We start from the raw sequence: 56,224 nt of genomic DNA, 5'->3' as shown, positions 1-56,224 counted from the left end.
ACCGGTCCGGACCCAGGACTCGAGTCAGCACGATCAGCAAGAGTCCGGAGGTGACGATGTGAACGACTCGGCCACCGAACTCCCACGAGACGTTCTCGATGGACTCACGCGCCATGGGGCTCACCTCGGTTCCGTCGACGCGGTCGGTGAGTCCCAGGGCGGCGGTCCACGGCGGCGGTCGGGTGGTTCGACGTCGGGCCGAGCCGGCGCAGCCGGTCCGGTCGTCCCGGCGACGGCCACACGGCCACGCCAATCAAGACGGCGGTCATCGGTGGCGTGAGAGTCGTCCACGGAGGTTTCGCGCGAGCGTTCGGGCGGCGAATCGCGGCGAGCGGCGAACGTCCTGGGGGTAGTACGGCCCCAGCGAGTCGGGGACCGTCGGTTCGAACGCGGGGTCACACAGGTTCTCGAGTCCCTCGCTCACCAGCTCGATCTGGCGGTCGTGAATTCGTTCGTACACGTCCCAGAGGGTCGCACAGCCCGTGACGTCCACGCGAGATTCGGCGACGATCTCTCCGCCGTCGATCGTCGTCGACAGCCGCTGGAGCGTCACGCCGATCTCGTCTCGGCCGTCGGCGTACGCGGTCGGTGTGCCGAGGCCACGGTAGCGGCGGACGTCGGCCGGGTGGAAGCTCAGGACCCCGAACGTCGGTGCGTCGAGAACGCCACCGCGAATCAGCCCGAAGCCGAACCTGAGCGCCACGTCACAGCGATCGGCGAGTTCGTCGACCACGCCTGCCGGTAGTTCGGTCCACGCACCGTCGGTGATCGGTTCGACGACGCGGACGTCGGCGTCCTCGATCGGCCGCGCATCGGCGACGGCTCGCCGTTTCCGAAGGGGGTGCTCCTCGCCGACGAGCGTCGCGAGTTCGCGTTCGGCGAGGACGAGCGCCCAGGCGCGTTCCCGCAGGATCGTCCGTCCGAGAAGCCCCAGAGAGGCGATCCCTGGGCCGTCGTTGACCGCGTTCGCGACCGCGTCCGGGTCCTCGCCGTCCGGCGGATCGTTGACGACGACCAGCGGAACGGTGATCCCCGTTTCGGCCGCCGCCCGGTCGATGGCCCGAAGCTGCCACTCGTCGAGGTAAGGATCTGCGAGGACGCCAACCGTCTCCGGTCCGCGTTCGGTCACGAGCCGCGCTCACCCCGGTACTGTCCCGGCGCGCTCGTTCGACGGGGGTCGAACGCCGACCGCCCGCCGTCGCGGTTCCGTTCGGTCGGCAACCCGGACGCTCGAGTGGGCCGCGCGGGCGTCCGCCGACTGCCGAAGGTGGAGGCTGAACGCACGTACCGGCGTGCCATCGTCCACGATCATAATCGGTGTTCACGACGGTCGAGACAGTCCCGTCGTCGGATGGATTTCCGAACGGCTCAGGACCGGGGCGCGTGACGGTGCGCGAAGGTAGTCCCACCATTAAGTGGCTGGCTGGTGTGCTCACGTCGAATGCAGGGTAGCGTGCTCGTTATCGGGATCGACGGCGGAGACTTCCGGACGATCGATCCACTGATCGACGCCGGCGCGATGCCGAACGTGGCGTCGCTCCTCGAGGACGGCTACCACGCCACGCTCGAGAGCTCGATGCCGCCGTGGACGCCGACGGCGTGGACCTCGTTGACGTCCGGAACGAATCCGGGGAAACACGGCGTGTTCGACTTCGAGACGCCGGACGGAGACCGGCTCGTCGACGCGGACGACGTCCGAACGAATCGACTCTGGGAGACGCTCACCGAGGCCGGCGGGCGGTCGATCGTCGTGAACGTCCCGGTCACCGACCCTGCCCCCGAGATCGACGGCGTCGTCGTCCCCGGGTTTCTCGGTCGGGAAGTCGATCGGCTGCAGGCACAGCCGGCGGACGTCGTGGACGAACTCCGCGAGAAACTGGGCGAGTACCGGGTGTACGCCGACGAGTCGCTCGAGGGCGACGCCCTCTGTGAGGAGTACGTGCACCTGATGGGGCTGCGACGGGACGCGACCGCGTATCTCTGTGAGACGTACGAGTGGGACTTCGCCATGGTTGAGTTTCAGGCGACGGATCTCGTCTTCCACGAACTGCCGGAGCGACGCCACGTCGAGCGCGTCTATCGGTCGGTGGACGAGCTGATCGGATCGCTCCTCGAGACCGTCGACGCCGACTACACGATGCTGGTCTCGGATCACGGAATGGGCGAGCTGGGCCGGTGGGACGTCCGGATCAACACCTGGTTGAAACGACGCGGCTACCTCGAGACGTCGGTCGACGGGCGAGCACACGGGTGGGAGAAGCCGGTCGCCGACGGCGACGACGGCCGCGCCGACGACCTCGCGACGCGGGCGGTTCGTGGCCTCTCCCGGGCCGGACTCACCCCGCAGCGAGTCGAGTCGGGGCTGGCAAGCGTGGGGCTCGCGGCGCTGGCCAGACGGGCGATTCCGGACGCGGTGCTCGGCCACCTCGTCACGGCTGGCGAGAAGATCGACCAGGACGCCTCGAGCGCCTACTTCCCCTCGAGCGCCTGCCTCGGCATCTACTGCGACGACGATGTTCGTCCGGAACTCCTCGAGGAACTCGCCGCACTGACGGTTCCCGACGGTTCGAGACCGGTGTTCGAGGCCGTCGAGCCGGCCGAGCGGGTGTATCACGGCCCGTGCGTCTCGGACGGTCCCGACGTCCTGCTCACGCCGACTGACTTCGATCACTTCGTGAGCGCCGTCGTGACGGAGTCGGTCTTCGACGAGTCGAGACACCGGTACAATCACAAGCCGACCGGAATCCTCGTCGCGACGGGGCCTCGCGTGCAACCGACGTCCGAGCGGGGGACGGCACACGTTCACGACGTCGCACCGACCGTCCTCGCGGCGCTCGAGGTCCCCCTCGACGTCGCCTTCGACGGCGAACCGATCGAGGCGATCGGCGGCGAACCCGTCGGCGAGGTGCGGTACAGCCGCTGGACCCGCGAGCGGGATCGAGCAGAGTCAGCGGCGGTGCGGCGCCGGCTGGAGGGACTCGGCTACCTGGAGTGAGACCGGCCGTGTGAGTCGAAGGAGCCGGTCGGCGTCGACTCGAGGCCGCTCACCGTAGCTTTCGGTACAGCTTCGAGGCGAGGGACGTGACGAGGGTGCCGGACTCGATCTCGTAGTAGGTCCGCACCTCGGGGTTGAACTTCGATTTGTACGCACAGATCCGGGGCGTGTTCGCCCCCTGCAGATCGTACGCCGAGAGGCCGCGGGATTTCGCGTCGCACATGACCCGCCAGTGGAGGTGATCGTTGAACGGGACGCCGGCGTCGGGCGTTGCCCCGCCCTCGGAGAAGTACGCCGTCGTCTCGTCGAAGAGTGCGATGAGGCCGGCTTTGCGCTCGCCGTCGAGCGAGCCGACGTACGGCGTGACGATCGGTTCCGGGCTTTGCTCGTACAGCTCGAGGAGGAACTCGACGGGCACGGTGTACGCTTTCCCCTGGGCTTCGTATCGATTCTGCACCTGGCGGTGGATGAATCGGATGTCGTCGGCGTCACCGACGCCGATCTCGACGTCGGTGCGTCTGGCCTCGATGTTTCGACGGGGGGTGCGCGAGAACGATCGTTTGAGCGAGTCGGGGTCGCGCGAGAGATCGACGACGTAGGTGTACTGCGGACAGACGGCGTACCCTCGTCGCTCGAACGGTCGAACGTCGACGTACTCCGTCGTCGGACAGAGCCGTTCGTAGCTGGGCCCGATTTCCGTGGCGATCCAGTCCAGACAGGCGGCGACGAACCGTTCGTTCCGTCGGCCGAACGTCTCCCGCGACGTCGTCGGCGCGTCGAACACGAGCGGCCCCTGAAACAGGATGCCTCGCCTCGGGGGCGGCGTGAACACGGCGGTGAGACCTCCTTTGGACAGTTCGAACAGCGGACAGACGCCGACGGGACCCGACTCGTCGGCGCCGACCAGTCGGTGAACGGTCCCGGCGGAGTGGCGCTCGAGTGCGCTCAGGACGACCGACCGGTGAAACACCGTCGATCGGGCCGTTCGATCGAGCAAATCGTCCCACCGGCCATCGTCGTCACACCGTTCGATCTCGACGGCCGCCGTGCGTGCGTTCGAACCGGTTGCGTTGACGTCAGACATGAGCCAGTGATTCGGGGGCGTTCGTCGCGACGGCCTGTCCTCCTGCGGGAAGGGAGCGACGGATCGAGCGCCGCGAACCTGGCTCGAGCCGCCGCCCCCACGTCGGCTTCCCGCCTGATGTCGATCGAACCGTGCGGAGAGCCCGGCCGGAGCCGACGCGCCGGTCGGCGTCACATCGCCGATCGAATCCGATCGCCCTCCCGGACGGTCGTCGGTCGGTAACGGGGTCGAGTGCGGACATTAGTTCGAGACAGGTCGTTTCACACGCCGTTCGTACCACTCGGCGCAGGGTCCGACCCAGGCCCCCATCGACTGTGCCTCCCGAATCAGGCGCTCGTAAATGGTTCGATAGCCCGGGAACTCCCGTTCGTTGAAGTGTCGGGGATGCCAGCAGACGGTCATGACCGCGTCGTGTTCGGCCGCCTCCGAGAGGAGTCGCCGACACTCGTCCCACGCGGCCGCCACCGACGGGGTCGCCGACAGCAGGGTCCCGTCCATGAGCGTCAGGGGGAAGACCACGAACTCGTCGTCGAACGGCCGATAGACGTCGTAGCGGCCGTCGAATCCGTACGACGCACTCGAGCCGAGGCTCGCGTCGTAGCGCAACCCGATCTCGCGGTGATACGCCCACGTCTTCGGTCTCGAGAGGTTGAGGTAGTGCTGTCGGCCGCCGACGACCGTCGAGCCGAGGATGCCCTCGAGCACCGCCTTCTCGTGTCGCAGCCGCTCGAGGTCGTCGGAGGAGTCGTACGAGCCGTGGAGCCCGACCTCCCAGCCGCCGTCGTCGAGCGTGCAGATCACGTCGACGATCTCGTCGTCGGTGACGTCGTAGCGTCCGGTGAACAGTTTCCAGTTCGTCGGATTCAGCCACTCCGGCGGGGCTTTATCCCGGAAGAGTCGTTTCTCGTTCAGGAAATAAAACGACGACCGGACGCCCAGCCGGTCCTCGAGGGCCATGATATCCTCGAACTGCCAGTACGGTCGCTCCGCCGAGACCAGCGATCGAAGGTGTGAGCGGTCGCGCTCTTTCACGGCGTAGTACGGCCCCTGAAACGTCTTGTAGGGCCGATCGACGTCGTGGGTGAGACAGAGGGCGAATTCGGAGTCTCGCATCCCGGCGCACTACCACGCCGGTCGGTAAAGAACGTTCTCCCGGTTCGGGCTCCGGGACAGGACACTCACCCAGCTCCGCACAGAGCGACCCGTCGAGAGTCGAAAAGGTAAGGCTCCCGCGCTCTCGAGTGGAGGCTGTGACGCTCTCGGCGCTGCCTGCGACGGTTCCCGACCTCCTTCGGTTGCTCGCCGTCCCCGTCTTCGCCTGGGCGGCCGTCCGCGACGTCAGAACGCGGCGGGTCTCGAGCGTCGTCTGGATTCCGCTCGCGCTCCTCGGGGCGGTGACCCTCGTCTGGGACGGCTGGGTCGCCTGGAACGCGGGCGAGTTCGCGTGGGGGGCGTTCCTGCTCCCGGCGGCAGTGAGCCTGGGGCTCGTCGTGCCGATCGCGTACCTGTTCTGGTGGTTCGGGGGCTTCGGCGGCGCCGACGCGAAGGCACTCATGGTGCTTGCGCTGCTGTTCCCGGCGTTCCCGTCGTACGCCGTTGCCGGCCGGGAGTTCCCGGTGGCGACGACGCCCGTCGACGCGTTCTCGTTCACGATCCTCACCAACGCCGTGCTCGTTGGCCTCGCCATCCCGATCGTCCTGGCGGTCCGGAACGCCGCCGCCGGCCGGATCGCTCCGGTGATGTTCGTCGGCTGGCCCATCGCCTGGGAGCGTGCGACGACCACCCACGGCCGGCTGTTACAGACGCCCGACGGCCGCACCTACGGGGGACTCGACCTCGACGCCCTGCGGATGTACCTCCGGTGGCGGGGACTCACGCTGGCGGACCTGCGCGACGAACCCGACCACTACCGGAATCCGGCCACCCTCCCTGACGACCCCAACCCGCCGACCGACGGCCGTGTCGACGCAGGCACCATCTTGCCCGACGGTGGCACCACCCGTCACACCGACGAACGGGAGGCCGAACTCGAGTCCGAGAGCGCGGACGGGTTCGACGACTCCTGGGGCGCCGACGCGTTCCTCGAGGACATCGAGGGATCCGCCTACGGGACCTCGCCAGACGAGCTCCGGGCAGGACTCGAGGTGCTCGTCGCCGAAGAGACGGTCTGGATCTCGCCGGGAACGCCCTTCCTGGTCCCCGTCTTCGCCGGGCTGTTGCTCGCGCTCGGCTACGGCGACCTCCTGGCTGGCGTGTTCTTCTGACTACCTGAGACGGTCGAACGCCGGAATCACCGCCGTCCACAGGAGAACGACCGCCGCGCCGACGACCACCACAGCCAGCCAGGGGCCACCGCGACCGGTCGGTGGCCCGCTCGAGAACGCGACGAACGTCCCGACGAACAGGAGGACGCAGACGACGAGCGTTCCCAGCTCGAGTACGACCGCGACGGGCTCGTCGGCCAGGGCAGCCCGGAGGTCGGCTGTGAGGCTCATCGGTGAGACGATCGGCTCACGCGTTGCGCTCGACGTCGGCGGCGATCTCGTCGAGCTCGTCGTCTGAGAGGTCGGCGAAGTCGCCGAATGCGGTGTGGAGTGAGCCGCCGTCGTCGTCGGCGAAGCGGGGAACGATGTGGCAGTGGACGTGGTCGACCTCCTGGCCGGCGGCCTCGCCGTTGTTGAAGCCAACGGTCGCGCCGTCGGCGTCGACGGCCGTCTGGACGGCGTCGGTGAGGCGGCTGACCGTCGCAAAGAGGTCCCGGGCGACGTCCTCGGGCAGGTCCTCGATGCGCTCATATTCAGCTTTCGGGATCACGAGCGTGTGTCCCGGCGCGAGCGGGTTGGCGTCGAGGAACGCGAACGTCGTCTCGTCTTCGTACACGACGCGGGCGGGAATCTCGCCGTCGATGATCTTGCTGAAGATCGTACTCATACCCGTGTCTCTGACGGCTCGGCTCAAGAAAGTTACCCGTTTCTGGCGATCGACCCGTTGGCCGAGCGAATCGACCCGGCTCTCGTCGGCCGGTCAGACGGCCACAGAGCTTTGACCGTGGCGCGAGTCGAGTCGGCCATGAACGCCTCTGGACTCCCCATCGAGCACGCCGCCTTCGCGGTCGTGACCAGCCCGGCCGACGCCGACGTTCTCGTCGTGAAGCGACCCGACGACGACGAGCACCTGCCCGGGATGTGGGGCTTGCCAGCGACACCGATCGAACCGACCGAGGGAGTTCGCGAGGCCGTCGAGCGGATCGGACCGGAGAAACTCGGCGTCGAGCTCGAGGTGGCGGCGTTCGTCGGCCGCGGAACGATCGAACGCGTGGGCTCGTTGCTCCACGGCGAACTGTACGAGGCGACCGTCGTCGACGGGACGCCCGGGGTGCCCCAGTCGGGATCAGGGACGCCGGGGACGCAGTACACCGACTGGCGGTGGGTCCCTGAAGCCGACGCCGCCGAGACGGTTCGAGAGATCGCCCGCCACGGCTCACTCTGTACGAACCTCTACCTCGAGTCGGTCGGTGCAGAATCGTACGTCGACTGCATCGACGCCCGGTGAGTGGCTGTCGCCGCGAGTAATGAGACCCTTCCTCGAGTACGAGGACCGTTCGCAGCTAAAGCTATTTCTCGAGCGATCCCGTGAGTGTGTCCGTCTCTCACCGTGTCGATGTCCCTCGAAGTGACTGTCCTCGATAGCATCGAGTCGGCGGATCGGAATCAGTGGAATCACGTCGTCGAAACCGCCCCGCTCGGGAGCCTGTTCCACCGGTACGAGTGGCTCGAGGCGCTCGAGGCGGGAACTGCGTCGACGCCGCGACACCTGGTCGTCCACAAGAAGGGAAACCCGGTTGGCTTGCTGCCGAACGTGATCACCGACGTCGGCCCCGTCAGTCGGCTCGATTCGCTGTATCCCGGCTTCGGCGGCCCGATCGCGATCACGGACGAGGAGGCCGTCCTCGAGGCACTGCTCGGCGTGGTTCCCCGCCTCTGTGACGGGACGGTGCTGTTCAGCAGGCTGCGGACGTACGATCAGGCGGCGATTCGGTACCACGAACTCTTTCGCGCCCACGGCTACGACCTCGACGTCAAGTGGTGTCGGATCGCGCTGGAGCTCAGCCAGGGGTGGGAGGCGGTGTCCGCGGCGATGGACCGCACGCGCCGTCGCGGGATCAGACGCGGACACGATCAGGCGTTCGAAATCGTCGACGTGCCGATCTCCAGACACGCCCTCGCGAGGTTCTACGACGCGTACGCAGCGGTGATGGAGCGGTCGGGACTTCCCGTCCTCCCGTACTCGTTTTTCCTCGCGCTCGAGCACCTCGACGACCGACTCGAGCTGTTCTCGCTTCGCGTCGACGGCGAGGCGCGCGGCTCGATCCTCTGTTACCGCGACGACGAGCAGTCGACGCTGCACTACGCGTACTCGGGGGTGAAACGGGAGCACTTCGAGTATCACGCCGCCGAACTCCTCCACGAACACGCGATCAAGTGGGCGATCGAGCACGGCTACGACACGTACGACCTGCTCAGGACGGCGCCCGACTTTCGCGACGGCCTGTTTCGATTCAAATCTCAGTTCGGCGGCCGCGTGGTTCCCTTGCTCAGCTGGGAGCGCGGCGTCCCGTCGCCGGCGCTCCCGGTGCTCAACCTCGCTCGGTCGCTTCAGCGTCGGTACCTCGACTGACGGCGCTCCCTCGATCGCCGTCTGAACGCCATCATACGGACGTAGATGTCATAGAAGGGTTCACAAGAAGTTGATTTCGACTGCCTGAAGACGAATAGCGCGGTCAGTAGACCTGCTTACTTTTCGGCTAACCCGTTTCGATTAAGGAATAGAACAACAGCGCTAACGAGGAGAAATACGCCTAGTAGAAGGTGAAACCAACCATCGGGAAAGGCCTCTGAGACGCCAAGAAACACATCCAGAAAGATCAGTCCACTACTCGTGGTGAGAATCACCACTTCTATGTTACGTTGGCTCAAGTTTACGTGCTAGACTTCTGTCCCGGTAGATGATAAGTCTGTACATTATACTGATGGTTTGTTGGTAGCCGTATAGAGGGTGTGAGAACTATTCTATGACACCCTCAACGGACACCAACAACTATGCTCCTCGGTGGCGTGACTTCGCGTTCACCAGCCGTCACAGTCACGGCACTTCACTATGGACGCAGACAGCCACCGTCGGACGGGCGACGTCCCGGAATCGACGCCGTATCACGACCCGCACGTCGCTCGCCACTACGAGCACCTCGCCAGCAGTCACGGTCTCCGCGAGCGCGAACGAACCGTGATCGAGCGGTACTTCGACGCCACCGACGGGCGCGTACTCGACGTCGGCTGTGGCGCCGGCCGAACGACTCGAGCGCTCGAGCAGCGCGGCTTCGACGTCGTCGGGATCGACATCAGCGAGGAGATGGTCGAGCGCGCGAGCGACCGCTTCAGCGACCTCGACGTCCGGGTTGGCGACGCGACCGACCTCGAGTTCGACGACGGCTCGTTCGAGCACGTGCTGTTTTCCTGGGTCGGCATCGACGCGATTCGACCCGCCTGGTTACGACGACGCGCACTGTTCGAGATCCGTCGCGTCCTGAAACCCGGCGGCGTGTTCGCGTTCAGTTCGCACAACTCCTTCTACACGCTCCCGGCGATCGTGCTAGACCACGATCACCTCCGGAACTGGTATCTGAAAAACGGCAATCACCGAACCATCGGTTCGCGGTACAAGTACGACGGGATGGATTTTGCGGTGAAAAAGTACATTTCGAACCCGATCCACCAGTACAGACAGCTTCGCCGGCACGGCTTCGAGGTCGTCGGCTGCGTCGGCAAACGCGAGTCGATCGGGAAGTATTTCGAACGACAGCCGTACTACGTGGCGAGAAAACCTCACGATCGGGCAACCGAACGTTGAGCGGCTGAAACAGACGGGGGCGCCGCCCGCGGTCGCCGTTCGTCCTCATTTACTAAGCGACCGACCGACCAGGTCCAGTATCGTGAACATCCGTTCGGTGACGACGCGTCCACCGCGTGGTGAGTCGACCGTCTCCCGGATGTTCGGTGGTGAGTACCGATGAATTCTATCAAAGGGGCGATCATCGACCGACTGCCAGACAGGGCGAAACCGGTGCTTGAGCGTATGGAGTCCGTAACGGACGACATGGACACCCTCCCCGGGGCGGTGTACAGTCGGGTTCCCGACGGAGCGAAGCCGGCCGTGAAACACGGCTATCACATCCTCAGCCCAACGGCTTCCTGGACGTACCTCAAACGACGCGAACGAACGCGCACGGCGTTCGCAGAGGAGTTCTTCGGGCAGGAGCGATACGACCGGCTCTGGGAGGAGTTCTTCGAGGAGAGCGACATCGTCGACATCGTGATGGCCGGCCTCGAGGAAGTCGGCGACGAGAAGGTCGTCTTCGACACCCACCGCGGGGTCGCCGCGCACGTCTACGCACTCATTCGGACGTGGGAGCCCGACCACGTCGTCTCCACCGGCGTCTACAGCGGCGTCGGAACCGCCTCGATGCTCCTCGCGCTCGCGGCGAACGACCACGGCACCTTACACACGGTCGACGCCTCGCTCACCCGCGACGCCGCTGCCCTCAGGCGACGGACGAACGGTGGACTCGATCGAGCGACGATGCTCGAGTACGTCGAACGCGGCCGTCCGTCGTGCTCGGAACACCGGAGTCACGTCCTCCCCGAGGGGAAAGAGCCGGGCTGGATCGTCCCGGAAGAACTCCACGACCGGTGGGACTCACGGCTCGGCCGGCCACGTGACGTGTTGCCGACGCTGTACGCCGAACTGCCCGAGATCGACATCTTCTACCACGACTCGGAGTACTCGACCAGCGGCATGCTCTTCGAGTTCGAACTCGCCTGGGAGTGGCTGGCTCCCGGCGGGATGATGATCTCACCACACGTCGACCGCAACGACGCCTTCGAGACGTTCGTCGAAGAACGCGAGGCGACCCACGGCTTGCTCGAGTTCGATTACCTGGCGACGAGCGAGTACGACGTGCCGTGTAGCTGTGGATACGTCCGCAAGCCGGCCGGTGGGGTCGAATGATCGCTCGAGTCAATCGGTTGTGCCACCTCGGCGTCAGCTCGACGACGGTGCCCGATCGATGACTCGAGGGAGCCAGTAGGCGACTCACTCCAGAAGCTCACCACACGCCGCCCGATCTATGGCAAACTCGTTCTCCTCGGCCGTGTTCACCGCCTTCTTCTCGAAAGTGACGATCCTCGTCTTGAGCACGGCGTTCACGCCGCTTCTGGTCCGGCTGCTCGGTCCGACGCGCTACGGTCACTACGCGATCGTGCTGTCGGTGTTCGCGATCGTCGCGATCTTCATGATGGCCGGGACGACCGAGGCGGTCAGAAAGTACGTCTCCGAGCGCCAGGACCGCGACTGGCAGGCCGCAGTCGTCAGCTACATCTTTCGCCCGGCGATCGGAATCGGCCTGCTCGGTGCGCTGGGATTTTTCCTCGCCGCGTGGTCGGGCCTCGCCGCCCGCGTCTTCGGGGCGCCGTTTACTTCCCTGTTTTACCTCCTCGGCCTGTACGCGATCGGTCGCCAGCTTCGGGTCCACATCCTCTTTACGCTCATGGGACTCCACCTCGAGTCGGTTTCTGAGCCGCTGAAAGTCGTCCAGAAGGTGCTCTTCGTGGTGCTCGCACTCGTCCTCGTCTACGTCGGCTTCGGTGTCGAGGGCGTCCTCATCGCCGACGTCGTCACGAGCGCGTTCACGATCGTCGTCGGCTCGGCGTTCCTCGTCAGGGAGTTGCCCCGTCGCTCGCTCGTCAGGGCGCCGGACGTCTCGCTCCCCAAGGAACAGATCCGCACGTACTCGTTCAACACCGTCTGGTTCTACCTCTTTCTCATGTCGCTCTATCACGTCGACGTGCTCATCCTCCAGCACTGGACGACCGATCGCACGGTTGGCTTCTACAAGGGAGCACTCGTCATCGCCGAAGTGCTGTGGGTCGCCCCGCTGGCCATCCAGCTCGTCCTCCTCCAGCGGGTCTCGCAGCTGTGGGAGACGGGGGACCTCGAGACGATCGACCGTCGGGCCAGCCTGGTGACTCACCACGTGTTCTTGCTCACGGCGCTGCTGGCGATCGGGGTCGCCGTCCTGGCGTTCGACCTCGTGCCGCTGTATCTCGGCGAGTCGTTCGCCCCGGCGGCGATTCCGCTGCTGGTGTTGCTCCCCGGCGTGCTCGGCTTCGCGATCGCCCGCCCGACGATCGCGATCAACCAGGCGCGGCGGTCGTTACGGCCGTTGCTGCTGGCGACGGGTGCGAGTTCGGCCATCAACCTCGTCCTGAACGTCGCACTGATCCCGCAGTACGGGATGGTGGGCGCGGCGGTGGCGACGTCGGTCGGCTACGGCAGCCTCGTCGTCTTTCAGTCCGTGGTCGCGAGGAACCTCGGCTATCGACCGCTCGCCGGCGTTCGCTGGCGCTCGACGATCCTCACCGTGGCCGCGACGCTCCTCGTGATCGTCCCGCTGACGGTCGTGCTGACGTCGTCGCTCGTCGCGCTCGTCGTCGTTCCGCCAGTCGGTGCGATCGTCTACGTGAGTGCCGCATTCGTGACGGGTGCGGTAACCGCCGACGAAGTCGAACGCGTCGTCGACGCCGTCGGTCTCCTGCCCGAGCGCCTGGAACGACAGCTGCTCGTCGCGGTCCGTCGACTCGCACGGGTGCAGAACTGAGACACGCTGGTCTACGCGCATTCGGTCGCTCCAGACGAACGGACCCCGTCACGTCGACTCTGGCAGTGGCGGATGAGGCGCCGTTGGATCCCACCGGCCGAACCGCCTGAGCACGACGACCGGATGACCGAACCGGTAGATGAGCAACTCGCCGTCCGGTTCGAACCCCACGGAGCACATCGAGTATCGCGACGGATTTTCTGCGACCGTATCGGTGAAGATCTCGACGTCGCGTTCTCGCTCGAGCACCGTTCGCACCCGTTCGGCCAGGAGATACTTGTGCCACCCCCGACGACGGTAGGCCTCCTTCGTCCGGTCGTAGAACATCCAGTAGAGGTCCAGGTCGAGGAGCCACTCGGGGAGGTGCGACGGCGTGGTCGTCGACGTCGGCGTGTGGATCCACCCGTAGGAGAGCCACTCACCATCGTCGACGGCGATCAGCCCCTCGTGTCCCTGCTCGAGGAGCCTGGTGAACTGTGCTTTCCGTTGTGGCGAGGTCAGATGCGACTCGATCACCGCGGGCGTGATCGGCCGGACGTCGACGCGCTCGTCGGGGCTGTCGACGTCGGGTCGCTCCTCGGGGTAGCGGTAGACGTAAGACCGAATGCAAACCGTCCGAACCAGCGACCGGGCAGCCGCAAACCGTCGCTCGCCCAGCACCGACCGCGCCAACGACTCGCGCTCGGTCACGGTTCGCTGGCCGGGCCGAGCCTCGAGACGAGGGTGGATCGGTCCCGAAGCGTCGTGTACAGTTGTTTGGCGGCTTCCATCCCGGGCGTCGTTCGTTCCAGCTGGTAGTACGATCGGATCTCCGGGCTGAACTTCGTCTTCCACTCGTTGAGCCGCGGGGTGTTCGCCCCGACGATCTCGAACGTCGACTGCCCGCGATCGAGGGCGTCACACATCATCTGCCACTCGAGTAAGTCGTTCGCCGGCAAGCCCACGTCGGGTTTCGCCCCGCCCAGCCAGCTTCTCGCCGTTTCGTTCCACTCGAGTAAGATCGTTCCCGTGACCGGCTCGCCGTCGACCCGGAGTACGTACGGTCTGACGCCCTCGTCGGCCAGCCGCCCGTACAGCGCCGAGACGAACGCCGAAGAGACGGGTACGTTCCGTCCCTGTTCGGCGTACCGTTCGCGAAGCCGTGCGAGGATCCAGTGCACCTCCTGCTCGCCGCCGACCTCGACGTCGTAGCCGTCCTCGTTGTTCCGGACGTGACGACGGGCGCTCTGGCTGAACCGGGAGAGGAGCGCCTCCCGTCCGCGCTCGAGGTCGATCACGTAGGTGTACGACGGCGTCGCCTCGAACCCGTTCCAGACGAACGGCCGGACGTCGTCGTAGCGCCAGCCGGCCTGGATCGACGTGTACCGTGGCTCGAGTCGGTCGTCGATCCACTCGAGACAGCCCTCGACGAATCGCCGGTGTCGCTTTTCCCGTTTGCGCTGTTTGAGCTGATCCATGTGGAGCAACGCCGGCCCGAGCGTCGGGACCCCGAGCTCGTAGGGGGGCGAAAACGCCAGCGTGACGGGCCCTTTCCGCTGTGCGAAAATCGGAAGGACGCCGACGGGCTCTTCGCCTTTGTAGCCGACGAGCGGGTGAAGCGTCGATCCGGCGTGGTCGGCCTGCACCTCGAGCGAGTCGTACCGGTGGAACAGCGTTCCGTGTGGGGAGCGTTCGACGTACGTGTTCCACGTCTCCCGATCGTCGGCTTCCAGCGTCGTGATTCGGAAACTCATGATGAACGCACTGTTGCTCGGCTGACGGTGGGCGGTCGCCCACCCGTCGAAAGACAGGGCTGACGTATGCCTGACCGCCATTTTGTAAATCCTCACGTACAACGCATCGACCGGGGCCGAATTCGCGCTGGCAGTGGTTAGCCTCGGATTAGACGTGGACACCCGCTCGAGGACCAGTGAGTTCCCCCTCGAGGACGAACGCCGCCGACGGGCGTATCACTCGAGCGGACGACGGCCCCCGAGCGGGTAGGCGACGTGCGGGTGTCTGCTCGAGGCGTGCCGTGGTCGGCGCGGGAGAGAAACGGTGTCGGCGATCCACGCCGAGAGTAACTCGACGTTTCGCTCGTCAGTCCCAGAACGATTGCGTTCGTGCGTACTCCCGTTCTTGCGTCAAGATGTCCCGGTAGAACTCGTCCTCGTCCTCGCGCAGTTTGTTGATGATCCGTGCGGCGTTGTGCGGGCCGACGCCGCGGGCGGCCATCGCGATCACGGCCCGCTTGCCGTGGCTCTGGACGAGGCTCGCGCTCCGGTAGGCGCGCTCGGTCAGGCGCTCTTGCTCGTCGTTCTTCTCTCGAGCCCGTACCGCCGCGACGGCCGCCTCGTCCCACGGGTTGAGCGCGGCGATCCGGGTCGAGCCACACTCCGGACACGCGGGCTGCTCGCGCACCCGCCTGACCTTCGTCTTCCGATCCCATTCCTTGCAGTGGGTACACAGCAGGATGACCCGGTCGTTCCGGATGCGCTCTTTGACCGTCTCGATCACGCTCGCGTCGGCGTGCTCCGGGGCCAACAGCTCTCGGCCCGACGACCGTCCGCCCAGGCCGACCGGCGTCCGTCCGCGGGTCGTAACCACCTCGAGGTCGCCCGACTGGATCGCCTCGAGGACGGCGCTCGCCCCCTTGACGTCTAAATCCTCGTGGAATACCTCCCGAACGGCCTCGGCGTACATCGGCGTCTCCTCGAGGGCGGCGAGCAGCCGCTCGTTCGAGAGCCGACCGGAGCCCCGCCAGCGCTTGAGCGCGCCGAACTTCGCCGACACCTGCGCGAGCCGGAAGGCGAGCGCGTCAGAGCGCTTGAGCCCGAGTTCGACGATCGCCTCGACGTGAGCGGGGTCGGTCTCCTCGAGCACCGCGAGCACGTCGCTCGTCGCGATCGAGGTCGGCACCTCGAGTTCGATCCGGTAGGGGTCGACCTCGAGGCCGACCGACGAGCCGGACTGCTGGCCGAGCAGCGCCGAGAGCGTCCGTCCGAGCGTCTCGTTGACCGTGTGGCCGAAGTGGGCGGTAACGACGACCGATCGGCCCTCGTGCTCGACCAGGATCCGGTCGGCCGTCGGCATCGGCGCACCAGTCTCGACGTGGGCCTCGAGTTCCGCGAGCGCCGCCTCGAGGGTGTCCGGCTCGCCGGGGTAGCGTTCGGCCAGGTCGTGAGCCACGGCCGCTGCGTCTGCGCCGGCTGCGAACTGTGGTTCGACGACGCCGCGGAGCTCGCCCACCTCCCTGGCGACCGCGCGGGGGACGGGAATCTCCTGGCCGATCCAGGAGGGGACCTCGCCGGCGGGGTCCGCGATGGGACTGACCTTCACGACGCCCTCGTCGTCGTCGATCTCGGCGATGCGCCACATCTCCCCGCGCTGGACGAACGTCGCACCGGGCGCCGCGAAGTTGACGACGAACCGCTCGTCGAGCGTCCCGATCGTCGAACTCGAGGCGAGGTCGTGGACCGTGTACGTCTCCTCGTCGGGGATCATCGAGAGGTTGGCGTAGACGTACTGCCAGGTGCCGCCCGACGACTCGATTCGATCCTCGCCCTCGTCGAACCAGACGATCCGGTTTCGGTGGAGCTCAGAGAGTACCTCGCGGAACTGGGGTTCAGAAAGGTCCCGGAAGGGGTACGCCCGCGAGACGATCTGGTAGGCCGTCTCGACGCGGGTCGAGCCCTGGCTCCTTACGATCCCCGGAATCTGGTTGGCGACCACGTCGAGGCTGCCCTCGTGGATGTCCGCGGGCTCGACCTCGCCGGCGCGGGCCCGACGGGCGATCGAAAGCGCCTCGAGCGCGTCGTCCGGCCGGGTGGTGACGATCGTCCCTTTCGACAGCGCGTCTAAGCGGTGACCCGCCCGGCCGACCCGCTGGAGCAGTCGCGACACCTGCCGCGGGCTCTGATACTGGATCACGTGGTCGACGCGGCCGACGTCGATGCCCAGTTCCATCGAGGAGGTACAGAGCAGCGCGTCGAGTTCGCCCGCCTTGAACCGGTCTTCGACGTCGATCCGGGCTTCCTTCGAGAGCGAGCCGTGGTGAACCCCGATCGGGGCCTCGAGTTCCGTAAAGCGCGAGCCGAGCGCCTCGGCCGTCTGGCGGGTGTTGACGAAGATGAGCGTCGACTCGTGGTCGGCGACCAGGTCCCGAATGAACCGGACGTGGCTCGCGATATCGGGGTCGGTGAGCAACTTTCCGGCGAGCTCTTCGTCTTCGTCGGTCACCTCGGGGCTGTGAACCGTCACCGAGAGGTTGCTCCCGACGTCGATCTCGCGGATCTCACAGGGTCGCCCGCCGGTGAGAAACTGCCCCACCTCCTCGGGGTCGCCGACGGTCGCCGAGAGCCCGATTCGCTGGAACGCCCCCGCGAGTTCCCGGAGTCGCTCGAGGCCGATCGCGAGCTGTGCGCCCCGCTTCGAGGCCGCGAGTTCGTGCACCTCGTCGATCACGACGGCCTGGAGATCCGCCAGTGCCTCCCGCAGGCGTTCGCCCGTGAGCATCGCCTGGATCGTCTCCGGCGTGGTGATCAGCACGTCCGGGGGGTCTTCGGCCTGCTTGCTCCGCCGGTAGCGCGTCGTGTCGCCGTGGCGGACGTCCACCTCGAGGTCGAGTTCCTCACCCCACCACTCGAGGCGATCACGCATGTCGCGGTTGAGCGCCCGCAGGGGGGTGACGTAGAGGGCGGCGATCCCCTCGGGCGGTCCCTCGGCGAGGACGTGGTCGAAGACCGGGAGCATCGCCGTCTCGGTCTTGCCGCTGCCGGTGGGGGCGATCACGAGCGTGTCCTCGCCGGCGGCGAGCGGCGGAATCGCCAGTCGCTGTGGCGGCGTCGGCGTCGAGAAGCCACGGTCGGAGAGCGCCTCGCGAACCGTCGGGCCGAGGTGCGTGAAGGCCGCGACGTCCCCGTCGGTCATCGGCGGCCGTAGGGCCGGACACCGGATAAGCACGTTGTTGCGGTATCGAGTGCGTGTCGGCACCGCACGACTTTTTTCACCGACGCTCCATTTCACGGGTATGTCCCCCCGTCTGACTGCGCTCCACGCGCGGATGGTCGCCGCCGTCCTCGCGCTCGCGTTCGTCACTGTCGCCCTCCTGGTCGGCGTCTGGCTGGTCTTTTTCGCCCTCTTCATCGCCGTCGATCCCGGCGGTGCCGCCGGCTTCGCCACGCTCTTTACGGCGTTCACGCTCGTCGTGATCGGCTACCTCGAGTACAGCCACCTCGAGACGATCGAGCGGTTCGCCGACGCCACCCCCGTCGCGCCGTCGGACGAACCCGAGCTCTACCGGACGGTCACGAAGGTCGCTGCGCTGCTTTCCGTCCCCGTGCCCATGGTCGCCCTCGCCGACCGCGACGCCCCCGAGGCGATGGCCGTCGGCTTCCGGTCGGAAACCGTCCACCTCGTGCTCTCCCGGGGGACGCTCGAGGCGCTCGAGACGGCAGACGAACTCGAGGCGGTGATCGCCCACGAACTCGCGCACGTGAGAAATCGTGACGCGATGGTGATGACGGCCGTCTCGACTCCCGTCGTGCTCGCCGGCGGGCTCCGATCGCGCATCGAGTCGATGGAGGAGCCGGGGGTGTTGATCCTCATCGTCGGCCCGCTCTGGTTCGTCTCGAGCGCGCTCTGGGTGGTCGGCCGGACGATCACGGCGCGCCTCTCCCGGGCCAGAGAGCGGGTCGCCGACCGGGCGGCGGCCGAGGCGACGGGCTCGCCCGCGGCGCTCGCGAGCGCCCTCAGGCGGCTGGACGGGGAGATCGCCGACACGCCGAACCGCGATCTCCGGGCGGTGTCGGGGGTCTCCTCGCTGTCGATCCTCCCGCTCGAGCCCCGCGAACTCGAGAAGGTCATGCTCGGTCCCAGGGGCGACGTCGAGCCCTCCTTCTGGTGGCTCCGCAAGCGTCTTCACCGCCTCGAGCGACGGCTGTTCGGCTCGCACCCGCCGACCGAGGAGCGACTCGCGGCGCTGTCGTCACTCGAGCGCGAGCGTAGCGGACGCTGACCCGGTCTCGAGCGCCACCGGCACGCCGTCCGGGCGCCGCGACGATCCGTGAGGCGGCCGGCTGGCAAGACCGGATTGCCGGCTGCCAGTCGATCGATCACCTGTTCGTGACCGCCGGCTCCGGGGGCGAAATAGCGGATTACCTACTTCTCCTCGTCGACCACCACGGGGGCGGCCCCTCGCGTCGGCCGTCACCGCGGATCGAGGAGCGGGACTCGAGTTATCCCGCGGATACGCGACGACGATCGCCAGTGTACGGTGTGCATAGTTTACGTGCTCCCGTCGGAAGTGAGCCGAGTGATGTCGATTCCGCGCCGGATGCGATTCGTGCACGGACAGGTCGCCTGGATGGTAGCGACGGTGCTCGGTCTGGCGGCCCTCGGAGCGTTCTCGTTCGATCTGTTCGTGATCCTCTCGTTCGTCGGCGTGCTGATCGTCGCCGAGTTGACGTCGCCGATCAACGTGACGCCGGCGTGGCGACGGCGGCTGCGAGTCCTCGTCGTCCTCGGGATAGTCGGCTTCGCGGTCGTCGCCGGACGTCGCTTCCTCGAGATCGCGCCGCCGGAGGTGCTGCCGTGACGTCCGCCGGCGGTGACGCGGGCATCGACCTGCCGCGAGTCGACGACCTCGACCTGCCGCGGACGTTGCTGGTCGCGCTCTCGCTCGCCGTCGCGCTCACCCTGGTCGTCGTCACCAGCACCTCGACGGCCGCGTTCGACCCGTTCAACCCCTCCTGGGAGGGGACGAGCGACCTCCGTGACGATGTGGCGGCCGAGCCGAACGTGACGGGCGAACTCGTGCAGGATCCGGCCCGGTACGAGGCGGTCGAGCGCGAGGGGACCGTCGCGTTCGTCGTCAGCCCCGACGACGAACGGGTGCGAGCCGACGGCGACCGAATCCGTGAGTTCGTCCGGGCCGGGGGTACGCTCGTCGTCCTCGAGAACTTCGGCGACGGCGGAAACGAGCTCCTGGCGGAAGTGGGAGCCGAAGCGCGGACTGACGGCCGGCTGATCCGCGACGATCGCCACTACTACCGCAGCCCGACGATGCCCGTCGCGACCGAAGTCGAGAACGATTCGCTCGCGGCGACCGTCGACGAGGTGACGCTCAACTACGGAACGGCCGTCGAGCCGGGGAACGCGACGGTCCTCGTCGCCACGAGCGAGGTCGCCTACCTGGTCGAATCGCCCGAGGACGAACTCGAGGATGCCGCCTCGGGCTTCGGTCCCCACCCGGTCGCGACCGTCGAGGACGTCGGCGAGGGGCAGGTGATCGTCGTCGGCGACCCGAGCGTCACGATCAACGTGATGCGCGAGGTTCCCGACAACGCCGCGTTCCTCGAGACGTTCTACGCCGACGAGGAGCGCGTCCTGTTCGACCTTCCCGGAGCCGACGAGGCGCCGCCGCTCACGACGGCGCTCCTGACGGTTCGAGAGACGCCGACCCTGCAGACGCTGCTCGGCGCGGTCGGCGTCGCCGGCGTAGCGACGCTGGCGACGTGGCGCGTCCGCTCGGGGCTCGAGCGCCTTCGGCGGGTGGGCTCGCGAGTGCGTCGTGGACCGACTCGAGACGTCAGCCCCGGCCTCTCGGACGAAGAGCGGGCGGCGTTCCTCCGGCGACGGTATCCCGACTGGGACGAAGACCGGATCGAGCGAGTGCTGGCCGTGCTCGAACAGCCCGACGGAGGTGAGCACGTCGATGAACGGTGAGGACCGCGCGACCGGCGGCTCGGCGGGCGATCCGACGGCGATCTACGACGCCCTCAGCGAGGAGATCGGCCGGGTGCTGGTCGGGAACGACGACGCCGTCGAGCACCTGACGATCGCCGTCCTGACCCGCGGCCACCTGCTGCTCGAGGGCGTTCCCGGGGTCGCGAAGACGACGCTCGCGAACCTCTTCGCCCAGGCCAGCGGGCTCGCCTATCGACGAATCCAGCTGACGCCGGACGTCCTCCCGGCGGACATCACCGGAACGACCGTCTACCGCGAGCACACCGGCGAGTTCGACCTCCAGCGGGGGCCGATCTTCACCAACCTCGTCGTCGCCGACGAGATCAACCGGGCGACGCCGAAGACCCAGTCGGCGCTGCTCGAGGCGATGGAAGAGCGCCGCGTCACCATCGAGGGTGAGACGCTCGAGTTGCCGGAGCCGTTCATGGTCGTCGCGACCCAGAACCCGATCGAGATGGAAGGCGTCTTCGAACTCCCCGAGGCCCAGCGCGACCGCTTCCAGCTCAAGCTCACGATCGACCTGCCCGACCGGGCCGACGAGCGCGAGATCCTCGAGCGGTTCGACGCCGATCCCTCGCTCGGCCCGACGGACGTCTCCCAGGTCGTCGACGTCGACGCGTTGCTCGCCGCCCGGAAACGGGTGCGGGACGTCCACGTCGCGGCCCCGGTGAAAGAGTACGTTCTCGACGTCGTGGTCGCGACCCGCGACCACCCCGACGTCGTCCACGGGGCCTCGCCCCGGGCGACCCTGGCGTTTCTCGACGCGGGAAAAGCCCGCGCCGCTATCCGTGGTCGCGGCTACGCCATCCCCGACGACGTGAAGGCGCTGGCCCGGTCGATCCTGGTCCACCGACTCGTGTTGAGCACCGACGCCGAACTGAGCGACGTCAGGCCCGTCGACGTCGTCGAAGACGTCCTCGAGGCAGTCGAGCCGCCCGGCATGGACCCCGAAGCGGTTCCGGCGGTCGGCGACGGGGGCCGCGACGCGACGGCTGGCGACGAGTCCGACGCGACGGCTGGCGACGGGTCCGACGCGACGACTGGCGACGAGTCCGACACAGCGAAGGAGTGACCGAGACGCTCCCCCCTACTCCTCGGGAACCCACCGACAGGTGACCAGCCAGTCGGCCCGGTCGTCGCCCGGCGCGATCTCGAGGGAGACGGGACGCTCGAGTCCGGCCGCGAGGCCGACGGCGAGAAACGAGGCGATCGGATGGTCGAATCGGTCGACGTCGCCGAGGACGCTTCCGGTGAGCGCGACGGTCGCGCGGCCGTCCCCGGCGTCGACGTCGGGGGTGGCGGCGTCGGCGAGCTCGAACCCCTCCACCAGGGCGTCCGCGAGCTGGGTGGTGAGCCCGACCGGCGTCGACTCGAGGTCGTCGACCAGTTCGCGCTCGAACTCGCGATAGAGCGGTCCCCCGGTCGGCTCGAGGACGAGCCCGCGTCGCTCGTCGTCGGTGACGAAGGGGCCGGTTACGTCCTCGAGTCCGCGCCGGTCCTCGAGCCCGTCGCGATCGGCGGGCGTCGAGAGCGCCTCGAGGAGGTCGTCGCCGGCCTGCTGGGGGACGTAGAGGCGAGCGGCGTCGCCAACTCCGCCGGTGTCGGTTGTCGGGAGGTAGACGTGCTCGTCGGCCAGGCCGAGGGCGTCGGCGATCGCCGCGCCGTTCGTCGCGGCAGCCGCGTGAATTCGTTCGCCGACGTCGGCAGCGACGACCCGGCCGGGGGCGAGAGAATACGTCAGGACGGCACCGAACAGCCCCGTCGCGGCGAGAGCGAACAGCACCTCACGCCCGTCCGGGAGCAAGAGCCCGCCCAGGGCGGCCAGGCCGCCGAGGAACGCGAGCCCGAGCGCCGTCCGACGGTATCGCGCCTGGCGAAGGCGGGCGTACTGGCTTCGGAGTCGCCGGTTCTCCGCGGCCAGCAGTTCGACCTGGGCTGTGGCCTCGGCGGCGTCGTCGGCCGCCTCCGGAGGTTGCTCGTCGGTCGCGTCCTCGGCGGCCGACGGCTCGCCGCGGCTGTCGGCGTCGGACTCGCTCACGGATCGACCGCCCCCGTCTCCGGTTCGGTCGACGACCATGCGAGCCCCAGGCGGACGCGTTCGTACCGGTGGATCGCGACCGCCACGACCGCGACGACCGAGAGGAGCGTCGCCGCCGCGATCGGGAGCGAGCCCTCGGACGCGGCGAGCCACGTGATCCCGGCCAGGCCGAGGACGCTCGCGAGGACGACGACCGCGTTCTCGATCGGTCGCGGCGTTCCGACTACGGGCGCGACCAGCACGCCGAGAAAGGCGAGGAAGACGGCGACGAGCGCGACGGGGCCGATTCCGTCCGGGAACAACACCGGAAGCGCGACGTGGCCGCCAGCCAGCGCGTACGGCGTCCCGAAGGCGTACCAGATCGCCGCGGTGGCGACGCCGACAGCGGCGCCGGCCGGCCCCGACAGGACCGAGAGGACGACGGTGAGTATCGCCAGCGCGAGCAGCGTCGACCACGTCGCCTCGGTCCGATCGACGGCGGCGACGCTCACGGCCGCCCACCTCGCGAGCGACCCGCCTCGAGAACGGTCGCCAGTCGGTCGCCCGGCCCGACCTCGAGGGCGGTTACGCGTTCCATCCGCGAGAGGTCACGCCGGAGCCGTTCGAAGGCGACGTAGCGGTCGTACGCTCGTTCGACGTCGGCGAGCCCGCCGGGCTCGTAGAGAACCGTCGGCGCGAGGAAGACGGCGACCTCGTTGCCGTTGGCCCGGGCCAGTTTGACCGTCTCCCGGAGCTCCGCCGGCCGCGAGTCGTCGGTGAACAGCGCCGTCCAGACGAACCCTCGTTGCTGTGCGATCGCCGTTCTGACGGCGGTGTACAGCGGATCCGACTCGATCCGTTCCCGGTAGGTCTGGCGAGCCTCGAGGAAGGGGCCGAGCGTCTCGGCGAACGCGTCGTCGTCGCCCTCGAGCGCGACGAGGTGACGGGTGACGTCGGCCGTGGTCGTTCGTCGAGAGACACCGGTTCCTGGGGGGCGAGACGGCCGCGATCGAGTCGTGCCCGACCCGGCGGCGCCGCCGTCCTCGAGTGGGCCCTCATCCTCGGATGTGACGCCATCCTCGGGTGGGGCTCCGTCCGCAGGTCCGGCTCCGTCCTCGGTTGCCTCCCCGTCTGCAGGTACGGCTCCGGCCGCGAGTCGCGACGCACGTTCTGCCGCCGAGTCGGCCGATTCGACGGGGGCAGTCGGCTCGAGGTCGAAGAGCCAGCGGCGAAGCGTTCGGTGGTCGGCGGCAGCCGAGTGCAGGCCGTGCCAGCCGGTGATGCCGCCGTCACCGACCGTGAGGAGGCCGAGCGGGTCGTCGGCGCCGCGTGCGCCGTCGATCGTCGCCAGGGCAACCTCCCGGAGGTACTCGAGTTTCGACCGACCGGGCGGGCCGACCGAGAGCGGGCGCCGGTGGTCGACGACGAGCAGGGTCCGCCGGTCCGTCTCGGCCTCGAACTCGCGGACGTGGGGCGTGCCGAGTCGGGCCGTCGCCTTCCAGTCGATCCGCTGGGCGGTGTCGCCGGGGACGTACTCCCTGAGTTCGGCCGGGTCGATGCCCGACCCGGAGCGCGACGTCTCGTGTTCGCCGAACGCCGTCGGCAACCGGTCGCCGCCCGTGCCGACGTGAACTGACCGCGGGTTGTTCGACTCGACTGTGATCTCGGGTCGCCGACCGACCGGCAGCGTCTCGCGAAACCGACCGTCCGTGGCCACCACCGTCGCCTCGTCGAACCGATGGGTGCCGACCACGGGCCAGCTGACGTCGACAGTCCGCTCGGCGACGGTCTCACCAGGCTCGAGCGTCACCGAGAGCGGCTCCTCGCTCGTCGCCCCCGTCGGCAGACCGGCGTCGATCGACAGCGAGACCGGCGAGGGGCGCTCGAGCGTCGCCACGAGCGTCACCGGGACGGCGTCGCTCACCTGCGAACTGGGCCGGGCCGGTGACTGGTCGACCGAGAGGGCGGCCACCGTTCGCTCGAGGTCGCGAGCGAACTGGGCCGTCTGGGCGAGAAGCCACGCGCCGACCAGCACCGCACCCCCGAGGACGAACAGTCGGGCGGTGAGGACCGCCAGGAGCGCGAGGGCGGCGACGAGAACGGCGACCGCGCCCAGCTGGCGCGTGGGGTGCATGGTCCCGACGTCCACGGACGGCGTGTTCAAGCTACTGGTAACAGTTGTCTGATACGAAACTCAGCTGTCGAGACCGATCAGTGAACGAGACGGTTGTAGAACGGTGATACTCGCGTCGGCGGACGATGAACGGTATGTGCGTCGACCGTGAATTCACGGGTGTGACCGAGATCGGACGAACGGTCGCCGTCGGGCTGGTACTCGTCGGGCTCACGGTCGCGGCGGCAGGCGGTGGCGGATCGATCGCGTTCGCCGGTGTGAACGGACCGACGGCGGAGGCTGGTGCTTCCGAACAGTCAGCTGGTAGCTTCGGCGCGGGTGCGATCGTCGGTTCGGCAGCCGCCACGACGGACGGCGAGAACGAAACGGTCCCCCACCGAAACCCCAACGAGTACACGGAAGACGGCGACGCGGTCGGACTCGAGGCCTGGCTCTCCGAGGAGCTCACGGACCGGCTCGCCGAGAGCGCGTCCGAACTGGAGCGCGGCGACCACGAGAGCGCCAGGGAACTGGTTGGCGAGGACTACCAGCTACGACACGCGCAGTACACCGATCTCGCCGAGGCGTCCGACGCGGACGACGCCGACCTCTTCGAGGACGCCAGCGACGCACAGCTCGAGCTAATCGCCGCCGCCGAGTCCTACGAGGAGTTGCGAGCCGAATACGAGCAGGCGCTCGAGGAGGGTGAAGAAGAGAGGGCTCGCGAACTCGCCCGCGAACTCGAGGTCGAGGCCACGAACGCCACCGAGGACGGCGACGAGCTGCGCGAGCTGTACGACGAACTCGAGCAGGAGACCGGCGAGGACTTCTCCGAGACCAGCGAGCGCTTCGATGACGTCGAACGTGCACTCGAACGCGACCAGGCGGAGATCCGCGAGGCGCAGTTCGTCGAGACCGAGCTCTCGGTCGAGCCCGACGCGGAGAACGTCTCGTTCGCCGAGCCGCTCGTCGCCGAGGGCGAGCTAGTGACGGCGAACGGCTCGGCGGTCGCAGACGAGGCGATCCGTCTCGACGTCGGCAACGGCACGACGACGGCCGAAACGGACGACGACGGCGCGTTCGAGTTCGAGTACCGCCCCACCAGCGAGGCGCTCTCGGCGGACGAGCTCTCTGTCGCGTACGTCCCCGAAAACGAGTCGACGTATCTCGGGAGCGAGACGACGGTCCCCGTCTCGATCGAACAGGTCGAGCCGACGGTGACCGACCTTGACGTGCCGGCCGAGGTGGCCTACGGAGAGGAGATTCCGGTCGCGGGGACGCTCGCCGTCGAGGACGAACCGGTCGACAACGTCACGCTCGAGGCCGTCCTCGAGGAGGAGGCCATCGGCGACGTGAACGTCTCGAACGGCTCGTTCGACGGCTCGGTCGAGCTCCCGGCGTCCGTTTCCGACGGCGAGCGAGAGCTGGGCGTGCGGCTCCCGTTCGAAGCGCAAGCGCTCGCCGAGACGGCGGCGACGGAGTCGGTGACCGTCCTCGAGACGGCGACGGAGCTGTCGATAAACACGACCCACGTCGACGACCGCGAGGTGTTCGTCGAGGGGACGGTCTCGACCGACGAGGGCGAGCCGGTCGAGAACGAGTCCGTCCAGGTCCGCGTCGGCGAGACGGTCGCGCCCGTCACGCTCGACGACGAAGGGGCGTTCAACGAGACGGTGAGCGCGCCCGCAGAGGCCGGCGGCGACGTTCGCGTGCTCGTCACCTACGACGGCGAGGGAACGAGCTTCGCGGCGGCCGACGCTGAGGAAACAGTGTCGCTGCCCGGGTCGGATGGCGGCGTGGTCTCCTCGCTGCCGGCGTGGGCCTGGCTCTTCTTCGGGCTGCTCGCCGTGATCACCGCCGCGGGTGGCGTTCGTCGGTATCGCAGCGGGGCGGCCGAAACCGGCGGGACGACTGGATTCGGAAGCGGTCGGTCCGGCTCCGGGCACCGACTCACGGGCCCCGACGTAACGGAGGCGCTGCTCTCGCGTGCAGCCGAGGAGCGCTCGAGCGGCCGCCCCGAGGCCGCCGTCCAGACGTGCTACGTCGCGACACGCCGGGAGCTGGCGAGCCGGATCGGCGTCGACGAGGGGCTCACCCACTGGGAGTTCTACCGGCGCTGGCGACGGGACGGCACCGACGACGTCGACGCGATCCTGTTCGACCTGACCGAGGCCTACGAGCGAGCGGCGTTCGACGCTGCGAACGTCTCATCCGAGGAGGCCGACGTCGCCCTCGAGCGGACGCGGCACCTGCTCACAGTCGAGCCGGCAGCCGGTGCCGACGATGCCGAGCCGGCAGCCGGTGCCGACGATGTCGACCGAGAGACGGAGACCGAATCCATCTAGCGTCGGGACAGTAGCCACTTCTGTCTGATCCAACGACATTTAGCCGCGGGGATCGAACGCCGCGGTAAATGGTCGACGTGAAGTCGCTCCGGCTGTTCGTTCCGCGGCACCTGCGATCGGTTCCCGCTGACCTGGCCGGTGTGACCGTGATCACGGTCGCTGTCGTCGTCGCCGTCCTCGCGCCAGTGATCAGGGAGACGCCGCTTCGCGTCCCACTCGGGCTCGGCTTCGTCCTGTTCGTCCCCGGCTACGTCGTCGTCTCCGCGCTGTTTCCCAGGCGTGGCCCGCCAGCCACCGAGACGACCGAAACGGCGGCCGACGCGGCTCCCGTCTCGCCAGCCGGATCCCGAATCAGTGGCGTCGAACGGGTCGTGCTCTCGGTCGGGATGAGCCTCATCGTAGCTCCGCTGGTCGGACTCGTCCTGACCGTCACGCCGTGGGGGCTCCAGACCGTGCCGTTCGTCGTCGGCCTGAGTCTCGTCACGCTGCTCGGGACGGTCGCCGCTGCCATCCGTCGGTGGGCAGTCCCCGAGGCGGATCGGTTCGTCGTCCCCTACCGAACGTGGGTTGGGACCGTCCGGAGCCGGCTGCTCGAGCCAGACTCGCGTGCCGACGCCGCGGTGAACGTCCTGCTCGTCGCCTCGATCCTGCTCGCAGCTGGATCCGTCGGCTACGCCGTAACCAGTGCCGGCGACGGCGAGCCGTACTCGGCGGTGGCGCTCCTGGCGGAGACCGAGACGGGCGACCTCGAGTTCGTCGACGACGACGTTGCCGCCGGCTTCGGCGAGACCGACAGCCAGGAACTCGTCCTCAGGATCGAGAACGGCGAGCACCGAACGGCGGTCTACACCGTCGTCGTCGTCGCACAGGAGGCAACGCCGACCGAGAACGGAACCGTCGTCCACGAACAACGGGAGATTGAACGGTTCGAAACAGGACTCGAACACGGCGAGAGCTGGACGCACGAGCACACCATCGAACCGACGGACGACGACGCGCGACTCGTCTGGCTCGTCTACCTCGACGGAGACGTTCCCGACGAGCCGTCGACGACGTCCGCGCCCTACGCCGTCGACCTCTGGCTCGAACCCGCCGACGGAGACGCGACAGACGCCGGCGACGGCTAACCGTTCTCGGCCGGCACGGAACCGGGTGACGGGTGCTCGAGAATCGGTCGCCGACCCGATCGTCGAGGTCGGTCAGTCGACCGCCGAATCAGTCGTCACCGCCGGCCGCCGGATCTGTCGTCGACGGAAGAACCCGTCGTCGGGTAACAGGCGTTTTCCCCAGGTTGGAACAGTTAGGGACGGTTAGCAAAAATATACGTGCCATTGCGGCGAGGATACCCCCAGAGGAACGAAAAGGGGGGCTGGTGAGGAACGCGGATATGAGCAGCCCTTCTGCGGTCGTTCTCGCCGCTGGTGAGGGGACGCGACTGCGGCCGCTCACCAAGAATCGACCGAAACCGATGCTCCCGGCGGCGACGAAACCGATCCTCGAGCACGTCCTCGACGGATTGATCGACGCCGGGGTGGCCGACGTCACCATCGTCGTCGGCTACCGACGGGATCGCGTCCAGTCACACTTCGGATCGACGTACCGTGACGTTCCGCTCTCGTACGTCGTCCAGGAGAAGCAACTCGGCACCGGCCACGCGCTCTTGCAGGCGGAGCCGGCAGTGGACGGCGCGACGCTCGTCGTCAACGGCGACCAGCTCGTCGACAGCCGGATCGTCCGCGACGTCGTCGATCGCCACGGCGCCGACGCCGCCGCGACGCTCGGCCTCATTCGACGGGCCGACGTCGGGGCGTACGGCGGCGTGATCCTCGAGGACGGCCGGGTTCGCGACCTCGTCGAGCAGCCCCGAGACGACCGGAACTACCTCCTCAACGCCGGCGTCTACGCGCTCGAGCCACGGCTGTTCGACTCGATCCGTGCCGCCCACTCACGCGACGGCGAACAGTCGCTGGTCGACGGCATCTCGCAGGCCATCGAGTCCGGGGAGCCCGTCCGCGGCGTCGTCTCGGAGGGGCTGTGGGTCGACGCCACCTATCCGTGGGACTTACTCGAGACCTCACTCGAGCTGTTCGACGCGGGCGTCATCGACGGCCGGCACGAGGACTCCTCGGCGACGATCCACGACGACGCCGTGATCCGCGGGCCGGTCGTCGTCGGTCCCGACTGCGAGGTCGGTCCCGGGGCGGTCGTCGGCCCGTACGCCTGCCTCGGCGAGAACGCGACCGTCGACTCGAACGCCGTCGTCGAGCGCAGTGTCGTCGACGCGGACACGCGGATCGGGCCCGGCGCGACGGTCGTCGACTGCGTGACTGGCGTCGGCGTCGACGTCGGCCCCGGAACGACGATTCCCGGCGGTCCCGGCGACGTTCGCGTCGGTGACCGGGTCTTCGAGGAGGAAGCCCTCGGCGCGCTCTTAGCCGACCGCGTCACCGATCGCGGCGGCGTGACGTACGTCCCCGGCACGATCGTCGGCCCCGACTCGCGAATCGAGTCCGGATCGACCGTCCGCGGGACGCTCCCGGCCGAAACGGAGGTGCGATCCTGATGTGTGGCATCATCGGCTACACGGGCGACGACGAGCGTGCCGTCCTCGACGTCCTCCTCGACGGGCTCTCCGGCCTCGAGTACCGCGGCTACGATTCGGCAGGCCTCGCGATTTCGAACGCCTCGCTGTCGGTCTACAAACGGGAGGGCGAACTGTCGAACCTCGAGGCGGTGCTGCCGGAGGGCCTCGACGGCTTCGCCGGCGTCGGTCACACCCGCTGGAGCACGCACGGGCCGCCGTCGGACGAGAACGCCCATCCGCACACCGACTGCCAGGGGCGCGTCGCCGTCGTCCACAACGGCATCGTCGAGAACTACGCTCCGCTCAGAGCGGAGCTCGAGGCTCGCGGTCACACCTTCGAGAGCGAGACCGACACCGAAGTCGTCCCCCATCTCATCGAAGAGCACCTCGCTGACGGCGCCGATCCCGAGCGGGCGTTCCGCCGAACCGTCGAGCGACTCGAGGGCAGCTACGCCGTGGCGGCGGTCTTCTCCGGCCGGGAGACGGTGTACGCCACGCGCCAGGCGTCGCCGCTCGTGCTCGGCGTCGGCGACGACGGCCACTACCTCGCGAGCGATGCGCCGGCGTTCATCGAGTACACCGACCGGGTGATCTACCTCGAGGACGGCCAGTTCGCGACGATCACGCCCTCGGACGTAACCGTGACCGACGAGCGCGGCCAGCCGGCGGACGTCACCGTCCGGCGGCTCGAGTGGGAACCCGAAGACGCCGGCAAGAGCGGCTACGACCACTACATGGTAAAGGAGATTCACGAGCAGCCGACGGCCATCCGCCGGTGTCTCGGCGGCCGGGCCCGGGAGCTCGACGGCTCGGTCACGATCGACGAACTGACCGACCTCGAGACGCCGTCGTCGGTTCAGTTCGTCGCCTGCGGGACGTCCTACCACGCGTCGCTGTACGGCGCCCGGTTGCTCCGCGAGCGTGGGATTTCCGCCCAGTCGTTCCTCGCCAGTGAGTACGACGCCGACGCGCTCCCGATCGACGAGGAGACGCTGGTCGTCGGCGTCACCCAGAGCGGCGAGACCGCCGACACGCTCTCGGCGCTGCGGAGCGCGAACCGCGCCGGTGCGACGACGCTCGCCGTGACCAACGTCGTCGCGAGCTCCGCCGCCAGAGCGTGTGACCACACGACCTACATCCGGGCGGGCCCGGAGATCGGCGTCGCCGCGACCAAGACGTTCGCCTCCCAGCAGGTCGCCCTGGCCATGGTCGCGAGCGTCCTGGCGGGCGAGTTCCCGAGATCGTTCGTCGAAGGACTGCGAGACGTGCCCGACGACGTCCAGTCGATTCTCGACACCTCACGAGCGCGCTCGATCGCCGAGCAATACGAGGACGCCGACGCCTACTTCTTCATCGGCCGCGGCTACAACCGCCCGGTCGCCCTCGAGGGCGCGCTGAAGATGAAAGAGATCACGTACAAACACGCCGAGGGGTTCGCCGCTGGCGAGCTGAAACACGGCCCGCTCGCGCTCGTCACTCCACAGACGCCCGTGTTTGCGGTGATCGGCGCCGACGACGCCTCCGAGAAGACCCTGAGCAACGTCACCGAGGTCGAGTCCCGGGGCGCACCCGTCGTCGCCGTCACCGACTCCCCCGAGCGGGTCGAGCGCCACGCGGACGCCACCCTCGAGGTGCCCGACACCCACCCGTGTCTCACGCCCATCCTCGCGAACGTCCAGCTCCAGCTGGTCGCCTACCACGTCGCGAACCGACTCGGGCGGTCGATCGACAAGCCACGAAATCTGGCCAAGAGCGTGACCGTCGAGTGATCGCGTCGGTCGAAGATCGGCCGTCACTCGCTACTCGAGGCCCCACGTCTCGTCCTCGACGCGCACCGAGAGGAGTTCGTCCCGGTCGCCCAGCAGTCGGAAGGCGAAGCCCGCGTCGTCGCGTTCGTACTGCAAGTCGAGCGTCGTCACGTCGGCGGTCGTCTCCCTGACGATCCGCGACTGTGTCCCGTCGCCGACCGACTCGAGGCCGTGATCGTCGTAGGCGACGCGCGCCGACGTCCTGATGAGGTTGTCTCGGTCGTAGACGTCCGCATCGATCCCTGTACTTCCGTCGGATTCGTGCACCTCGAGTCGGAACGTTTCCATCGACATACGTGACCGATCGAGCCGTCGGTTCGTGGAAGTCGGGCTTGCAGGTGCGCCGCGTCGGATCGGTCGTCGAAGAATCGCTGACGATGGTGGGTCGAGCCAAAGTGGAGCGATTCGCTCGAGCCGCGTTCGACACGATGCCGTCGACAACGGACGTGACGGCTGTCAGCCAGGAAATGCTCGAAAACGGGCCGTTTATTAGCGCACGCGAAAGTGGCCGAGGTATGACTTCGAGAGCGGCGTCCGAACGCGACCGGTTCGGCAGCACGACAAACGGCGTGACCAGGTCGGGGGCGACGCGACGGGCGTTCCTCGCCGGTACCACCGCGACGGTCGCCGCCAGCACCCTGGCGGGGTGTCTCGGCAGCGACGACGACGAACCCGAACTCGATCCGGACGACGAACCCGAAAAGCCGGATTCGATCACGGTCCGTGCGTGGGGCGGCGTCTGGGAAGGCTCGCTCGCCTCCGCCGTCGGCGATCCGTTCACCGAGGAGACGGGAATCGACGTCGTCTACGACAACAGCGACATCCAGGTCACACAGAACAACATCCGCTCCGCCGTCGACCAGGGCCAGGAGCCGCCGGTCAACGTCAACTGGACGATCGTCGTATTCATGCACCGCGAATACCGGCAGGGGCTCGCAGACCCGCTCCACCCCGACGTCGTCCCACACACCGACGAGATGCGGGACCTCGCCATCCCGGACGTCGACGGCGACTTGCCGTACGTCGGCCTCTACCCGTACACCTACGCGCTGTGTTACAACGAGGACGCCCTCGAAACCGTCCAGGGGAACACCGAACCGGTCGACTCGTGGGAGGCCCTCTGGGACGATCAGTACGAAGACTGGATCGGCGTCTACAACGACCCGCCGGGCGACGGCTTCCTCCCCCCGCTGGCCGAACTGGCGGGCGTCGACCTCGGCCCGGTCGACGAGATGGAACCCGCGTGGGACCTCCTCGAGGAACTCGAGCCGAACCTCGGCTACCTCGGCAGCGACGCGTCGATCTCACAGAACCTCCAGGAGGGAGAGATCGCGTACGCCGCGGGCTATCTCCCGAACAACCTGCTCGAACTTCAGGCGGAAGGCGTTCCGGTCGACTGGACGATCCCAGAGGAGGGGGCGACGGTCCGGACTGACTGTATGTACACCCCGAAGAACCAGTCGACCGCCGAACTCTACTGGAGCCAGAAGTTCATCGACTACGCGCTCCGAGCCGACAACCAGCGCAACTGGATGGAGGAACTGCAGGTGCCGATGCTCAACGAGAACGTCGAACCGCTCGAGTGGATGGAGGGCGATCCCGCGTTCCCGACGTCGGACGCCGAGTTCGAAGACCTCCTCTGGACAGACCTCGACGTTTACACGGAACACAGTCCGGAGTGGTTCGATCGGTTCTCACAGACCGTCGCCTGACCGATGCGCACCGACACTCCCGCGATTCGCATCGACGGCGTCACGAAGACGTTCGGCGACGTCACCGCCGTCGACGACGTCTCACTCGAGATCGAGCAGCGAGAGTTTCTGACCATCCTCGGACCGAGCGGTGCCGGCAAGACGTCGCTGTTGCACATGATCGCCGGCTTCACGGAGCCGACGAGCGGGGAACTCTACATCGACGGCGAGGCCGTGACGACCGCGCCACCCTACGAGCGAAACATCGGGATGGTCTTTCAGAGCATGGCGCTGTTCCCCCACATGACCGTCGGAGAGAACGTCGCCTTCCCGCTGAAGATGCGTCGGCACGACCCCTCCCGGATCGACGAGCGCGTCCAGGAGATGCTCGAGCTCATCCGGCTTCCAGAGATCGCCGATCGCAGCGTCGACGAACTCTCGGGCGGGCAGCGCCAGCGCGTCGCGATCGCTCGCGGCCTGGCGTTCGAACCCTCGATCCTGCTGCTCGACGAACCGCTGAGCTCGCTCGACAAGAAGCTCCGCGAGGAGATGCGCCAGGAACTGCTTCGAATCCACCGGGAGACCGACGTGACGACCGTCCACGTGACCCACAACCAGGAGGAGGCGCTGGCGATGGCCGACCGGATCGCGGTGATCGAGCGCGGCACGATCGCCCAGCACGCACCCGCCCACGAGCTGTACGACCACCCAAACTCCGCGTTCGTCGCCGACTTCATCGGGAACACCAACCTCCTCACCGGCCGCGTCGATCGACTGGCCGACCGCCAGTGCACCGTCGAGGTCGGCAACCCCGGACTCGAGATCGCGTGTCGGCTCGACGATCACGCGGGCGAACTCGAGTCCGACGCGACCGTCCAGGTCGGGATCCGGTACGAACGGATCAACGTGGGCGAGACGCTCTCGACCGACAACGCGTTTGAGGCGACGATCGCTTCGGTCGGGTTCAACGGCGACACGATCACGTACGACGTCTCGCTCGAGCGGACGGGGGATCGACTGTCGATCACCGAACTCAACACGACGAACACGCGGCTGTTCGAACGCGGTGACGCGGTGTGGGTCGGCTGGAACGCCGAGGACACGTTCGTCTATCCGGCGCGGGGTGACTGATGGACACGACGAAAATCGTCCACACGCGGAGGGAAGAATAATGACCGCCGAGCGCGACAGTCGCTCGAGACCGGTCACGTGGGCGCTCATGGACCGGGCGATCGCCGTGAAAGAACGGCTCCCTCGAGCGGTCTACCAGTCGCCACCGAACTGGCTGGGCTACCTGCTGCTCGTTCCGGCGCTCGTGCTGGTGGGATTCCTGTTCGTCGGGATGCTCATGCTGGCCCGGTACAGCGTGCTGACGTTCGACCCGATCGAGCTTCTCGTCTACGAGTACACCCTCGAGAACTGGCGACGGCTTCTGACGACGAGCGGCTATCACACGATCTTCCTGCGAACGTTCGTGCTGACCACGATCGTGACCGTGCTCTCGGTCGCGCTGGCGCTCCCGTACGCCTACCTGACGATTCGCGTTCGATCGCCGCTCGTGCGGAAGGTGTTGTTGGTCAGCATCTTCGTGCCGTTTTTCACCGGCGTGATCGTCCGGGCCTACGGCTGGCTGATCGTCCTCGGCCGGGACGGGCTCGTCAACGCCGCACTCGGCGTTGTCGGAGTCGGACCCGTTCGATTCCTCGGCTCGGAGTTCGCCGTACTGATCGGACTCCTCCAGATCATGCTCCCGTTTGCGATCATCATGATCGCGCCGTCGATCCAGCACATCGACCGGTCGCTCGAGCTGGCCGCGAGCAACCTCGGGGCGGACCGCCTCCAGACGTTCCGGCACGTCGTCGTTCCGCTCGCGGCGCCGGGGATCGCCGGCGCGACGATCGTCGTGTTCACCATCACGGCGGCGACGTTCGCGATCCCCGACCTGATCGGCGGCGGACGCGTGGACTTCGTCGCCAACCTCGTCTACCGGACGCTGTTCAATTCCGCGAACTACCCCCTCGCGGCCACGCTGAGCGTGGCGCTCGTCGTCCTCACCTCCCTCGTGGTGCTGGCCGTCTTCCGGCTGAGGGGATCGGGCACACTCGGTATCGACGGCGGTGAGACCGATGACTGACGGCCCCCGCCGGCGACTCGGCGACGGGCTCCGAGCGGCGAGCCGGCGGCTCCCCGGCGAGCACCCGATCCTCGGAACGATCGTCGCTGCCCAGGTCGTATTCCTGTTGCTCCCGACACTGATCGTCCTCGTCGCCTCCTTCCAGTCCGGAACCGTAATTCGGTTCCCGCCCGACGACGTCTCTCTCCACTGGTACCGGATGCTGCCGGGCGAAGAACGGTTCTTCGGCGCCTTCTACCGGAGCGTCCTCGTCGCGCTGTTCTGTACCGCCCTGGCGATTCCGGTCGGGATCGCGACCGGCATCGGCCTGATCCGTTACGACATCCGGTTCGAACAGGGGGTCCAGCTCTACCTCCTGCTCCCGTTTACCGTCCCGCTCGTCGTTTCCGGCGTGATCTTGCTCCTGCTCTTTCGCGAACTGGGCGTGCTCGGTCAGCTCTGGACGGTCGGGCTGGCGCTCGCGATCATCAATCTCCCCTTCATGATCTGGAGCGTCACCGCCCGCGTCAACGCGCTCGACCCCGAACTCGAGTACGCCGCCCGGAACCTCGGCGCCGAAGAACTCCAGACGTTCGTCCACGTGACCCTCCCCTCGCTGATGCCGGGGGTCATCACGGGCGCGTTGATCATGTTCGTCCTCGCGCTGAACGAGTTCCTCGTCAGCCTGCTCATCACCACGCCGAACACCGTCACCCTCCCCGTGCTGATCTACACGTCGATCCGCGCCAACGTCAGCCCCCTCGTCGCCGCCGTCGCGAGCGTCTACGTCGTCGCCGCGTTCGTCGCGGTACTGGTCGCCGACCGGCTCGTCGGCCTCGAGGAGTTCCTCCGATCCTGAGCGGCGTTCGTTCCGGCGCGTCCCTGCCGTGTCGTCGCCGACCGCGGGCGCGTTACTTCCAGGGCGTGCCCATCACCTCCGCCTGCACGTCGTGACCGACCCGAAGCCGGCAGTCCGACTCGGGGGTCGCAATGCAGGCGAGGACGAACCCCTGCTCGCGGGCGCCGTCTTTCAACCCGCGTGGGGGCTCGAGGTGGACGACCTCGCCCTCGAGCACGCGGGCGAGACAGGTGCCACAGGCGCCGTATCGGCAACCGTAGGGCAACGAGACCCGGGCGCGCTCGGCAGCGTCGACGATGGGGTCGCCCGCCGCGACAGTGATCGTCTTCTCGGTGCCGTCGCGCCAGACGAGGTCGACGGCGTGGTCGTCCGCGTCGCTCGAGTCGGCGCCGCTCAGGTCGGAATCGCTCGAGTCCGCACTGCTCGAGTCGGTATCGCTCGAGCTGGTTTCGGAACCGGGATCGGCGCCGCCGGCCGGCTCACTGCCAGACGTCACTGGTGCAGTCGCCGCCGGGCCAGCGGATCTCGTGGGCGCGGGCTGGGCCGCCCGGCGCGTCGCCGAAGTCGACCAGGAACTCCTCGTCGAGTTCCATCCGTCCCTCGTCGGGGTAAACGTCGGCTTTCAGCATGAGCGAGCCCTCCTCGGCCAGCTCGGGGTAGAACTGGTTGTCCCACGAGGAGAACAGCGAGGTCGTCCAGTAGAGGCGCTTGCCGTCCCGCGAGAGCTGGAGCATCTGCGGGGCGCCGCGGATCTCGGTGCCCTGGACCTCCTGGCGGTCGCCGAACAGTCCGCCGGCCCAGATCCGATCGACCAGCCGGGGGTTGCCCATGTCGCTGACGTCGTACATCCGGACGTCGCCGTGGAGCCAGTTCGAGAAGAACAGGTACTGATCGTCGAGCGAGAGGACGATGTCGGTGATCAGCGGCGGGACCGGCATGTCCCAGTCAGGGTGCTCGCGGGGCTCCTCGTCGATGACCACGTCCCAGTCCCAGCTGCCGTCCGCTGTCCGGTAGAAGTGGATCATGTTCGAGGAGAGCGCCGCGCCGACGAACCCCTGGGTCTCCTCGGGATTGTGGCTCATCCGCACCTCGAGCGGGATCTGTCCCTCCTCGCCGAACTCGAGGGTCTGGACGTGCTCGCGAGTCTCCCAGTCCCAGACGTGCAAGCTGTCGCCGTACTTGCCCGCCTCGACGTCCTCGAGGTCGAAGCCGGGGTAGTAGGTCTCGGGCGCGGCCCACTCACTCGAGATCATGACGTTGTGCCGGGGCTGGTACCAGTAGTCGTAGTTCAGCGCCATCTCGCCGCGGTCGGCCTCCCAGCGGCCGTCGATGGTAAAGTCCTCCTGATCGAGTTGCAGGAAGCCCCCGGGGAGTTCGCCGTCGGCGTTGCCGAGCATGCTGATGATCACCTTGCCGCCGGGGACGCAGTGAACCGTGTGCGGCGCCGAGAGGTCGTGCTCGAAGACCTCCTCGGGTTCGATTACCTTCACCATCTCGGGATCCCTGGGATCTTCGACGTCGACGATGTGAAGGCGCGAGGAGCGCTGGCCGGGGACGATCAGGTACTGTCTGGTGAGCCCCTCGACGTGACAGGACGACGAGCAGGCGTTCCAGCCGAAGTGGTGGAGTTCGTCGCCCAGGTTGGGCATCTCGATCATGTCGAGCAACTCGCTGTAAGTCGGCGAGTCCGGGTCGATGTCGACGACGCCGATGGCATCCGGGCCCTCCTCGGCCATTCCGACCCGCGGCGCCATCACGTACGCCGTCTTCTCGCGTTCGGATTCAGTTCGCATCGCCGCCGGCGTCGCGTATCCCGGCCCCTCGACGTCGGCGTGTTCGTGCGTGCTGTGCTCGTGACTGTGTGCGTGGTCGTCGGTACTCATCGTTAGTCTTCTTCTAGAGAGACGCTATCACCCACCATGTCAATTTTTGCCGTCGTCTCAGCAAGTCGTCTCGGCGGAAACGTTTATATGACTTGACGTTCCGCTCGCGGTGAACGTCGGACGACTGTTCTCGAGTCCCGCTATAGTGCACGTTGAAAGTCATTGCACACCCGGCCACGAACATCGGCGGCCAGCCTCGGCCTCGTTGCCGAGGCTGGCCGCTCGGCTGTGGCCGGGTGTAAATCGTTTCAACGAGTACTATAGAGCAACAGGTCCTCGTAGGCCGTCGGCTCCTCGCCCGGCTCGAGCGCCACCGTCTCGATCCGCTCGACGTCTTTGGTCGTCCGCGGTCCCTCGACGCCGTCGGTGACGAACCGCGACTCGTAGGACTCGGCCTCGGCGAGCGGGCGGCCGTCCTGGAAGAACGCGAGCAGCGCGTCGGCGGCCGTCTCGACGTCGACGCAAACGGTGTAGCCGTCGCTCGAGGCGACCACGACGTGGGTCGTCTCACCCGGCACCGACGCCAGCTCGAGGGCCTCGGCGAGCGAGACGCCGCGCCAGGTCGCCGTGTAGTGGTCGCCGGAGTTGCAGTCGATGCGAACGTCGCGTTCGGAGAACGGGAGCACCGCGAAGTCGTCTGCGGTCGCGGTGACGGCCTCCTCGCCGACGATCGTGATCGGGTCGGAGAGCCGCGGAACGGAGTCGGCCATGCTCGAGGCACGCGGTCCGTGGACTAACGCTTTGCTCCCGCAGGAGGTCATGGAACAGTTCACAGGAATGAATCCACGTACAATCGCTTCGAATATGCTGATACCGACGTGTGCGAACTTAATGCGACTGTTTTCATCAGGAAATATGGGCTTTGGTGAAGTACCACGGGTCGGGTGACCCGTGGCGTCCGTGTCTACCCTGTAGTCGGGGCAACGGTCTTTAATTCCTCTCGCGCTTGACTCTGCGAGTCTCGCGCCGACTTTCCGTGTCGGTAAACACCCGAAGCGAAAACTGCTCCGTGAGAGTCGGCCTCTTCACACAGGCCCGATGCCGTCCGTCTCACCTTCCGAACACTTGGAAGGGTTTCGAGAGACGGCACATTCTCATTCTGCTCGTGGAACCATTCTTGCGCCACACAAACCGCTGCTTTCCGGTCAGCGTGGTCTTGGAAGTCGCACTCCATACATTTGAACCGCTTCCAACGCCGATTCGCTCGCTCGGTGTGCAAGCATTCCGTTCGCGGACAGCGTTGACTCGTGTACGCCGGGTCAACATCGTCTGAGGGGATTCCACCCCAAGCGGCTTTGTACGTCACCATATCTCGGAGTGCGGCGAACGGCAAGGAGTGCAAGCGCCGGTTCATTCGCGTGCCGTAATCGATTGAGTCTCGCATGTCTTTGAGGTCTTCAAAGACGATTACCGGTTCGTTGAATTGCGAAACCCATCGTGTTACGTCGCGCGATACTTTATGGAGTTGGTCGTGAACGAAGTCTTGTTCTTCGGTTTGGACCACGTTCTCGAACGCGGATTGTCCGACTTTCTGCATCCGCTTCCGTTTGGTGAAAAACTCGTGGCGAACTCGTTTGATGTCGGGGTACTCGATGACGACTGAATCGAGTACGTCACCAGTAGCTCTATTCAGCGCGGTGAGTGCCACGCAGTCCTCGTTAATGTCCACACCAACTACTGTCTCTGCGTAGTCTGGAGACGCTACGGTGCGTGTCTTGTGGGTGACTGTGACGTGTACTCGCCATTCGTCGTGTTTATACACGAGTTCAGCTACGCCCACTCTCCACGAGTCAGAGTTAAGAGCGTTCTTGACTCGTTCGAGGTGGTTGGGACTACCGCGAAGTACGCCTTTGACGTGGTTGTACGGTTTGTAACTGACTCTGAAGCGAACATCTCCCGAATCATCTACAGTGAGGGCGTATCCTTCGTTGTGATTCATCCGCATTGGATACGTCTCGTCAATGTAGGGAAACGGTCGGCCCCACTCGTTGTCTTTGTGGTCGTGGTACGTCTCTATCTCACCCAGTGCTTTCTGGACGAGGAGTTGAGTCGTGTTTTTCACGAGGTTGGCGTTATCCACTACGGTGTCGTGGATGTCGTCCCAGTCCCATCCCTCACGGTCGAGGCGGTTGACTTCGTTGCGAACTCGTCGGGCTTCGAGACACCCTTTGTACAAGTTGTCAGGACTACCCGTTTGGATGGTTAATCCAAAAGAAAGCGTCTGGGTCAGTCCTGCATCTTGCATCGTCAATAAATTGTCGTGAATCGTTGTAAGTGTAGTGATTTGTCGGCATTCACCCACGGGTCAGGTGACCCGTGGTACTCTGCCTTGACCGCTGATAGAGCCATGCGAATAGACAGCGCAAGTCAGTCACTGGCAGTTGTTTCCCGATCTATGTCAGAAGTGCTACAAGCAGCATCTTTTACCGTCACAGGAACGAAAGTACAACCGATGGAACTCCCAGAGGTAAATGCGGCTGTGGCATTCGGGTTACTGACGATGGTTTCGTGGGGAATCTGGATCGTCGTGGGGAACGCTGCGTCAGAATCCATCGACCCGACGACGGCTGCCGCGATCTCGTATCTCGTCGCAGCCATCCTTGCAGTCGGGTATGTTTTCGTGTCAGGTGCCTCACTGGCCATCACGCCACGGGATGGGGCGCTTGCTGGCGTGGCTGGAGTGTTCGCCGGAATTGGCTTCGTCTCGATGTATATCGGTCTCTCACGTGGCTCAACGACGGTCGTCTCGACTCTCGGTGCCATGTATTTTGTCGTCGCAGCGTTCATCGGGATGGCTGTACTCGGAGACGAAATCACCACAACGAGAGTCGCAGGGCTCTTGCTCGCGGGCGTCGGTGTCATCCTCGTAGCTCAATAGTAACCATTGAACGTCATTGCACACCCGGTCACGAACGTCGGCTGTGACTGGTGTAAATCATTTCAACGAGTACTATAGCTGGTTCACATCGTCATAGCTGAAGAACACGCCCCGCCACACTGCATACACGCTCTCTGTAGCGTTCCCGCCAGCCGTCCTGCCTTCCTCATGACGGCGGTATCGGCCGGTTGTACCGGCTTCGAAGCGAGTACTTCTTCTACCAGGCTTCGTTCGCGCTCCGGCTGATTCGACCGTGCGATGCCGTAGTAGAGTTCGAACAACGTCATCGACGACAGCCGCTGTTGTCGACCCTGTAACTCCAGTTCGGCGGCTTTCTCGACGGCGTCCTCGTCACTATGCAGAACGAATCAATCTCACTCCAACGAGTGGTCGTCCCCGCTCGAGTCAGTATCCTGCTCGTCCTCGGCGACCGTCTGAAACGCATCGAGGAGGACCTGCTTCGTCACGGCCCCGTGCGTCGTCCAGTGGTGGGCGTAATCGAGCATGTCGTCGTAGATGTCCGGCTTGCAGCCGGCGGCCTTGGGGTGGCCGCCGCCGCCGACGAGCCCGGCGACCTCGTGGCAGCGGTCGAACGCGTCGGTGCCGCGGATCGAGACGCTCCCCGCGGGTTTGATCACGATCGAGGCGTCGGCGCCCTGCTCGCGCATCGCTTCGGCGACCTCGTTCTGTGAACACCGTCCGTAGGTGATACCGACGGTGTATCCGTCTACGTCCTGCAGCTCCGTCCGGGAGACGGCCTGGTCGATTAGCGCCTCCTTCTCGATTCGTTTCTCGGCGAGGAACTCCTCGACCCACGCCGGAAGCGCCGCGCCGTACTCGCGAACGACCTCGGCGTACTCCTCGGGGCCACTCCAGTAGGCGTAATCCGCGAGGTCGTCGCTCCGGGGGTCCTCGCGCAGCCAGAGGTCGTGGTCGCGGGTGACCGCCGCCAGCTCCTCGTAGATCGGATCGAACTCGTACTCGAGCGACCGGTACACTACGTCCGCGGTACACTCCTCCTCGGAGTCGCCGATCACGAGGTCGACGCCCGCGTCGCGAACGGCCGCTGCGACGTCGTCGTCCCACTGGTGGTGGTCGTACCACGCGGCGTGGCCGGCGACCTCGAGTGCGGCCTCGAGCTCGTCGGCGACGTACTCGTAACGGTCCGGACAGAGGTCACAGACGTAGAGGTCGATCCCCTCCTTGGCGTAGTCGGCCACCTGCTGGATGCTGTCCTCCAGGTCGTGCGGGCTGGCCCCGAGCAGCGCCACGCGGTGGGGCGTCGGCTCGGGCTCCTCGAGGGGGTCGAGGGCGTCCGTTTCGGACGCTGGTTCGTCCTCGTCCTCGTCCTCGTCGGCCGGCTCCGGGACGTTCCGCACGTCGTCGTACGCCTCCCGGAGCAAGGCGACGCAGGCCAGCCCGTCGGCGTCGGTGTCGGCGACGACGGCCGCCTCCGCGCCCTCGAGTTTGGCTTTCGCTCGCTCGTCCTCGAGGTCGTCCTCGATCGCGTCCGGGAGGAAGAAGCCAGTTCCCGGGAGCACGGACTTGCGCGAGAGGGGGAGATCCTCGCTCGAGATGAGCTCGTCGTACATAGCGGTGAATCCGGGGCCGAGCGGCAAGAACCCGCCGATCCATCGCGGTTCGTCGAAAGCGAAGGTTTTTGCGCCACGGCGGGCGACTCCGGGGTAATGACCGGAGACGACGCGAGAAACGGAGTCGAGGAGCCACGAACCGACGGTGGGGCGGCGGGCGCCGACGAGGTCGCCCTCGACCCCTGGGGCTCCTCGACAGTCTCCGACTACCGCAAGCTGTTCGAGGAGTTCGGCATCGAGGAGTTCGACGAACTGCTCGAGGCGGTGCCAGAGCCCCACTACTTGATGCGTCGCGGGGTTATCTTCGGCCACCGCGACTACCGACCGGTCGCCGAGGCGATGGCCGAGGGCGAGCCGGCGGCCGTCCTCTCTGGGTTCATGCCCACCGGCGACCCACACATCGGCCACAAGCTGGTCTTCGACGAGATTATCTGGCACCAACAGCAGGGGGCGGAGGCGTACGGACTGATCGCCGACCTCGAGGCCCACGCCGCCCGCGGCCTCTCCTGGGAAGAGATCGACGAACATACGCGCAACTACCTGCTCTCGCTGCTGGCACTTGGCTTCGACCCCGAGGAGGGCGAGCTCTACCGCCAGTCGACCAACCGCGACGTGCAAGACCTCGCGTTCGAACTCGGCATCGAGGCCAACTTCTCCGAACTCGGCTCGATCTACGGCTTCGACGGCGAGACCGACGTCTCACACATGCAGAGCGTCGTCACCCAGATGGCCGACATCCTCTACCCACAACTCGAGGAGCCCAAGCCGACGGTGATCCCCGTCGGCCCGGACCAGGACCCGCACGTCCGGCTGGCCCGCGACCTCGCCTCGCGGATGCGAATGTTCGGCGTTACGACCGCCTACGCGAGTTTCGAAGCGACGGAAGCCGAACTCGAGCACGTCGCCGCGGCGTACGAGGCTCGTGAGGCGTACGCCGAGGAACCCGACCAGCCGCGGTGTGGCGAGGCCGCCGAGTGGCTCGCCAGCCAGGACGGGGACGACCCCGCCCTCGAGTCGGCGATCGACAAGCTCGAGAACGCCGGGATGGAACCACTCCGACCCCGAACCCGGTTCCTGAACCGGCGAGCCGACGAGGACGCCTTCGAGGGGTTGATCGAGGCGGTCGAAGGCGAAAAGCGCGTCTTCGAGGAACACGTCGACGCCTTCGACCTCGAGCGCGAGGCGGCCGAAAAACTCGCCCGCGAGGTCGAACTCGCCCACGACGGGTACGCATTTCTCCCGCCGTCGTCGATCTATCACCGGTTCATGACGGGGCTCACAGGTGGAAAGATGTCGTCGTCGATTCCGGCCAGTCACATCTCGCTGCTCGACGACCCCGAGGCGGGCTACGAGAAGGTGAAGTCGGCGACCACGGGCGGTCGCGAGACGGCTGAAGCACAGCGTGAACTCGGCGGGAAGGCCGACGAGTGTCCCGTCTACGAGCTGTACGCCTACCTGCTCGCGGGCGACGACGACGCGTTCGCAAAGCGCGTGTACGACGAGTGCGTCGGCGGCGACCGTCTCTGTGGCGACTGCAAGGAGCAGGCCGCGGGCCTCATGAAGGAGTTTCTCGAAGATCACCAGGAAAAACGCGAGGAGGTCACCGACCTGCTCGAGGACGCCGAGATCGAACTCGAGTCACCCCGGCGCGGCTGAACCGGCGTCGTCGAGGGACGCGCGTCACCGATCGTCCGTCGATCCGGGATCGTGAGAGTCGCCGGCCTCCCTTCGCTCCGCGTCGGAGGACCTGCCGCCAGACTCCGCCAGGGCGTCACACGCCGCCGCGCCCGCGAGCCCACCGACCGCGCCGAACGCGGTCGTCAGTACCACGCTCACGCCCAGCAAGACGACGATTACGAGGACCGCCGGCCCCGCGCCGCCGGTCAGCGGCGCTCGAGCGAGCCACTCGAGGACGACGGCGAGCAGCAGCACGCCGACGGTGAACCCGAGGCCGGTACCGACCACGGTCGCGCCGAGCCAGCCTCCATCCGAACGCGAGCGGTACCAGTAGCCGGCGACGCCGCTTCCCGCGACTGGTGCGAATCCGATCGCGGCGACGATCGAACCGGTGCTGGGCGAGCCGCCGCCGAACGAGACCACCAGCGCCGTCGCGAGCGTGACGAACAATCCGATCACGGCCCCAATCGCGGCGGCTCGAGTCTGGCCGCCAGTCTGACTCCGGCGTTCGTCGGCCGACATGGCGCTTCGTTCTCAACGAAGAGACATTATCGTTTCCGAGGTGACGGGCCCGGAGTGCGTGAGCAACCTCCAGCTCGAGTGTGATCGCCGACGGGACCGACGTGGTGCCTCACTCCGATAATTTCTACGCGTCGTGTTTACTATTTTATGTCTGACGGAAGATGTAACTGTGACTTCGGTGAAGAGATGGCCATGCGACGGGCCCTCCCCGACGACGTGCTCGTGTGCGCGGACGTCCTCGGTGCGTTCGGCGTTACGGCGGCCGACGTCCGTGCTCGCGGACGGACGTCGGACGACCTCGAGACGGCGCTCGCCGAGGCGCTCGGCGACAGCCGGGACCGGACGGCGTTTCTCCGACAGACGATCTGTCGCTCCGACCGTGGCGTCGACGTCTCGGCCCGGTATTCCGTCCGGGCGCTCGAGCGCGAGCTGTCGGATGCGTTCGCGGCGATCGGCTGGTCGCTGTCGGTCACCGACCGCGGGCGACGGCTCCGACTCGAGGCACGTGGCCCGGCGGGACGGTGCCGGGAGGTGGTGGCCGACTACCCGGAGACGCCGCTGGGGACGGACAACTTCCCGGCGATCGTCCACGCGATCGACGAGACGCTGCTCGCGGGCGTCGACGCCCGGTTCGTCCTCTGTTCGTCGGGTCGCGACCGGTGGCGGGCGGCGCTGGTCGAAGTGGACGAACTCGAGCGCGTCCGCGAGCGCTACCACGAGCGCATCGAGGCGTTCGACCGGCCACTGCTCCCCGAGCACGACGCTGCGGCCTACGTTCCGTCCGCCCGCCCGGACGGGGACGCAGTCGAGCCGTGGCCCGAGTGGGCGCTCGAGGAAGCCGACGGAACGACCGACCGACCATCGAGCGGCGGGGGAGCGTCCGCGTTCATCGAGGAAGCAGAGCCGGCCGTCGAGGACGGGGCGTCTGCGTTCATCGAGGAGGCCGAATCGGCCACCGACCGGACGACGTCGGCTCCCTCGAGTGGGGAGCCGGTGGCATCGCGAGACGGCTTCGAACTCGGCGGCTGGTCGCCGACCGTCACGCGAGTGCGTGACGACGGTGATCGTGACGCCGACTCGAGGTCGAGAGCGGAGCCGAACGAGCCGGCGGCTCGAGCGACTGGCCGATCCGGCTCGACGACGGCTGGTGGTGTCGGGCGGTCCAGTTCGAACTCGGCGGAGTCGACCCGTGACCCCTCGGCGTCCGACGACGGCTTCGGGGAACTCTCGGGGAGCGTGACGACGACGCGCGTCTCGAACGACTCGTTCGGTGCGGGCGTCGAACCCGAGAGCGAGAGCGACCGCTACCTGGCGCTCGGGGCAGCCCTCGGAACCGGCACGGACGTGTCGGTGCGAGGCCTGCTCGAGGACGAGGCGTTCCTCCCCGAGCTCCCGGCTGTCGAACCGGATGAAACGCGCATCGAGTTCACCGACGAGTTCGATCCGAACGCGGTGTCCGACGCGAGAGCCACCGCCGAGCAAAACGGCTTCGTCTGGGTCGGCGCGGGCGAACTCGAGACGGTTCGCATCGAGGACGGAGAGCACGGCTGACGCCCCCTCGACTATCGAGTGGAACGCGCCGTCGGCGTCGCCCGACCCTCAGGGGCCATCGTCGTTACGTACGCTGATCGTCGATCCCTCTGCTGGCGATCGGCGGTAACTAGGTACAACCTTCCCTATCAGTCGGCGGCCTGGTTACTCGAGTCGAGTGCCTCGAGGTCGTCCTCGTCGGGGCGTTCGCTGGTCGGGAGCGAATCCCGAAAGCGGCTGACGATCGAGCGGGCCTCGGCGAGCTCGGGTTCGCTCATGGCGCCGAGGAGCGCGAGTGCACGTCGGGCGCGGGTGCGTCGCCAGGACTCTTTGCGGTGTTCGTACGTCCGAATACCGCGGAGGAAGTCGGCTTTCGAGAACTCCGGCCAGTAGGGCGCACAGAAGAAGACGGCCGCCTCGTTGCCGTTGGCGTGCCACGGCAGGAAGTTCGAGGTCCGTTCGTCGCCGCCGGTGCGAATGATCAGGTCGACGTCCCGGACGGGCTGGTCGTAGAGGCGGCGCTCGATCGTTTCGACGTCGATCCCCTCGGGCTCGAGGTCGCCGTTCTCGACGTCGCGGGCGACGCTCCGGGCGGCACAGAGTAGTTCGTTGCGGCCGCCGTAGGCCAGCGCGACGTTGAGGACGAACTGATCGTGCTCGCGGGTACGGCGCTCGGCGTAGTCGACGGCCTCCTGGACTCGCTCGGGGAGCCGCTCGACGTCGCCGAGGATCCGGATACTGACCTCGTTGTCGTGGACCTCCTCGGCGTCGGCGAACTCCCGGAGCTTCTCACACAGCAGGTCGAACAGGGCCTCGCGCTCGTGCGGTGGTCGATCGAAGTTCTCCGTCGAGAATGTATAGAGGGTGAGTTCCTCGACGCCGACGTCCTGACACCACTCGAGGACGCGTTCGGTCGTCTTCGCTCCGGCGCGGTGCCCGTCTGGCGCGTCGGCCCCCCGCCTTCGCGCGTACCGTCGGTTGCCGTCCTGGATCACCGCGACGTGCGTCGGGGCACCCGAAATCTCTCTCGCGAGCAGCCGCTCGTAGGCTGACCCGAGACGCCGACGAAACCACTCGCTCATCATCGAATCGGACACCGCCGACGCATATGTGTCTTGTGTGTCATCCGTGACCAGTTGGGCGCCACCCGATCGCGGCGTCGAATCGTGACGGCTATCCGTCCGGCACGTCTCCTCACGGACGATGGCTGACGTGTACGACGAGGACCTCTATCGACGGACCAGGACGCTGCTCGAGCCGGGCGAGATCGAACTCAACGGCGCGATCGTCCACACGGAGTACGGGATGGACGAGGACGTGCAGATGATGCAGGCGACGATCGACGTCGGTGACGTCATCGCGGAGCACGCGGGATACGATCCCCGGGACTGTTTCGTCTACTCGGGGAACGACGACCCCGACTTCTCCTCGAACCAGCACCAGGGGCTCACCCTCGAAGACGAAGCATTCGTCTGGGAGTGTCAACAGCTGTACCGAAACGGAAGTTTCGACGTCGTGATCTACTACGAGGCGAGTGCGGACCACGAGGCGATCCTCGAGGACGTCCGCGAGCTCGGATACGAAGTGACCGGCGTCGAGGGATAGGAGTCGTTTCAACGGCCACGATATCGTGCCGAGTCGTTCCCACCGACTGAGAACGGGGGTGACTTCCTTTTTCTCGCGGTTCTGAGAGTCGAGTATGGCCGACGATGCCGGACGCTCGCCGCAGGCTGCGATCGTCGTCTCGCGGCGAGGCCGGCTATCGGTCTACTAATTGGACACCTTTACGTATGGGAGCTTCCAAGGGGGTACAAGTGATCGTGGACGTGTTCGTCGAGACAGCGCTCGCGGGGGGTGGACGGCCGTGACTGGCGTTGGCGTCGTCACCGGTGCTCGTGTGACACACGAGACCGGTTCCGTCGACGACCTCGCCGCTGCCAGCCCGGAGAGCCAGCACGCTGGCGTCGCGAGACTCCGCTCGGCGCCGGCGGTCGCGGAGGCGTACGTCCTCTCGACGTGCAATCGCGTCGAGGCCTACGTCGTTACGCCGGAGGCCGAGAACGGCCGAGAGGCGCTCGAGGACTTTTTCAGCGACGTTCCGGAGGCTGCCATCGTCCACAGCGACCACGACGAGAGCCTCGTCCACCTGCTGCGGGTCGCCGCCGGCCTCGACTCGGTCGTCCTCGGTGAGGACCAGATCATCGGACAGGTCCGCACCGCGTACGAGGACGCCCGCGGCGCTGGCGGGATCGGCCCGATGCTCGAGCCGGCTCTCACCAAGGCGTTTCGCGTCGGCGAGCGCGCCCGCACCGAGACGGCGATCAACGACGGCGTCGTCTCGCTGGGCTCGGCTGCCGCGTTGCTCGTCGCCGAGACGGCTGGGGTCGAGGGCGCGACCGCGCTCGTCGTCGGCGCCGGCGAGATGGGAGAACTCGCCGCGAAACACCTCGCAGAGCACGGCGCCGAAGAGGTCGTCGTCGCGAACCGAACCGTCTCCCGTGGCGCGGCACTCGTCGACGCCATCGACGCAGACGGCGACGTGGTCGGCCTCGACGACCTCGAGTGGGTCGCCCCCGACGCGGACGTCGTGATCGCGGCGACGGGCAGTTCCGAGCCGGTAGTCGAACCCGACCATCTCGGCGCACGCGAACAGGTCGTCGTCGATCTCGGCCAGCCACGCGACGTCCATCCCGACGCGGACGACCATCCGACCGTGACCGTCTACGACCTCGACGACCTCGAGGCGATCACTCGCCGGACCCGCGAACAGCGCGCGGAGGCCGCCGCCGAGGTCGAGGCGATCGTCGAGCGGGAGTTCGACCTCCTCACAGAGCAGTACAAGCGATCCCGGGCCGACGAGGTGATCGCAGCGATGTACGAGTCGGCCGAGCAGCTCAAAACCCGCGAACTCGAGACCGCACTCTCCCGCCTCGAGGCCACCGACGGATTCACGAGCGATCAGGCGGAGATCGTCCGGTCGATGGCCGACGCCCTCGTCGGTCAGTTGCTCGCCCCGCCGACCAAGAGCCTCCGGGAGGCCGCCGCAGAGGACGACTGGGAGACGATCAACACCGCCTTGCACCTGTTCGATCCGGAGTTCGGTCCCGAACGGTTGCCACCGTTCGTCGACGAGGACGAACGAATCGAGGACGCCGTCGGTGTGACCGACGACGACTGAAACCCCCATCAGCGATGATATTCTGACAGTAAGGCCTTCCACTACTCAGCGAGCTGTCACCGCCGAAACCGACGCTTACGGCCCGGTGGGCACAATGATTATTTAACTGGATTGCGTTCGAGCGCATATGGCGGATCTACTCTCCGACGACGAGGTCGCAGACCTGATTCCGGATGCGTGGGAGCACGACGGCGACGAGATCGTGCGCGTCTACGCGTTCGACGACTACATGCGCGGCGTCAACTTCGCGCAGATGGTCGGCGAGATCGCCGAAGCGCAGTTTCACCACCCCGAGATCGTCATCCGGTACGAGGAAGTCGAGATCCGGCTCACCAGTCACGAGGAAGGCGGCGTCACCGACAAGGACGTCGAGATGGCGGACGTGATCGAAGCAGAGTACGCAACCTGAGCGCAGCGGACGTGATCCGATATGGACGCCCAGTACCGATTCCGGGTTCGGATTCGACTCGAGCCAGCGGCCGACGACGTGCGTCTCGAGCCCGAGACGTTCGAGACGGCGTGTTCGATCACGGCGCCGGAGCCGGAGACCGAGGGGTGGCGGTTGTTCCGTGACCTCCTCTGGCGCGGCGAACTCTCCGATCAGACGTACGCCCGCCGGCTCTTCTCTGAGAAACTGGGCGTTCCCGTCGAGCGCGTCGAGTTCGCCGCCCTCCACACCGACGAGGCGTACCTCGAGGCGCTCGAGGAAGCGATCGCGGCCGACCTCGAGGCGTTCAAGGCCGACGACGTGACCGAGGTGCGCTCGAAGTACTTCGGCTCGTCGGTGATCGTCGAGCGGGAGTGATCAGGGCATCCGGCTCACGATCACGTGCTGGATGTGAACGTACTCCTCGAAGGACATCGGTGCTCGCCGTTCGATCTTCTGCTGGACCTCCTTGGCGTCGAGGTCGAGTTCCAGCTCGCTCTCGACGGCCTCCACGTCGAGCACCGCCGTCGACATCCCCAGCAAGAGGTGGTCGCAGGCGATCTCGACGACCGTCTCTGCGTCCGGCTCACCGTCGGCGAGGGCGACGAGCGCCGCCGCCTCCTCGACCGCGAGCTCCGGCGAGTCGCCGTCGAGAAGCGCCTCGAGCGTCTCCCGGTCGACGTCGGTCGTCGTCGCGGCCATCTCGAGGCCGACTGCCTCGACGATCCCGGCGAGGTCGTCGTCGTACGCCGCACGCAGCTCGGCTGGCGAATCCGGCACCGTCAGTCGCTGCTCGTAGAACATACCTCGAGTGAGGGGTGTCGGGAAGAAAGGGATTGTTATCGAGGACTCGGTTGGCGATGGGTCGATCGTCTCCGTCGGCGGTCGCGGCCGGTGTCGACGGCGTCGACGAATCCGACGGTCGCCCGGAATGCGTCGTCGTAGTCGTCGACGGCCGCCGCGATGAGGGCGAGTCCCGATTCGGCGGCGACGACGGACGGGGGGCCGCCACGGGCGGTCGCCTCGCGCGCGGCCCCGAGCGGATCACGTTTCGCACGAGTTGCCAGCCGGTCGTCCCGGCCGGAGAGCCGGTCGACGAAGCGACCGGCGGCGAGGAGCAACGCCACGCTGCGGTCGTCGTACCGGTACTCGAGGACGCGCCGACGGACGACCACGGAGTCGACGTCACGCTCTGCGAGGACGTTCACGGCCGCCTCCCGGCACGCCGGCGACGACGCGAGGTCGCCGACGAGCGCCGACGACTCGAGGAGCAACGTCTCGCAGTCGACGGACGCGGTCCAGCCTCGATCGTGCTCGTCCGGTGCGTCTCGGTCGGTCGGCGAGTGCATGCGGGCACTCGCTGCGCGATCCCGGATAAACCTGTGGCCGGTGTCGACGGCTGCCGTCGTGGCTCGTCCTCGACAGCGCTACGACCGGCTGGCATCCCTGATCTCGTCCAGGTGGTGTGCTTCGACGAGCCGTCGACTCGCGATTTCGTACCCAGTGGAAACGACGAACCCAGCAGCGCAACATTAAATTGATGTGACGATAATTACTCCTCATGAAAGTCGCCCTCATCGGCGTCGGACAGGCTGGCGGGAAGGTGACCGAGCGCCTGACCCGCTTCGACGCGGAGATGGAGTTCAACGCGGTCCAGGGTGCCCTCGCGATCAACTCCGCGCGTGCGGACCTCCAGGGACTCGAGTTCGTCGAGACGGTGTTAATCGGACAGGACCGCGTGAACGGCCACGGGGTCGGCGGCGACAACGAACTCGGCGCCGAAGTCATGGCGTCGGACGTCGACGAGGTGCTCACCGCCCTCGACGGCCACGTGACGTCGCGGGCGGAGGCCATCTGGGTCGTCGCGGGACTCGGCGGCGGCACCGGCTCCGGTGGCGCGCCGGCGCTCGTCCACCACCTCACGCGCATCTACGACGTTCCGGTCTACGCCCTCGGTATTCTCCCCGGCCGAAACGAGGGCGCGCTCTATCAGGCCAACGCCGGGCGCTCGCTGAAGACGCTCGTCCGCGAGGCGGACGCCACCCTCCTGATCGATAACGACGCCTGGCACGAACAGGGCGAGAGCGTCGAGGGTGCGTTCGAGACGATCAACGCGAAGATCGCCCAGCGCGTCGGCCTCCTGCTCGCCGCGGGTGAGGCCATCGAGGGTGTCGGCGAGAGCGTGGTCGACTCGAGCGAAGTGATCAACACCCTCCGCAGCGGCGGCATCGCGGCACTCGGCTACGCCAGCGCAGTCGCCGCCGAAGACAGTGCCGAGAACATCACCACCGTGCTGAGCGTCGCCCGACAGGCACTACTCACCGGTACCAGCCTTCCGGACGCGACGGAGGCCGACTCGGCGCTGCTGGTGATCGCCGGCGCTCCCGACCGCATTTCGAGAAAAGGCGTCGAGAAGGCCCGTCGCTGGCTCGAGGACGAGACGACGAGCATGCAGGTCCGGGGCGGTGACTTCCCGCTCGAGAGCGATCGGCTCGCCGCACTCGTCTTACTCGGCGGAACGGAGCGGTCAGATCGGATCGGCGAGTTCATGGAACGTGCACGCCAGGCCCAGAACGAACGGGAGCCAGCGTCCGTCGATCGGGCCGAACTGTTCACGGACGACCGCCTCGAGGATCTGTTCTGACCGACGGAGTTGGACGGGTCGTCACCCTGTTTTCGACCCCGACGAGTTATATGCGGATCGGACGGTCGTGTGAACCGGTTACACGGGCTGACAGGCCTCCCTGCTAACGATTTCCACGGTATTTCCGACCGGTACATTTAAATTGCGGGCCACAGTAGTTGCCAGTACCAGAACGCCACCGGCGAGGCGTGTATCGCTCGACAATCGATGACAGGGAATCTTATTCACCGAGGTTTCGCAGGTCTCGAGCGTCCGCGTTCGTCGGTGCGGGTATGGCACAGAGGGTTTACTAACACATGGTAGACGAATCGCAAAACATCGAACTCACAGACGAACACCTCGAAAACGACTCCAAAGGCCAGCTCATCAAGAAGGCCGGACAACTCCGGGACCGACGAAACGAGCTGAACCAGATGGCTTCTGAACGCGCCTCCAAGCGCGACGACCTCAACGCGAAGACGCGCGAGAAGGTCGACGAGGCGCAAGAACACCGCGAGAAACGCGACGAGCTCAACGAGCAGGTCCAGGAGCACAAACAGCTGCGTAACGAGCTCAACGCCGAGGCCAACGAGCTGTTCGACCACGTCGAGAAGCTCAAATCCGACATGGAGCTCGACGAAGGCAAGGATCTCGAGGAACTCGAGGCCGAGATCGAACAGCTCGAGTTCAAACAGCAGACCGAGGTCCTCTCGAGCGACGAAGAGCGCGAGCTGATCGAGAAGATCGAGTCAAAGCGCGAGGAGTACGCCGAGCGCAAGGACAAACTCGAGGGGAACGAAGACCTAGAGGAGCTCATCGAGGAGGCCGAGGAGGTCCGCTCTGAGGCGTCACAACATCACCAGAAGGTGACGGAGCTCGCCGACCAGGCCCAGGAGCACCACAACCAGATGATCGAGGCCTACCGCGAGGCCGACGACGTCCGTGACGAGGCCGACGAGATGCACGAGTCGTTCGTCGAGGCCCAGGAAGCTGCCGACCGTCACCACGAGGACTTCGTCCGCGTCCAGAAGCGCCTGCGCGAGATGGACAAACAGGAAGAAAAGCAGCGCAAGTCCGCTCGCGACAAGAAGAAAGAGGAAGCCAAGGCCGAGGCCGAGGAGATCTACCAGAAGTTCAAGGAAGGCGAGACCCTCGACACCGAGGACCTGATGAAGCTGCAGAAGACCGGTCTGCTCTAACTTTCTCGAGGTCTTTCTCACTCGGTTTTTTTTTTCGCGACGAGCCGCGCCACTGCGACGAGCCGCGCCACGCTGCTCACGCGACGGCTCGCGATCGGTGCGTACGCACTGCGCTCGATCAAGACCACTCGACTCCGTCGACGTCAACGCTTAACAGTCCAGCAGCCCCAGAGTGGGGTATGAATCGAGGTGTCCCCGGTGGTGGGTAGTCGAACGGTCGGCCGGCTCGTCGTCGTCGTGGTCGGCGCCGTGTCGTTCGCCGCCGCCGGCATCTTTCTGTTCGTGGTCGTTCCGGAAACGCTCGCGGACCTCCTCGGCATCCTGTTCGCGCTCGTGGCTGTCCTCCTCGGGGTCAGGGTTGCGAGCAACGTCGCCCGGTCGCTCTTTCCGAACTACGACGTCGCCGAGGTCGCCGTCCAGGGGCCGATCACGCGCGATGGCGGCGGCGGCCCGCTCCCCTCGAGTCCGCGGGCGACACCGGCGGACGCCATCGTCGAGCAGATCGACCGGGCGAACGACGACGGCAACGTCCGGGCACTCCTGTTGAAGCTCAATACGCCGGGCGGGGAGGTCGTCCCGAGCGACGACATCAGACTCGCCGCCGAGCGGTTCGAGGGGCCAACGATCGCGTACGCGACCGACGTCTGTGCCAGCGGCGGCTACTGGATCGCCAGCGGCTGTGACGAACTCTGGGCGCGCGAGGCGAGCATCGTCGGCTCGATCGGCGTCATCGGCTCGCGGGTCAACGCCACGGAGCTCGCCGAGAAGGTCGGCCTCTCCTACGAGGGCTTTACCGCCGGCGAGTACAAAGACGCGGGCACTCCGCTGAAGGAAATGAACGACGACGAACGTGACTATCTCCAGGGACTGATCGACGAGTACTACGAGACGTTCGTCGACCGGGTGAGCGACGGCCGAGAGCTCGAGCCCGACGAGATCCGTGACACAGAGGCACGAGTCTACCTCGGCGAGACGGCCCACGACCTCGGTCTCGTCGACGAACTGGGCACCCGCGAGGACGTCGAGGAGGCGCTCGCGGATCGACTCGAGCTCGAGACGGTAGCCGTCACGGAGTTCGAACCGGAGCGGCCGCTGATGCAACGGCTGGGTGGCGGCGCCCAGCGCGTCGCCTACGCCTTCGGCGCGGGCGTGGCGGGCGTCGTGGACGACCGCGAGTTTCGGCTGCGGATCTGACACAGGATGCTCGAACCGACGGACTGACGGCCCACCGCACGGGGTCGAACGATAAGTGGTTTTATCGTCACAGGGAATGCATCGGACACCGTGACAACGCTGGTCGTCTGCCTCGACCGGAACGACGACGTCGGCCGCAAGACCGGCCTTCGGACGCCCGTCGTCGGCTGGGAGGCAGTTCGCGCGCTCGTGACCGACGTCGGGCTCGCCGATCCCGAGGACTCGGGAGTGAACTCGTTGCTCGAGACCCTGCGGGTCGCCCAGAGCCTGCGCGACGACGACGAGGAGCCGGTGGTCGCCGTCGTCTCGGGCGACCGGGACTCGATGGTGAGCGCCGATCGCGCGGTGGCACGCCAGCTGGACGACCTCATCGCGGAGTACGACCCCGACTCCGCCGTGGTCGTCATCGACAGCGCGGAAGACGAGCGGCTGGTGCCGATCGTCGAGAGTCGCGTCCGGGTCGACTCCGTCGACCGGGTGGTCGTCCGCCAGGCCCGGGACATCGAGTCGACGTACTACCTGCTCAAGCAGTTTCTCGCCGACGAGGAGCTCCGTCAGACGATCCTCGTTCCGATCGGGCTCACGCTACTCGCATTCCCGATCCTCGCGATCCGGTTCGGGACGGCGGAGGGCGCGGCCGCGATCACGACCGTCATCGGCCTCTTCCTGCTCTACAAGGGGTTCAGCGTCGACGAGATCCTGACCGCGCTCGCTCGCCGCGCCCGGGAGTCGCTGTACACTGGCCAGGTGTCGGTCGTCACCTACGTCGTCGCCGTTGGACTGACGCTCGTGGGGCTGTTCGCCGGCGCGCTCGGCGTCTCGACGCTCGACGACCCACAGGGCGTGTTCCTCCCGGCGATGCGCTTTGCCTTCGACAGCGTCCCCTGGCTGGCGATGGCCGCGTTGACGGCGAGCGCCGGCCGGCTGCTCGACGAGATCATCGACGAGGAACCGCTGCGTAGCTCCCTGCTCAACCTGCCCTTTATCGTCCTCGCGGTCGGCCTCGTCGTCCGCGGCTTCTCCGGCTACTTCCTCCAGCAGGCGACCGTCCTCGGCCCGCTCGAGGTGCCCGCGATGGGCGTCGGCGCGCTCTCGGTCGACAGCTTCGTCGTCGAAGCCGGCCAGCGCCTCGCGATCTTCGTCGTCGCCGCCCTCGTGGTGAGCCTCCTGGGCGTTCGTATCGGCTCGTCGTTCGGCGGCGCCAACCTCGAGGAGTCGACGGACGCCGACGCCGAGCCGGAGGGCGAACACGCCGGAGGTGGCTCGAATCCGGCGACTGCGAGTGAGTCGGACGCCGGTGGCCCTGGATCGGATCCAGAACTCACCGACGGCGGCTCCCACTCCGACACCGAATCGACCGCCACGAACGAGGACGACGCGGAATCGGACGGCTGATCGCCGTCGACCGGTCTCGCCATCCCTTTACCCGAGCGGACGTAGCGTACCCCCATGAGCGAAACAGACGGGGCGTGGG

54 protein-coding genes (2 of these 54 running past the window's edge) are annotated in these 56,224 nt (G+C 66.9%); 31 read left to right on the top strand and 23 right to left on the bottom strand.

From position 1 onward, the window contains the following. The 3 genes from NMQ09_RS05690 to NMQ09_RS05680 all read right to left on the bottom strand — a co-directional run. Positions 1–115, bottom strand: partial view of a flippase gene (locus NMQ09_RS05690; RefSeq protein ID WP_255193477.1) — the start only. It extends 1,346 nt beyond the left edge of the window; 115 of the gene's 1,461 nt are visible here — the first part of the coding sequence; the start codon lies at positions 113–115; its stop codon lies off the left edge, out of view. A gap of 150 nt (positions 116–265) precedes the next feature. Next, entirely contained in the window at positions 266–1,129 is an 864-nt protein-coding gene (locus NMQ09_RS05685; protein ID WP_255193476.1) for a formyltransferase family protein, read from the bottom strand. 9 nt (positions 1,130–1,138) lie between these two features. Continuing rightward, a complete protein-coding gene (locus NMQ09_RS05680; RefSeq protein ID WP_255193475.1) occupies positions 1,139–1,312 on the bottom strand; it encodes a hypothetical protein in 174 nt (57 codons plus the stop codon). Between the two features lie 129 nt (positions 1,313–1,441). On the opposite strand from NMQ09_RS05680, the gene NMQ09_RS05675 reads away from it, so the two are divergent. Beyond that, positions 1,442–2,995 (top strand): alkaline phosphatase family protein, encoded by a 1,554-nt coding sequence (locus NMQ09_RS05675; protein ID WP_255193474.1) that lies wholly within the window; start codon positions 1,442–1,444, stop codon positions 2,993–2,995. Between the two features lie 49 nt (positions 2,996–3,044). On the opposite strand, the gene NMQ09_RS05670 is transcribed toward NMQ09_RS05675, so the two are convergent. Continuing rightward, positions 3,045–4,079, bottom strand: a complete 1,035-nt coding sequence (locus NMQ09_RS05670; RefSeq protein WP_255193473.1) for a GNAT family N-acetyltransferase — start codon at positions 4,077–4,079, stop codon at positions 3,045–3,047. A gap of 240 nt (positions 4,080–4,319) precedes the next feature. Continuing rightward, a complete protein-coding gene (locus NMQ09_RS05665; RefSeq protein ID WP_255193472.1) occupies positions 4,320–5,192 on the bottom strand; it encodes a polysaccharide deacetylase family protein in 873 nt (290 codons plus the stop codon). A 137-nt stretch (positions 5,193–5,329) separates the two neighbouring features. Between NMQ09_RS05665 and NMQ09_RS05660 the strand changes: the two genes are divergently transcribed. Then, on the top strand, positions 5,330–6,343 hold the full coding sequence (locus NMQ09_RS05660) for an A24 family peptidase (protein ID WP_255193471.1): 1,014 nt from the start codon (positions 5,330–5,332) through the stop codon (positions 6,341–6,343). Here NMQ09_RS05660 and NMQ09_RS05655 read toward each other — a convergent pair whose 3' ends face one another. Both NMQ09_RS05655 and NMQ09_RS05650 read right to left on the bottom strand, forming a co-directional pair. Further along, entirely contained in the window at positions 6,344–6,574 is a 231-nt protein-coding gene (locus tag NMQ09_RS05655) for a hypothetical protein (RefSeq protein ID WP_255193470.1), read from the bottom strand. Between the two features lie 16 nt (positions 6,575–6,590). Then, positions 6,591–7,010, bottom strand: coding sequence for an HIT family protein (locus NMQ09_RS05650; RefSeq protein WP_255193469.1), 420 nt, complete (start codon positions 7,008–7,010; stop codon positions 6,591–6,593). A 138-nt stretch (positions 7,011–7,148) separates the two neighbouring features. Between NMQ09_RS05650 and NMQ09_RS05645 the strand changes: the two genes are divergently transcribed. From NMQ09_RS05645 to NMQ09_RS05625, 5 genes are all read left to right on the top strand, one after another. Then, on the top strand, positions 7,149–7,631 hold the full coding sequence (locus tag NMQ09_RS05645) for an NUDIX hydrolase (RefSeq protein ID WP_255193468.1): 483 nt from the start codon (positions 7,149–7,151) through the stop codon (positions 7,629–7,631). Positions 7,632–7,739: 108 nt separating this feature from the next. Beyond that, positions 7,740–8,756, top strand: coding sequence for a GNAT family N-acetyltransferase (locus tag NMQ09_RS05640; RefSeq protein ID WP_255193467.1), 1,017 nt, complete (start codon positions 7,740–7,742; stop codon positions 8,754–8,756). A gap of 480 nt (positions 8,757–9,236) precedes the next feature. Continuing rightward, a complete protein-coding gene (locus NMQ09_RS05635) occupies positions 9,237–9,986 on the top strand; it encodes a class I SAM-dependent methyltransferase (RefSeq protein ID WP_255193466.1) in 750 nt (249 codons plus the stop codon). A 225-nt stretch (positions 9,987–10,211) separates the two neighbouring features. Next, the gene (locus tag NMQ09_RS05630) at positions 10,212–11,144 is read left to right on the top strand and encodes a class I SAM-dependent methyltransferase (RefSeq protein ID WP_255193465.1); all 933 of its coding nucleotides are present in this window, start codon (positions 10,212–10,214) and stop codon (positions 11,142–11,144) included. A gap of 118 nt (positions 11,145–11,262) precedes the next feature. Then, positions 11,263–12,792, top strand: coding sequence for an oligosaccharide flippase family protein (locus tag NMQ09_RS05625; RefSeq protein WP_255193464.1), 1,530 nt, complete (start codon positions 11,263–11,265; stop codon positions 12,790–12,792). Between the two features lie 48 nt (positions 12,793–12,840). Here the strand turns inward: NMQ09_RS05625 and NMQ09_RS05620 are convergent, their stop codons facing one another. The 3 genes from NMQ09_RS05620 to NMQ09_RS05610 form a co-directional block, all read right to left on the bottom strand. Beyond that, positions 12,841–13,482, bottom strand: coding sequence for a hypothetical protein (locus NMQ09_RS05620; protein ID WP_255193463.1), 642 nt, complete (start codon positions 13,480–13,482; stop codon positions 12,841–12,843). Then, the gene (locus tag NMQ09_RS05615; RefSeq protein WP_255193462.1) at positions 13,479–14,525 is read right to left on the bottom strand and encodes a lipid II:glycine glycyltransferase FemX; all 1,047 of its coding nucleotides are present in this window, start codon (positions 14,523–14,525) and stop codon (positions 13,479–13,481) included. The genes NMQ09_RS05620 and NMQ09_RS05615 overlap by 4 nt, the downstream gene beginning before the upstream one ends. Positions 14,526–14,871: 346 nt before the next feature. Next, positions 14,872–17,700 carry a DEAD/DEAH box helicase gene (locus NMQ09_RS05610; protein WP_255193461.1) on the bottom strand — a complete coding sequence of 943 codons (2,829 nt, stop codon included), beginning with the start codon at positions 17,698–17,700 and terminating at the stop codon, positions 14,872–14,874. A gap of 100 nt (positions 17,701–17,800) precedes the next feature. Between NMQ09_RS05610 and NMQ09_RS05605 the strand changes: the two genes are divergently transcribed. The 4 genes from NMQ09_RS05605 to NMQ09_RS05590 all read left to right on the top strand — a co-directional run bounded on the left by NMQ09_RS05605 (position 17,801) and on the right by NMQ09_RS05590 (position 21,589). Then, positions 17,801–18,787: a M48 family metalloprotease gene (locus NMQ09_RS05605; RefSeq protein WP_255193460.1), complete on the top strand. Its 987-nt coding sequence runs from the start codon at positions 17,801–17,803 to the stop codon at positions 18,785–18,787. 300 nt (positions 18,788–19,087) lie between these two features. After that, positions 19,088–19,366 carry a DUF8044 family membrane protein gene (locus NMQ09_RS05600; RefSeq protein WP_255193459.1) on the top strand — a complete coding sequence of 93 codons (279 nt, stop codon included), beginning with the start codon at positions 19,088–19,090 and terminating at the stop codon, positions 19,364–19,366. Further along, entirely contained in the window at positions 19,363–20,496 is a 1,134-nt protein-coding gene (locus tag NMQ09_RS05595; protein ID WP_255193458.1) for a DUF4350 domain-containing protein, read from the top strand. The genes NMQ09_RS05600 and NMQ09_RS05595 overlap by 4 nt, the downstream gene beginning before the upstream one ends. Then, positions 20,486–21,589 carry an AAA family ATPase gene (locus NMQ09_RS05590; RefSeq protein WP_255193457.1) on the top strand — a complete coding sequence of 368 codons (1,104 nt, stop codon included), beginning with the start codon at positions 20,486–20,488 and terminating at the stop codon, positions 21,587–21,589. Before NMQ09_RS05595 ends, NMQ09_RS05590 begins: the two co-directional genes overlap by 11 nt. A gap of 15 nt (positions 21,590–21,604) precedes the next feature. Here the strand turns inward: NMQ09_RS05590 and NMQ09_RS05585 are convergent, their stop codons facing one another. The 3 genes from NMQ09_RS05585 to NMQ09_RS05575 are packed head-to-tail and all read right to left on the bottom strand — an operon-like array spanning position 21,605 to position 24,668. Continuing rightward, positions 21,605–22,555 (bottom strand): DUF7982 domain-containing protein, encoded by a 951-nt coding sequence (locus NMQ09_RS05585; protein WP_255193456.1) that lies wholly within the window; start codon positions 22,553–22,555, stop codon positions 21,605–21,607. Continuing rightward, positions 22,552–23,046 (bottom strand): DUF8163 family membrane protein, encoded by a 495-nt coding sequence (locus tag NMQ09_RS05580; RefSeq protein ID WP_255193455.1) that lies wholly within the window; start codon positions 23,044–23,046, stop codon positions 22,552–22,554. Before NMQ09_RS05580 ends, NMQ09_RS05585 begins: the two co-directional genes overlap by 4 nt. Next, the gene (locus tag NMQ09_RS05575) at positions 23,043–24,668 is read right to left on the bottom strand and encodes a DUF58 domain-containing protein (protein WP_255193454.1); all 1,626 of its coding nucleotides are present in this window, start codon (positions 24,666–24,668) and stop codon (positions 23,043–23,045) included. Before NMQ09_RS05575 ends, NMQ09_RS05580 begins: the two co-directional genes overlap by 4 nt. Before the next feature lie 134 nt (positions 24,669–24,802). On the opposite strand from NMQ09_RS05575, the gene NMQ09_RS05570 reads away from it, so the two are divergent. From NMQ09_RS05570 to glmS, 4 genes are all read left to right on the top strand, one after another. Next, positions 24,803–26,992, top strand: coding sequence for a hypothetical protein (locus NMQ09_RS05570; RefSeq protein ID WP_255193453.1), 2,190 nt, complete (start codon positions 24,803–24,805; stop codon positions 26,990–26,992). Positions 26,993–27,060: 68 nt separating this feature from the next. After that, positions 27,061–28,119: a DUF1616 domain-containing protein gene (locus tag NMQ09_RS05565; protein WP_255193452.1), complete on the top strand. Its 1,059-nt coding sequence runs from the start codon at positions 27,061–27,063 to the stop codon at positions 28,117–28,119. 260 nt (positions 28,120–28,379) lie between these two features. Then, positions 28,380–29,555: a sugar phosphate nucleotidyltransferase gene (locus NMQ09_RS05560; protein ID WP_255193451.1), complete on the top strand. Its 1,176-nt coding sequence runs from the start codon at positions 28,380–28,382 to the stop codon at positions 29,553–29,555. Continuing rightward, positions 29,555–31,345 (top strand): glutamine--fructose-6-phosphate transaminase (isomerizing), encoded by a 1,791-nt coding sequence (gene glmS, locus NMQ09_RS05555; protein ID WP_255193450.1) that lies wholly within the window; start codon positions 29,555–29,557, stop codon positions 31,343–31,345. The genes NMQ09_RS05560 and glmS overlap by 1 nt, the downstream gene beginning before the upstream one ends. Positions 31,346–31,375: 30 nt before the next feature. Here the strand turns inward: glmS and NMQ09_RS05550 are convergent, their stop codons facing one another. After that, positions 31,376–31,678: a hypothetical protein gene (locus NMQ09_RS05550; protein ID WP_255193449.1), complete on the bottom strand. Its 303-nt coding sequence runs from the start codon at positions 31,676–31,678 to the stop codon at positions 31,376–31,378. A gap of 221 nt (positions 31,679–31,899) precedes the next feature. On the opposite strand from NMQ09_RS05550, the gene NMQ09_RS05545 reads away from it, so the two are divergent. Genes NMQ09_RS05545 through NMQ09_RS05530 form a run of 4 tightly spaced genes read left to right on the top strand, consistent with a single transcriptional unit; the run spans position 31,900 to position 36,047 of the window. Then, positions 31,900–33,096: a substrate-binding domain-containing protein gene (locus tag NMQ09_RS05545; protein WP_255193448.1), complete on the top strand. Its 1,197-nt coding sequence runs from the start codon at positions 31,900–31,902 to the stop codon at positions 33,094–33,096. A gap of 3 nt (positions 33,097–33,099) precedes the next feature. After that, positions 33,100–34,206, top strand: coding sequence for an ABC transporter ATP-binding protein (locus tag NMQ09_RS05540; protein ID WP_255193447.1), 1,107 nt, complete (start codon positions 33,100–33,102; stop codon positions 34,204–34,206). A 40-nt stretch (positions 34,207–34,246) separates the two neighbouring features. Continuing rightward, complete coding sequence (locus tag NMQ09_RS05535; RefSeq protein ID WP_255193446.1) at positions 34,247–35,209, top strand: ABC transporter permease; 963 nt, start codon at positions 34,247–34,249, stop codon at positions 35,207–35,209. After that, on the top strand, positions 35,202–36,047 hold the full coding sequence (locus NMQ09_RS05530) for an ABC transporter permease (RefSeq protein ID WP_255193445.1): 846 nt from the start codon (positions 35,202–35,204) through the stop codon (positions 36,045–36,047). Before NMQ09_RS05535 ends, NMQ09_RS05530 begins: the two co-directional genes overlap by 8 nt. A 52-nt stretch (positions 36,048–36,099) precedes the next feature. On the opposite strand, the gene NMQ09_RS05525 is transcribed toward NMQ09_RS05530, so the two are convergent. The 4 genes from NMQ09_RS05525 to NMQ09_RS05510 form a co-directional block, all read right to left on the bottom strand. Continuing rightward, positions 36,100–36,543 carry a 2Fe-2S iron-sulfur cluster-binding protein gene (locus tag NMQ09_RS05525; protein ID WP_345781283.1) on the bottom strand — a complete coding sequence of 148 codons (444 nt, stop codon included), beginning with the start codon at positions 36,541–36,543 and terminating at the stop codon, positions 36,100–36,102. Further along, positions 36,527–37,930 carry a selenium-binding family protein gene (locus NMQ09_RS05520; protein WP_255193444.1) on the bottom strand — a complete coding sequence of 468 codons (1,404 nt, stop codon included), beginning with the start codon at positions 37,928–37,930 and terminating at the stop codon, positions 36,527–36,529. The genes NMQ09_RS05525 and NMQ09_RS05520 overlap by 17 nt, the downstream gene beginning before the upstream one ends. Positions 37,931–38,178: 248 nt before the next feature. Next, positions 38,179–38,640: a molybdopterin-dependent oxidoreductase gene (locus NMQ09_RS05515; protein WP_255193443.1), complete on the bottom strand. Its 462-nt coding sequence runs from the start codon at positions 38,638–38,640 to the stop codon at positions 38,179–38,181. 194 nt (positions 38,641–38,834) lie between these two features. After that, complete coding sequence (locus tag NMQ09_RS05510; protein ID WP_255190745.1) at positions 38,835–40,175, bottom strand: transposase; 1,341 nt, start codon at positions 40,173–40,175, stop codon at positions 38,835–38,837. 207 nt (positions 40,176–40,382) lie between these two features. On the opposite strand from NMQ09_RS05510, the gene NMQ09_RS05505 reads away from it, so the two are divergent. Beyond that, the gene (locus NMQ09_RS05505) at positions 40,383–40,808 is read left to right on the top strand and encodes an EamA family transporter (RefSeq protein ID WP_255193442.1); all 426 of its coding nucleotides are present in this window, start codon (positions 40,383–40,385) and stop codon (positions 40,806–40,808) included. Between the two features lie 374 nt (positions 40,809–41,182). On the opposite strand, the gene NMQ09_RS05500 is transcribed toward NMQ09_RS05505, so the two are convergent. After that, positions 41,183–42,400, bottom strand: coding sequence for a DHH family phosphoesterase (locus tag NMQ09_RS05500; RefSeq protein WP_255193441.1), 1,218 nt, complete (start codon positions 42,398–42,400; stop codon positions 41,183–41,185). 96 nt (positions 42,401–42,496) lie between these two features. On the opposite strand from NMQ09_RS05500, the gene NMQ09_RS05495 reads away from it, so the two are divergent. Then, positions 42,497–44,056 carry a tryptophan--tRNA ligase gene (locus NMQ09_RS05495; protein WP_255193440.1) on the top strand — a complete coding sequence of 520 codons (1,560 nt, stop codon included), beginning with the start codon at positions 42,497–42,499 and terminating at the stop codon, positions 44,054–44,056. Between the two features lie 24 nt (positions 44,057–44,080). Here the strand turns inward: NMQ09_RS05495 and NMQ09_RS05490 are convergent, their stop codons facing one another. Further along, entirely contained in the window at positions 44,081–44,599 is a 519-nt protein-coding gene (locus NMQ09_RS05490) for a hypothetical protein (protein ID WP_255193439.1), read from the bottom strand. Between the two features lie 147 nt (positions 44,600–44,746). On the opposite strand from NMQ09_RS05490, the gene NMQ09_RS05485 reads away from it, so the two are divergent. Further along, complete coding sequence (locus NMQ09_RS05485) at positions 44,747–46,150, top strand: hypothetical protein (protein ID WP_345781282.1); 1,404 nt, start codon at positions 44,747–44,749, stop codon at positions 46,148–46,150. A 128-nt stretch (positions 46,151–46,278) separates the two neighbouring features. On the opposite strand, the gene uppS is transcribed toward NMQ09_RS05485, so the two are convergent. Next, positions 46,279–47,211: a polyprenyl diphosphate synthase gene (gene uppS / locus NMQ09_RS05480; RefSeq protein ID WP_255193438.1), complete on the bottom strand. Its 933-nt coding sequence runs from the start codon at positions 47,209–47,211 to the stop codon at positions 46,279–46,281. Positions 47,212–47,332: 121 nt separating this feature from the next. Here uppS and NMQ09_RS05475 point away from each other — a divergent pair, with 121 nt between their 5' ends. From NMQ09_RS05475 to lwrS, 4 genes are all read left to right on the top strand, one after another. Next, positions 47,333–47,734 (top strand): DUF5778 family protein, encoded by a 402-nt coding sequence (locus NMQ09_RS05475; RefSeq protein WP_255193437.1) that lies wholly within the window; start codon positions 47,333–47,335, stop codon positions 47,732–47,734. Positions 47,735–47,993: 259 nt separating this feature from the next. Next, entirely contained in the window at positions 47,994–49,307 is a 1,314-nt protein-coding gene (gene hemA / locus NMQ09_RS05470) for a glutamyl-tRNA reductase (protein WP_255193436.1), read from the top strand. Positions 49,308–49,434: 127 nt separating this feature from the next. Beyond that, the gene (locus NMQ09_RS05465) at positions 49,435–49,716 is read left to right on the top strand and encodes a 4a-hydroxytetrahydrobiopterin dehydratase (protein WP_255193435.1); all 282 of its coding nucleotides are present in this window, start codon (positions 49,435–49,437) and stop codon (positions 49,714–49,716) included. Between the two features lie 21 nt (positions 49,717–49,737). Next, entirely contained in the window at positions 49,738–50,112 is a 375-nt protein-coding gene (gene lwrS / locus NMQ09_RS05460) for an LWR-salt protein (RefSeq protein WP_255193434.1), read from the top strand. Here lwrS and NMQ09_RS05455 read toward each other — a convergent pair whose 3' ends face one another. After that, positions 50,113–50,538 (bottom strand): DUF5791 family protein, encoded by a 426-nt coding sequence (locus NMQ09_RS05455; protein ID WP_255193433.1) that lies wholly within the window; start codon positions 50,536–50,538, stop codon positions 50,113–50,115. A gap of 35 nt (positions 50,539–50,573) precedes the next feature. Then, positions 50,574–51,083: a hypothetical protein gene (locus tag NMQ09_RS05450; RefSeq protein ID WP_255193432.1), complete on the bottom strand. Its 510-nt coding sequence runs from the start codon at positions 51,081–51,083 to the stop codon at positions 50,574–50,576. A 212-nt stretch (positions 51,084–51,295) separates the two neighbouring features. Here NMQ09_RS05450 and NMQ09_RS05445 point away from each other — a divergent pair, with 212 nt between their 5' ends. From NMQ09_RS05445 to NMQ09_RS05425, 5 genes are all read left to right on the top strand, one after another. Beyond that, complete coding sequence (locus NMQ09_RS05445) at positions 51,296–52,378, top strand: tubulin/FtsZ family protein (RefSeq protein WP_255193431.1); 1,083 nt, start codon at positions 51,296–51,298, stop codon at positions 52,376–52,378. Between the two features lie 296 nt (positions 52,379–52,674). Further along, positions 52,675–53,556: a coiled-coil protein gene (locus NMQ09_RS05440; RefSeq protein WP_255193430.1), complete on the top strand. Its 882-nt coding sequence runs from the start codon at positions 52,675–52,677 to the stop codon at positions 53,554–53,556. A 198-nt stretch (positions 53,557–53,754) separates the two neighbouring features. Further along, positions 53,755–54,750: a signal peptide peptidase SppA gene (gene sppA, locus NMQ09_RS05435; protein ID WP_255193429.1), complete on the top strand. Its 996-nt coding sequence runs from the start codon at positions 53,755–53,757 to the stop codon at positions 54,748–54,750. Positions 54,751–54,840: 90 nt separating this feature from the next. Further along, positions 54,841–56,145, top strand: coding sequence for a DUF373 family protein (locus NMQ09_RS05430; protein ID WP_255193428.1), 1,305 nt, complete (start codon positions 54,841–54,843; stop codon positions 56,143–56,145). Positions 56,146–56,199: 54 nt separating this feature from the next. Next, positions 56,200–56,224, top strand: the beginning of a protein-coding gene (locus NMQ09_RS05425; RefSeq protein ID WP_255193427.1) for a diphthine--ammonia ligase. It continues 701 nt past the right edge of the window; only the first 25 of its 726 coding nucleotides appear in the window; its start codon is at positions 56,200–56,202; its stop codon lies off the right edge, out of view.

Source organism: Natronobeatus ordinarius (assembly GCF_024362485.1).
Lineage (GTDB): Archaea > Halobacteriota > Halobacteria > Halobacteriales > Natrialbaceae > Natronobeatus > Natronobeatus ordinarius.
The sequence above is the reverse complement of the archived record's forward strand: the minus strand, read 5'-3'. Positions and strand labels throughout refer to the sequence as shown.

Excerpts from the sequence above, each read along its gene's own strand:
- glmS (WP_255193450.1), top strand. The coding sequence starts at position 29,555 with ATGTGTGGCATCATCGGCTACACGGGCGACGACGAGCGTGCCGTCCTC.
- NMQ09_RS05650 (WP_255193469.1), bottom strand. The coding sequence starts at position 7,010 with ATGAGTACGATCTTCAGCAAGATCATCGACGGCGAGATTCCCGCCCGC.
- NMQ09_RS05610 (WP_255193461.1), bottom strand. The coding sequence starts at position 17,700 with ATGACCGACGGGGACGTCGCGGCCTTCACGCACCTCGGCCCGACGGTT.
- NMQ09_RS05465 (WP_255193435.1), top strand. The coding sequence starts at position 49,435 with ATGGCGGATCTACTCTCCGACGACGAGGTCGCAGACCTGATTCCGGAT.
- NMQ09_RS05675 (WP_255193474.1), top strand. The coding sequence starts at position 1,442 with ATGCAGGGTAGCGTGCTCGTTATCGGGATCGACGGCGGAGACTTCCGG.
- NMQ09_RS05505 (WP_255193442.1), top strand. The coding sequence starts at position 40,383 with ATGGAACTCCCAGAGGTAAATGCGGCTGTGGCATTCGGGTTACTGACG.
- NMQ09_RS05575 (WP_255193454.1), bottom strand. The coding sequence starts at position 24,668 with ATGCACCCCACGCGCCAGCTGGGCGCGGTCGCCGTTCTCGTCGCCGCC.
- uppS (WP_255193438.1), bottom strand. The coding sequence starts at position 47,211 with ATGAGCGAGTGGTTTCGTCGGCGTCTCGGGTCAGCCTACGAGCGGCTG.
- NMQ09_RS05500 (WP_255193441.1), bottom strand. The coding sequence starts at position 42,400 with ATGTACGACGAGCTCATCTCGAGCGAGGATCTCCCCCTCTCGCGCAAG.
- NMQ09_RS05475 (WP_255193437.1), top strand. The coding sequence starts at position 47,333 with ATGGCTGACGTGTACGACGAGGACCTCTATCGACGGACCAGGACGCTG.
- NMQ09_RS05530 (WP_255193445.1), top strand. The coding sequence starts at position 35,202 with ATGACTGACGGCCCCCGCCGGCGACTCGGCGACGGGCTCCGAGCGGCG.
- NMQ09_RS05645 (WP_255193468.1), top strand. The coding sequence starts at position 7,149 with ATGAACGCCTCTGGACTCCCCATCGAGCACGCCGCCTTCGCGGTCGTG.
- NMQ09_RS05570 (WP_255193453.1), top strand. The coding sequence starts at position 24,803 with ATGTGCGTCGACCGTGAATTCACGGGTGTGACCGAGATCGGACGAACG.
- NMQ09_RS05600 (WP_255193459.1), top strand. The coding sequence starts at position 19,088 with ATGTCGATTCCGCGCCGGATGCGATTCGTGCACGGACAGGTCGCCTGG.
- NMQ09_RS05535 (WP_255193446.1), top strand. The coding sequence starts at position 34,247 with ATGACCGCCGAGCGCGACAGTCGCTCGAGACCGGTCACGTGGGCGCTC.
- NMQ09_RS05515 (WP_255193443.1), bottom strand. The coding sequence starts at position 38,640 with ATGGCCGACTCCGTTCCGCGGCTCTCCGACCCGATCACGATCGTCGGC.
- NMQ09_RS05445 (WP_255193431.1), top strand. The coding sequence starts at position 51,296 with ATGAAAGTCGCCCTCATCGGCGTCGGACAGGCTGGCGGGAAGGTGACC.
- NMQ09_RS05605 (WP_255193460.1), top strand. The coding sequence starts at position 17,801 with ATGTCCCCCCGTCTGACTGCGCTCCACGCGCGGATGGTCGCCGCCGTC.
- lwrS (WP_255193434.1), top strand. The coding sequence starts at position 49,738 with ATGGACGCCCAGTACCGATTCCGGGTTCGGATTCGACTCGAGCCAGCG.
- NMQ09_RS05640 (WP_255193467.1), top strand. The coding sequence starts at position 7,740 with ATGTCCCTCGAAGTGACTGTCCTCGATAGCATCGAGTCGGCGGATCGG.
- NMQ09_RS05630 (WP_255193465.1), top strand. The coding sequence starts at position 10,212 with ATGGAGTCCGTAACGGACGACATGGACACCCTCCCCGGGGCGGTGTAC.
- NMQ09_RS05550 (WP_255193449.1), bottom strand. The coding sequence starts at position 31,678 with ATGTCGATGGAAACGTTCCGACTCGAGGTGCACGAATCCGACGGAAGT.
- NMQ09_RS05540 (WP_255193447.1), top strand. The coding sequence starts at position 33,100 with ATGCGCACCGACACTCCCGCGATTCGCATCGACGGCGTCACGAAGACG.
- NMQ09_RS05625 (WP_255193464.1), top strand. The coding sequence starts at position 11,263 with ATGGCAAACTCGTTCTCCTCGGCCGTGTTCACCGCCTTCTTCTCGAAA.
- NMQ09_RS05440 (WP_255193430.1), top strand. The coding sequence starts at position 52,675 with ATGGTAGACGAATCGCAAAACATCGAACTCACAGACGAACACCTCGAA.
- NMQ09_RS05615 (WP_255193462.1), bottom strand. The coding sequence starts at position 14,525 with ATGAGTTTCCGAATCACGACGCTGGAAGCCGACGATCGGGAGACGTGG.
- NMQ09_RS05635 (WP_255193466.1), top strand. The coding sequence starts at position 9,237 with ATGGACGCAGACAGCCACCGTCGGACGGGCGACGTCCCGGAATCGACG.
- NMQ09_RS05560 (WP_255193451.1), top strand. The coding sequence starts at position 28,380 with ATGAGCAGCCCTTCTGCGGTCGTTCTCGCCGCTGGTGAGGGGACGCGA.
- NMQ09_RS05510 (WP_255190745.1), bottom strand. The coding sequence starts at position 40,175 with ATGCAAGATGCAGGACTGACCCAGACGCTTTCTTTTGGATTAACCATC.
- NMQ09_RS05495 (WP_255193440.1), top strand. The coding sequence starts at position 42,497 with ATGACCGGAGACGACGCGAGAAACGGAGTCGAGGAGCCACGAACCGAC.
- NMQ09_RS05680 (WP_255193475.1), bottom strand. The coding sequence starts at position 1,312 with ATGATCGTGGACGATGGCACGCCGGTACGTGCGTTCAGCCTCCACCTT.
- NMQ09_RS05450 (WP_255193432.1), bottom strand. The coding sequence starts at position 51,083 with ATGCACTCGCCGACCGACCGAGACGCACCGGACGAGCACGATCGAGGC.
- NMQ09_RS05565 (WP_255193452.1), top strand. The coding sequence starts at position 27,061 with ATGGTCGACGTGAAGTCGCTCCGGCTGTTCGTTCCGCGGCACCTGCGA.
- NMQ09_RS05655 (WP_255193470.1), bottom strand. The coding sequence starts at position 6,574 with ATGAGCCTCACAGCCGACCTCCGGGCTGCCCTGGCCGACGAGCCCGTC.
- NMQ09_RS05485 (WP_345781282.1), top strand. The coding sequence starts at position 44,747 with ATGTCTGACGGAAGATGTAACTGTGACTTCGGTGAAGAGATGGCCATG.
- NMQ09_RS05520 (WP_255193444.1), bottom strand. The coding sequence starts at position 37,930 with ATGAGTACCGACGACCACGCACACAGTCACGAGCACAGCACGCACGAA.
- NMQ09_RS05545 (WP_255193448.1), top strand. The coding sequence starts at position 31,900 with ATGACTTCGAGAGCGGCGTCCGAACGCGACCGGTTCGGCAGCACGACA.
- NMQ09_RS05670 (WP_255193473.1), bottom strand. The coding sequence starts at position 4,079 with ATGTCTGACGTCAACGCAACCGGTTCGAACGCACGCACGGCGGCCGTC.
- NMQ09_RS05455 (WP_255193433.1), bottom strand. The coding sequence starts at position 50,538 with ATGTTCTACGAGCAGCGACTGACGGTGCCGGATTCGCCAGCCGAGCTG.
- NMQ09_RS05590 (WP_255193457.1), top strand. The coding sequence starts at position 20,486 with ATGAACGGTGAGGACCGCGCGACCGGCGGCTCGGCGGGCGATCCGACG.
- NMQ09_RS05665 (WP_255193472.1), bottom strand. The coding sequence starts at position 5,192 with ATGCGAGACTCCGAATTCGCCCTCTGTCTCACCCACGACGTCGATCGG.
- NMQ09_RS05490 (WP_255193439.1), bottom strand. The coding sequence starts at position 44,599 with ATGTCGGCCGACGAACGCCGGAGTCAGACTGGCGGCCAGACTCGAGCC.